Origin of the sequence: Salarchaeum sp. III, assembly GCF_036418315.1 — an archaeon.
Taxonomy (GTDB): Archaea; Halobacteriota; Halobacteria; order Halobacteriales; family Halobacteriaceae; genus Salarchaeum.
Genome location: NZ_JAZHPG010000026.1, coordinates 1 through 56453, shown reverse-complemented (window position 1 = coordinate 56453; position 56453 = coordinate 1). Strand labels below are relative to the sequence as shown.

General features: G+C 67.8%; 52 protein-coding genes and 2 pseudogenes (1 of these 54 running past the window's edge). 29 read left to right on the top strand and 25 right to left on the bottom strand.

Features of this window, described 5'->3' with window-relative positions; genetic code table 11:
• Both U3A55_RS09010 and U3A55_RS09005 read left to right on the top strand, forming a co-directional pair.
• On the top strand, positions 1-605 hold the 3' portion of the coding sequence (locus tag U3A55_RS09010) for an HAD-IIA family hydrolase (RefSeq protein ID WP_330991168.1). 175 nt of this gene lie to the left of the window's left edge; the window shows 605 of its 780 coding nt (coding positions 176-780); the start codon falls outside the window, past its left edge; it ends in the stop codon at positions 603-605.
• 30 nt (positions 606-635) lie between these two features.
• The gene (locus U3A55_RS09005) at positions 636-1316 is read left to right on the top strand and encodes an MBL fold metallo-hydrolase (protein WP_330991167.1); all 681 of its coding nucleotides are present in this window, start codon (positions 636-638) and stop codon (positions 1314-1316) included.
• Here U3A55_RS09005 and U3A55_RS09000 read toward each other — a convergent pair whose 3' ends face one another.
• The 4 genes and pseudogenes from U3A55_RS09000 to U3A55_RS08985 all read right to left on the bottom strand — a co-directional run bounded on the left by U3A55_RS09000 (position 1317) and on the right by U3A55_RS08985 (position 6819).
• Positions 1317-2408, bottom strand: a complete 1092-nt coding sequence (locus U3A55_RS09000) for a DNA topoisomerase IV subunit A (protein WP_330991166.1) — start codon at positions 2406-2408, stop codon at positions 1317-1319. It abuts the gene before it with no gap.
• Positions 2405-3277 (bottom strand): annotated as a pseudogene (locus tag U3A55_RS15260) (DNA topoisomerase VI subunit B); the annotation flags it as partial. The pseudogene U3A55_RS15260 and the gene U3A55_RS09000, both read right to left, overlap by 4 nt.
• A 981-nt stretch (positions 3278-4258) precedes the next feature.
• A pseudogene (locus U3A55_RS15255) lies at positions 4259-6532 on the bottom strand (ATP-binding protein); the annotation flags it as partial.
• A gap of 77 nt (positions 6533-6609) precedes the next feature.
• Positions 6610-6819, bottom strand: a complete 210-nt coding sequence (locus U3A55_RS08985) for a hypothetical protein (protein WP_330991165.1) — start codon at positions 6817-6819, stop codon at positions 6610-6612.
• Between the two features lie 103 nt (positions 6820-6922).
• Between U3A55_RS08985 and gyrB the strand changes: the two genes are divergently transcribed.
• From gyrB to U3A55_RS08970, 3 genes are all read left to right on the top strand, one after another.
• A complete protein-coding gene (gyrB, locus tag U3A55_RS08980; protein WP_330991164.1) occupies positions 6923-10141 on the top strand; it encodes a DNA topoisomerase (ATP-hydrolyzing) subunit B in 3219 nt (1072 codons plus the stop codon).
• On the top strand, positions 10138-12600 hold the full coding sequence (gene gyrA, locus U3A55_RS08975) for a DNA gyrase subunit A (protein ID WP_330991163.1): 2463 nt from the start codon (positions 10138-10140) through the stop codon (positions 12598-12600). Before gyrB ends, gyrA begins: the two co-directional genes overlap by 4 nt.
• Positions 12601-12710: 110 nt before the next feature.
• Positions 12711-12959, top strand: coding sequence for a hypothetical protein (locus U3A55_RS08970; protein WP_330991162.1), 249 nt, complete (start codon positions 12711-12713; stop codon positions 12957-12959).
• A gap of 234 nt (positions 12960-13193) precedes the next feature.
• On the opposite strand, the gene U3A55_RS08965 is transcribed toward U3A55_RS08970, so the two are convergent.
• The 3 genes from U3A55_RS08965 to U3A55_RS08955 all read right to left on the bottom strand — a co-directional run bounded on the left by U3A55_RS08965 (position 13194) and on the right by U3A55_RS08955 (position 15632).
• A complete protein-coding gene (locus tag U3A55_RS08965; RefSeq protein ID WP_330991161.1) occupies positions 13194-14363 on the bottom strand; it encodes an NAD(P)/FAD-dependent oxidoreductase in 1170 nt (389 codons plus the stop codon).
• Between the two features lie 63 nt (positions 14364-14426).
• Positions 14427-15026: a hypothetical protein gene (locus tag U3A55_RS08960; protein WP_330991160.1), complete on the bottom strand. Its 600-nt coding sequence runs from the start codon at positions 15024-15026 to the stop codon at positions 14427-14429.
• A gap of 72 nt (positions 15027-15098) precedes the next feature.
• A complete protein-coding gene (locus U3A55_RS08955; protein ID WP_330991159.1) occupies positions 15099-15632 on the bottom strand; it encodes an Rrf2 family transcriptional regulator in 534 nt (177 codons plus the stop codon).
• Positions 15633-15726: 94 nt separating this feature from the next.
• Here U3A55_RS08955 and U3A55_RS08950 point away from each other — a divergent pair, with 94 nt between their 5' ends.
• The 6 genes from U3A55_RS08950 (at position 15727) to U3A55_RS08925 (ending at position 21091) form a co-directional block, all read left to right on the top strand.
• Entirely contained in the window at positions 15727-16644 is a 918-nt protein-coding gene (locus U3A55_RS08950; protein ID WP_330991158.1) for an NAD-dependent epimerase/dehydratase family protein, read from the top strand.
• 25 nt (positions 16645-16669) lie between these two features.
• Positions 16670-17590, top strand: coding sequence for an arginase (gene rocF, locus U3A55_RS08945; RefSeq protein WP_330991157.1), 921 nt, complete (start codon positions 16670-16672; stop codon positions 17588-17590).
• Between the two features lie 63 nt (positions 17591-17653).
• The gene (gene proC / locus U3A55_RS08940) at positions 17654-18427 is read left to right on the top strand and encodes a pyrroline-5-carboxylate reductase (RefSeq protein WP_330991156.1); all 774 of its coding nucleotides are present in this window, start codon (positions 17654-17656) and stop codon (positions 18425-18427) included.
• Positions 18420-19280 carry a glutamate 5-kinase gene (proB, locus tag U3A55_RS08935; protein ID WP_330991155.1) on the top strand — a complete coding sequence of 287 codons (861 nt, stop codon included), beginning with the start codon at positions 18420-18422 and terminating at the stop codon, positions 19278-19280. The genes proC and proB overlap by 8 nt, the downstream gene beginning before the upstream one ends.
• Positions 19273-20595, top strand: coding sequence for a glutamate-5-semialdehyde dehydrogenase (locus U3A55_RS08930; RefSeq protein WP_330991154.1), 1323 nt, complete (start codon positions 19273-19275; stop codon positions 20593-20595). Before proB ends, U3A55_RS08930 begins: the two co-directional genes overlap by 8 nt.
• Before the next feature lie 40 nt (positions 20596-20635).
• The gene (locus U3A55_RS08925; RefSeq protein WP_330991153.1) at positions 20636-21091 is read left to right on the top strand and encodes a pyridoxamine 5'-phosphate oxidase family protein; all 456 of its coding nucleotides are present in this window, start codon (positions 20636-20638) and stop codon (positions 21089-21091) included.
• A gap of 3 nt (positions 21092-21094) precedes the next feature.
• On the opposite strand, the gene U3A55_RS08920 is transcribed toward U3A55_RS08925, so the two are convergent.
• Positions 21095-23611: an efflux RND transporter permease subunit gene (locus U3A55_RS08920; protein WP_330991151.1), complete on the bottom strand. Its 2517-nt coding sequence runs from the start codon at positions 23609-23611 to the stop codon at positions 21095-21097.
• 119 nt (positions 23612-23730) lie between these two features.
• On the opposite strand from U3A55_RS08920, the gene U3A55_RS08915 reads away from it, so the two are divergent.
• Complete coding sequence (locus tag U3A55_RS08915; protein WP_330991150.1) at positions 23731-24483, top strand: TrmB family transcriptional regulator; 753 nt, start codon at positions 23731-23733, stop codon at positions 24481-24483.
• Positions 24484-24536: 53 nt separating this feature from the next.
• Positions 24537-25550, top strand: a complete 1014-nt coding sequence (locus U3A55_RS08910) for an LLM class flavin-dependent oxidoreductase (protein ID WP_330991149.1) — start codon at positions 24537-24539, stop codon at positions 25548-25550.
• A gap of 4 nt (positions 25551-25554) precedes the next feature.
• Here U3A55_RS08910 and U3A55_RS08905 read toward each other — a convergent pair whose 3' ends face one another.
• From U3A55_RS08905 to U3A55_RS08875, 7 genes are all read right to left on the bottom strand, one after another.
• Positions 25555-27165: a long-chain-fatty-acid--CoA ligase gene (locus U3A55_RS08905; protein ID WP_330991148.1), complete on the bottom strand. Its 1611-nt coding sequence runs from the start codon at positions 27163-27165 to the stop codon at positions 25555-25557.
• Between the two features lie 61 nt (positions 27166-27226).
• Positions 27227-28249, bottom strand: a complete 1023-nt coding sequence (locus U3A55_RS08900; RefSeq protein ID WP_330991147.1) for an AbrB/MazE/SpoVT family DNA-binding domain-containing protein — start codon at positions 28247-28249, stop codon at positions 27227-27229.
• The gene (gene phoU, locus U3A55_RS08895; RefSeq protein ID WP_330991146.1) at positions 28249-28926 is read right to left on the bottom strand and encodes a phosphate signaling complex protein PhoU; all 678 of its coding nucleotides are present in this window, start codon (positions 28924-28926) and stop codon (positions 28249-28251) included. Before phoU ends, U3A55_RS08900 begins: the two co-directional genes overlap by 1 nt.
• On the bottom strand, positions 28923-29819 hold the full coding sequence (gene pstB / locus U3A55_RS08890) for a phosphate ABC transporter ATP-binding protein PstB (RefSeq protein ID WP_330991145.1): 897 nt from the start codon (positions 29817-29819) through the stop codon (positions 28923-28925). Before pstB ends, phoU begins: the two co-directional genes overlap by 4 nt.
• Positions 29816-31477 (bottom strand): phosphate ABC transporter permease PstA, encoded by a 1662-nt coding sequence (gene pstA, locus U3A55_RS08885; RefSeq protein WP_330991144.1) that lies wholly within the window; start codon positions 31475-31477, stop codon positions 29816-29818. The genes pstB and pstA overlap by 4 nt, the downstream gene beginning before the upstream one ends.
• Positions 31477-32607 (bottom strand): phosphate ABC transporter permease subunit PstC, encoded by a 1131-nt coding sequence (gene pstC, locus U3A55_RS08880; RefSeq protein WP_330991143.1) that lies wholly within the window; start codon positions 32605-32607, stop codon positions 31477-31479. The genes pstA and pstC overlap by 1 nt, the downstream gene beginning before the upstream one ends.
• Positions 32608-32640: 33 nt before the next feature.
• Complete coding sequence (locus U3A55_RS08875; protein WP_330991142.1) at positions 32641-33822, bottom strand: substrate-binding domain-containing protein; 1182 nt, start codon at positions 33820-33822, stop codon at positions 32641-32643.
• 208 nt (positions 33823-34030) lie between these two features.
• On the opposite strand from U3A55_RS08875, the gene U3A55_RS08870 reads away from it, so the two are divergent.
• Both U3A55_RS08870 and U3A55_RS08865 read left to right on the top strand, forming a co-directional pair.
• Entirely contained in the window at positions 34031-34942 is a 912-nt protein-coding gene (locus U3A55_RS08870; RefSeq protein ID WP_330991141.1) for a hypothetical protein, read from the top strand.
• Positions 34943-35000: 58 nt separating this feature from the next.
• A complete protein-coding gene (locus U3A55_RS08865) occupies positions 35001-35378 on the top strand; it encodes a hypothetical protein (protein ID WP_330991140.1) in 378 nt (125 codons plus the stop codon).
• Here the strand turns inward: U3A55_RS08865 and U3A55_RS08860 are convergent.
• Entirely contained in the window at positions 35375-37390 is a 2016-nt protein-coding gene (locus tag U3A55_RS08860) for a CARDB domain-containing protein (RefSeq protein ID WP_330991139.1), read from the bottom strand. The genes U3A55_RS08865 and U3A55_RS08860 overlap by 4 nt on opposite strands.
• A gap of 86 nt (positions 37391-37476) precedes the next feature.
• On the opposite strand from U3A55_RS08860, the gene U3A55_RS08855 reads away from it, so the two are divergent.
• The gene (locus U3A55_RS08855) at positions 37477-38289 is read left to right on the top strand and encodes a phosphatase PAP2 family protein (RefSeq protein WP_330991138.1); all 813 of its coding nucleotides are present in this window, start codon (positions 37477-37479) and stop codon (positions 38287-38289) included.
• Here the strand turns inward: U3A55_RS08855 and U3A55_RS08850 are convergent.
• The gene (locus U3A55_RS08850; protein ID WP_330991137.1) at positions 38286-39473 is read right to left on the bottom strand and encodes a heme ABC transporter ATP-binding protein; all 1188 of its coding nucleotides are present in this window, start codon (positions 39471-39473) and stop codon (positions 38286-38288) included. The two genes, U3A55_RS08855 and U3A55_RS08850, sit on opposite strands and share 4 nt — an antisense overlap.
• Positions 39470-40591, bottom strand: a complete 1122-nt coding sequence (gene btuC, locus U3A55_RS08845; protein WP_330991136.1) for a vitamin B12 ABC transporter permease BtuC — start codon at positions 40589-40591, stop codon at positions 39470-39472. The genes U3A55_RS08850 and btuC overlap by 4 nt, the downstream gene beginning before the upstream one ends.
• Positions 40592-40651: 60 nt before the next feature.
• Here btuC and U3A55_RS08840 point away from each other — a divergent pair, with 60 nt between their 5' ends.
• Genes U3A55_RS08840 through U3A55_RS08820 form a run of 5 tightly spaced genes read left to right on the top strand, consistent with a single transcriptional unit; the run spans position 40652 to position 43543 of the window.
• On the top strand, positions 40652-41800 hold the full coding sequence (locus U3A55_RS08840; RefSeq protein ID WP_330991135.1) for a PGF-CTERM-anchored ABC transporter substrate-binding protein: 1149 nt from the start codon (positions 40652-40654) through the stop codon (positions 41798-41800).
• A gap of 40 nt (positions 41801-41840) precedes the next feature.
• Positions 41841-42122, top strand: coding sequence for a signal recognition particle subunit SRP19 (srp19, locus tag U3A55_RS08835; RefSeq protein ID WP_330991134.1), 282 nt, complete (start codon positions 41841-41843; stop codon positions 42120-42122).
• Entirely contained in the window at positions 42122-42349 is a 228-nt protein-coding gene (locus U3A55_RS08830) for an H/ACA ribonucleoprotein complex subunit GAR1 (protein ID WP_330991133.1), read from the top strand. The genes srp19 and U3A55_RS08830 overlap by 1 nt, the downstream gene beginning before the upstream one ends.
• A gap of 39 nt (positions 42350-42388) precedes the next feature.
• Positions 42389-43297, top strand: coding sequence for a presenilin family intramembrane aspartyl protease PSH (locus U3A55_RS08825; RefSeq protein WP_330991132.1), 909 nt, complete (start codon positions 42389-42391; stop codon positions 43295-43297).
• A gap of 42 nt (positions 43298-43339) precedes the next feature.
• A complete protein-coding gene (locus U3A55_RS08820; protein WP_330991131.1) occupies positions 43340-43543 on the top strand; it encodes a glycine zipper 2TM domain-containing protein in 204 nt (67 codons plus the stop codon).
• Here U3A55_RS08820 and U3A55_RS08815 read toward each other — a convergent pair whose 3' ends face one another.
• The 4 genes from U3A55_RS08815 to U3A55_RS08800 form a co-directional block, all read right to left on the bottom strand.
• A complete protein-coding gene (locus U3A55_RS08815) occupies positions 43544-44542 on the bottom strand; it encodes an ornithine cyclodeaminase family protein (RefSeq protein ID WP_330991130.1) in 999 nt (332 codons plus the stop codon).
• Positions 44543-44590: 48 nt separating this feature from the next.
• Entirely contained in the window at positions 44591-44833 is a 243-nt protein-coding gene (locus tag U3A55_RS08810) for a hypothetical protein (RefSeq protein WP_330991129.1), read from the bottom strand.
• Between the two features lie 81 nt (positions 44834-44914).
• The gene (locus U3A55_RS08805; protein ID WP_330991128.1) at positions 44915-45328 is read right to left on the bottom strand and encodes a DUF3054 domain-containing protein; all 414 of its coding nucleotides are present in this window, start codon (positions 45326-45328) and stop codon (positions 44915-44917) included.
• Positions 45329-45349: 21 nt separating this feature from the next.
• The gene (locus U3A55_RS08800; protein ID WP_442978298.1) at positions 45350-45868 is read right to left on the bottom strand and encodes a class I SAM-dependent methyltransferase; all 519 of its coding nucleotides are present in this window, start codon (positions 45866-45868) and stop codon (positions 45350-45352) included.
• Positions 45869-45971: 103 nt separating this feature from the next.
• Between U3A55_RS08800 and U3A55_RS08795 the strand changes: the two genes are divergently transcribed.
• Genes U3A55_RS08795 through fen form a run of 3 tightly spaced genes read left to right on the top strand, consistent with a single transcriptional unit; the run spans position 45972 to position 47767 of the window.
• Positions 45972-46505, top strand: coding sequence for a GNAT family N-acetyltransferase (locus U3A55_RS08795; protein WP_330991126.1), 534 nt, complete (start codon positions 45972-45974; stop codon positions 46503-46505).
• 26 nt (positions 46506-46531) lie between these two features.
• Positions 46532-46741, top strand: coding sequence for a hypothetical protein (locus U3A55_RS08790; protein WP_330991125.1), 210 nt, complete (start codon positions 46532-46534; stop codon positions 46739-46741).
• 42 nt (positions 46742-46783) lie between these two features.
• Positions 46784-47767 (top strand): flap endonuclease-1, encoded by a 984-nt coding sequence (gene fen, locus U3A55_RS08785; protein ID WP_330991124.1) that lies wholly within the window; start codon positions 46784-46786, stop codon positions 47765-47767.
• A gap of 1 nt (position 47768) precedes the next feature.
• On the opposite strand, the gene U3A55_RS08780 is transcribed toward fen, so the two are convergent.
• Entirely contained in the window at positions 47769-48509 is a 741-nt protein-coding gene (locus tag U3A55_RS08780; RefSeq protein WP_330991123.1) for an SDR family NAD(P)-dependent oxidoreductase, read from the bottom strand.
• 164 nt (positions 48510-48673) lie between these two features.
• On the opposite strand from U3A55_RS08780, the gene U3A55_RS08775 reads away from it, so the two are divergent.
• The 5 genes from U3A55_RS08775 (at position 48674) to U3A55_RS08755 (ending at position 53876) form a co-directional block, all read left to right on the top strand.
• Complete coding sequence (locus U3A55_RS08775; RefSeq protein ID WP_330991122.1) at positions 48674-48919, top strand: BolA family protein; 246 nt, start codon at positions 48674-48676, stop codon at positions 48917-48919.
• A gap of 60 nt (positions 48920-48979) precedes the next feature.
• The gene (locus tag U3A55_RS08770) at positions 48980-50386 is read left to right on the top strand and encodes a class II fumarate hydratase (RefSeq protein WP_330991120.1); all 1407 of its coding nucleotides are present in this window, start codon (positions 48980-48982) and stop codon (positions 50384-50386) included.
• A 34-nt stretch (positions 50387-50420) separates the two neighbouring features.
• Positions 50421-50897 carry a PH domain-containing protein gene (locus U3A55_RS08765; protein ID WP_330991119.1) on the top strand — a complete coding sequence of 159 codons (477 nt, stop codon included), beginning with the start codon at positions 50421-50423 and terminating at the stop codon, positions 50895-50897.
• Positions 50894-52342, top strand: coding sequence for a PH domain-containing protein (locus U3A55_RS08760; RefSeq protein ID WP_330991118.1), 1449 nt, complete (start codon positions 50894-50896; stop codon positions 52340-52342). Before U3A55_RS08765 ends, U3A55_RS08760 begins: the two co-directional genes overlap by 4 nt.
• A gap of 181 nt (positions 52343-52523) precedes the next feature.
• Positions 52524-53876, top strand: coding sequence for an endo-1,4-beta-xylanase (locus U3A55_RS08755; protein ID WP_330991117.1), 1353 nt, complete (start codon positions 52524-52526; stop codon positions 53874-53876).
• Here the strand turns inward: U3A55_RS08755 and U3A55_RS08750 are convergent.
• Positions 53873-55096 carry an MFS transporter gene (locus U3A55_RS08750; RefSeq protein ID WP_330991116.1) on the bottom strand — a complete coding sequence of 408 codons (1224 nt, stop codon included), beginning with the start codon at positions 55094-55096 and terminating at the stop codon, positions 53873-53875. The two genes, U3A55_RS08755 and U3A55_RS08750, sit on opposite strands and share 4 nt — an antisense overlap.
• A 72-nt stretch (positions 55097-55168) precedes the next feature.
• The coding region (locus U3A55_RS08745) for a peroxidase family protein (protein ID WP_330991115.1) at positions 55169-56453 on the bottom strand (1285 nt) is incomplete at its 5' end.

The following is a 56453-nucleotide window of genomic DNA, read 5'->3' as shown; positions in this document are numbered from 1 at the left end:
TCGGCGTCGACGCCCGCCCCGAGGAGGTGCTCACGGCGACGAGCGCGACCATCGACTACCTCCGCGAACACCACGCCGACGAGTCCGTGTTCGCCATCGCCGAGGAGTCCGTAACGAACCAGCTCCGGGACGCCGGCATCTCGCTGGTCGCGGACGCACGCAGAGCCGACACCGTCGTCGTCGGCTACGACCGCGAGTTCGAGTACACCGACATGATAGCGGCGCTCCGCGCGTTCGGCGCGGGCGCGGACGCCCTCGTCGGCACCGACCCCGACATCACCGTGCCGACGCCAGACGGCCCCGTCCCCGGGTCCGGCTCCATCATCAACGCCGTCGCCGGCGTGGTCGAACGCGACCCCGACGCAGTCCTCGGAAAACCGTCGGACGTGACCGCCCGCCTCGCGCTCGACCGCCTCGACCTCCCGCCCGCCGAGTGCGTGCTCGTCGGCGACCGCCTCGACACCGACATCGAGATGGGTAACCGCGTGGGAATGACGACGGTACTCGTCCGCACGGGCGTCACCGACGACGAGACGCTCGCCGCGAGCACGATACAGCCCGATTACGTCCGGGACTCGCTCGCGGACGCCCGCGACCTCCTCTAACTTTTTCCGCCTACTCCCCAATTCTCGGGTATGGTTCGCTACCGCGACATTGACGTCTCCTGGTTCGGATACGCGACGATACGACTCACGGGCGACCGAACGGTCTACCTCGACCCCGGCCGGTACGGCGTCCTCGACGGCTACGACGCGCGCGACGGCGACGTGGTCTGCGTCACCCACGACCACCACTACGACCCCGACGGCATCCGCCGCGTCGCCAAGCCGGACGCGACGATCGTCGTCTACGACGCCGTCGACGCCGCGAACATCGACCGGGACGTGACGCCCGTCGACGACCTCGATTACGACGTGGTGCGCATCGGCGAATCGGAGACGCTGACTGGCGACGGCGTGCGCGTGCGGTCGCTCCCCGCGTACAACCGGCCCGACGGACCCCGCGACAACCACCCGAAGGGATTCGGCGTCGGCTACCTCGTCACCCTCGCCGATTCTCGCGTGCTCTGGACGGGTGATTCTGACGCGCTCTCCCACCACGACGACATCGATGCGGACGTGCTCTGCCCGCCAATCGGCGGGTCGTTCACGATGAACCGCGAGGAAGCCGCCGCGCTCGCCGAACGAATGGAAGCGGACCTCGTCGTGCCCGTTCACTACGGTACGTTCGACGCGCTCGAAACTGACGCGGACGCGTTCGTCACCGATGTCGCCCGACGCGGCGTCGGCGTCGCGCTCTCCCCGACCGACCAGTAATCAGATGACGCCCATCGTGTTCAGGCGTTCGGGGAGGTAGGTGTCGGTGACGAAGTCCAGGCCGCGGGAGGCGAGCGCCTGCTGTTCGGCCTTCTTGTTGATGTCGAGCTGGAGTTCGATTTGCTCGGTCCAGTACTCCGTCTGGAACCGCGGGTCCTCCAGTTCGCTTTCGAGGGCGTTCACGTCGGAGTCGCTGAGCGGGTCGGTCGGGAGGTCGTACTCCACGATGTCCTCGGGGCGGATGCCGACGAACTGCGCGTCCGGCGTCGCGAGGTACTCCGAGAGGTGTGCGGACTTGATGGAGCCATATGCCACAGAACCGAAGATGCGGTAACTCCAGGGGTCGCCGTCAGTGAACACCACGACCGGAAGGTCGAGTTCGTCGTGCAGGCGCTTGGTCAGGCGGCGGGTCGCGCGCGCTGGCTGACCGCCGAGGTGGACGACGATAGCGTCGTGTTCGTCGTCGAACCCGTTCTCCACGAGGCGGTCGCGCATCCCACCGGTCTCCACGCACAGCACGAACTCCGCGTCGTTGTCGAGGAACTCGATGGTGTCGGGGTCGTTCGGAATCTGGTAGCCGCCCTGCCCCACGTCCTCCTGACAGTGGATGTCCCTATCCCCGCGCCGAGTCTGCTCGCGGAGGAGGAGCGGCCCCATCACCTTCGCGCCGGACTCCTCCGGCCGCATGTGGAAGTCCTCGCGCTTCACGCCGGAGACGATTTCGAGGTCCTCCACGAGCTTGTTCGACTCCGACTGCGTGCTGAACTGTGCTTCCTCCTCGTCCCAGGACTCGCTGAGGTAGTAGAGTTCACGCAGCGTCGACGACCGGTTCTCCTCTAGCTGTTGGGCGAGGAACTCCATCGTGTACACCGCTTTGAGGAGTTTTCGCGCGCCACGCACGCTGTTCGCGCTGCGCGTGCTCGTGCGGTCGCCGTACACCCAGACGCCCGCCTCGTCGTCGAACACGATGTTCGACTTCGAGCGCGTCGGCACGTCCATGTGGGGGATTTCGCCGCCCGCGAACTGGTCGTAGAACTCGGCCGCCATGTCGATGAGGCGCTCGCGCGCCTTCGCGTCAGTGATGTCGCTCATTGGTTTATCGTGAGTTTCTCCGCCTGGATTCCGTCCACGCTCAGGTCACACTCGGTTCCGTCGGGCACGTTCGCCGTCAGTTCGGCGTCGTCGCCGCCCGACACTGTCGGCTCCCACGTCAGGAAGTATTCGCCGTCCATCTCCACGACGCTCCCCGCGGACAGGTCGGTGGGTTCCGCGTCGACGATGGCGGTCACGTCGAGGTCGGCGTTCGCGTCCGCGTGGTTCTCCACCGTCACGGTCAGCGTGCCGTCCTCGACCGCGGACTCGACGAGGACGTTGTTCATGATGCGAGCGAGCGAGTCCTCGACCAGCAGCTCCTCGCGGTCGGTCATCTCGCTCACCTTGCTCGCCATCTTCGGGAGGATGTCCGCGATGACGTTCTGCTTCTCCCGGCGCTTCTGCATCGAGCGCTTCTTGTTCAGGTAGGATTTGAGGTCGCGGGCGGCCTCCCGGACCGCGAGCTCGATCTCGTCCTCGATCGCCGGCACGGACGCGAGCGCGTCCTTCGACTCGCTCGTAAAGGGCACGTTCGTCGACGCGACGTGCACCATGATGACGCACGGGCCGCTCGGCAGGCCGCTCCCGCCGGGCTGGTCGAGCCCGTAGTTCCGCCAGCCGATCCCCTTCAGGGTTTGCGTCGTCGCGCACGCGCCGCGCTGGTAGACGAGCGGCACGCGGTTCGCGAACCGCATCAGATCCACCGTGCCGTCCGCGGGGATGTCGCCGCCGTACGCGATGCCGGCCTCGACGACGAACGGGTCGCCGCCGTGCACGTCCGCGTCCCGCGTTGCGGCCGCGTAGAAGTCCGCGTCCACTTCCTTTCGGAGGCCGGCTTCGATGAGTTCCGGCGTGATGGGCGCGAGGCAGTTCGTCGGCGGCGCGATGACGTCGACCGAAGTCATCGCGTCGAGGAGGTCGCGGGCGGCGTCACGGCTCGACGCGACTTCGCGCGCGAGCGGCACGTCGTCCTCGACGCGGCCCATCGCCTCCCACAGTCGCTCGGTGATGTTCTCCCGCGAGGTCTCGCCGACGGTGGCGTCGTCCACCTCCTCGGTGGTCTCCGCGGCGCGGACGACGAACTGCCGGAGGTCGCCGCGGACGAGTCGGTCCCGCGGCGTGTCGTCGCCGAACTTCTCGCCGATGCGTCGCGCCAGCCCCGCGACGGTCGCGTCGTCCTTCTGGACGCTCGTCGCGTCGTCCACGAACCCGTAGAGGTCGTCGTCCCGGTTCGCTGTCACCGCCGCCCAGACGGCGTCCACGACGTTCTCTCGGACGGTATCGCCGAACGTCGTCCCCGTCTCCTCGCTCGCCTCGTCCGCGGCCGCCGCGACCGCGTTCTCAATGTCCGTGAAGGAAACGCGGTCGAACTCCGCGAGTTCCTCGCTCAGCGCGTCCGCGAACGCGTCCGTGTCCGCGCTCGACTTGTTCGACACCGCCTCCGTGACCGCGTCGCGCAAACCGTTCGCTCCGGCGGCTTCCCCGCCTTCGTCACGCGACGACTTCGCCGCCGCGACGCTCCAACGCATCTCGCGGCCGTAGTGGCGGTCGCGGAACGCGTCCAGAATCGAGTCCGCGGTCTTCGCGCCCACCCGCGTGAACTCCTCCTGCAGGAACCCCCGGATGGAGTGCGAGTCCGTCGCGTTCAGCATCTTGATGAGCGCCCCGAGCTCCACGCCGTGCGGGTGCGGTCGGATCTCCTCGGTCTCCGCGGGGAGCGTCGCGCCCTCCGCGCGCTCGTACTTGAAGTGGTCGTTCGGCTCCCGCAGCTCCAGCCGGGCGTGCGGATTCACGACCGCCGTGTGCTGCATGTAGTCGTGGAGCTGACTGCGCGCACGCATGTTCGCCTCCATCTCCAGTTCGATACGCGTCCCCTGCGAACGCTCCCACGTCGTCTCCGCCTCGTCCTGAATCACCGGCTCGTTCGAGTCCGTGTCGATGGTGAGTTCGAAGTACTTCGCCGTCTCGCTCCCCTTCGTCCGACTCGTTATTTTCGCGGGCGTCCCCGACGTGAGCTGGCTGTAGAGAACAGCTGCGGAGATACCGATACCCTGCTGGCCGCGACTGTTCTTCACGGAAATCGCACCCTCGTTCGCGACGACGAAATTCTCGTCTGTTCCCGTCGCACCCGGAACAGAGATGTCGTACACGTACTCCGGGGATTCGGTCTCCTCCACCGACTTCACGGGAAGAAGACACATGTCGGTGTCCGTGAGCCCATGGAGATTCTGGACAGTCTCCCAGAGCTCCTGTAGTGTCGCAGTCGGTTCGTGCTCTTCCGTGAGCAGCCCCTTCTCCTTCAGATTGTGGACGTACCGGGGTTTTTCGACGTACTTACCGTTCAGGGCGTCTTCGATGAGCGACTGGTACACGGCCGCGTGTTCGATATTGGACCCGACACCCGCTCCCATCAACAGACCGGGTACGCTGTCCGGGACGGTATCCTGGTTCACCGACTCGGCTCGCACGTCGTCGAGTAACGCGGTCGGGATTCGTTTGTACTGCTGCTCTCCAGAAACCGTGTCCTCACTGAACACGTCGGAGGGGTTCACGTCTTCGCCGTACACCTTCGTCCGGTACGCCGTGTTGGGTTCGTCGGCGTAGCCGCCGTTCTCGTCAACGACTTCCGTGCTCGCGAGAACTCCCTGCATGTTCCAGAGAACCGACAACTGGCGGCTGAGCGTCTCGCTGGTCGTCGTATGCGAGAGCTCGTTACTCGGATGCGCTTCCGACCCGTCGCCCTGATAGAGTGCAGCGATGAACTTCTGTTGGTATTCGGGGGCCGCTTCAAACACGAACGCCGGGATTCGTTTGTTCTCAGCCGCGTCACCGCAGACGTTCTTCAGGAACAACGCAAGCGGCGATCCGAAGGCTTTCACACGAGTTGAATTTCGCTCACGTTCGACCGTCGTCGTATTACCACCGAGACCGGCAACCGCTCGTTCAGTCTCCTGAATCAGCTCTGCTTCGTGTGATCCAAAGGTGAAACCGACCTGTCGAGGGCCTGCGTGACCTTCCGCGACGTAGTACCCCACGAGGTTCATGAACTCCGCAGAGAGCGGAACCGAAACGGGGAGCGTGGTTTCTCCGCCGCCCACCTGATACGTTTTGAGTTCACAGTTCTGTTCGGCAGCCTTCTCCTCCCATCCGAGGTCGATAACTGTTTCCGCCGGGAGATAGCCCTTCTCGATGTAGTTCTGTTCGAGACTGTCTTTCAGGATATCCACTCCATCGACCCGATAGTACGTTCGCTTGCGTTCGCTGTCTGCGGACGGTTTCTTTCGGACACGCTCGCCCGCCCGTAATTCTTCTAGGCGCTCTGTGTCGAATCCATAGACGTACACGCGTCGGTCCTCGAGTTCGTCTCGCGTGAGGTGCTCAAGGATATTCACCGAGTCGCAGTCGCCGAACGAGGGGAGCTTTCGCGGTGTGAGTATCGTGTCCCCCGGCTCTAAGTTACCGGCTTTCACTTCCTCTGTGTCTCCGTCTTTTGTAACGGAAAAGACGCTGTGGTTCCCGGTGACTTCGACCGTTCGCCCCTTTTCGGTCGTTATCTCGTACGTTTTCTCGTCGGTCTCGTGCCGGATCGCGTGCGTCACCGGCTCCCACGACATTTCGTGGGTCTCCCGGTTGAACGACGGGGCTTCGATATCGTCGGGGATCGCTGCGGTCGCACCTCCCTCGCGTGGTAGATACGCGTCGCACAGTACGCCGATGGGGACGAACTCCAGGTCGCCCTTTCGCCGGACGAGGATTTTCTGGCCTGGAGTGAGCGACTGCTCGCGTGCGTGAAACCGACTCCCGTAGAGGAGTTTCCCGAACACTTTCGGCACCTGTTCCTTCGTGATGCCGGGGCCGTTGTCCTCCACGATGAGCCGGTAGTAGTCGCCCGATTCCTGGATTTCGACGTAGATGTCGGGGAGGATGCCGGCTTCCTCGGTCGCGTCGAGCGCGTTGTCCACGGCCTCCTTCACGGCCGTGACCAGTCCGCGTGCGCCCGAGTCGAACCCGAGCATGTGTTTGTTCTTCTCGAAGAACTCGGCGATGGAGATCTCTCGCTGGCTCTCCGCCAGCTCCTCCGCGATGCCCTCCTCCTCGCCGAGCGTAGACTGGAAGGACGTCATTCAGTGCCCGACCCTATCCCCTTCGCGGATAAAACACTCCCGGTAGCATGGTGAAAGTGAAAACGAGACTGTCCCGCTTAGAGCCGGAAGAATCGGAACGCCACGTCAACTACGAGAACGACGGGAAGGAGGTAGATGACGATGGCGGCGACGACACTGGCCGCGGTGAGGAACGCCCCGCTCCCGCTCGTGGTGTCGAGGAAGACGAACGCGGCGAACCAGAGCGTGAGCGCGGCGTAGAGTTCGGTGCGAGTCATTCGGCTCGCTTCGGTGGAGGATTCGGTCATCGAGGGCACGTACCCGGTCGGCCGTGTTAAAGGTGGGATGGCTCGCGCGCGTGCGTGTGCGAGCCTTCTTAAGTGAGGAAGTACTAGGCGGGAGCAAGTTCACATGAGTGACCAAAACGAGTACAGCGCCGGACAGATTCAGGTCCTCGAAGGCCTGGAAGCAGTCCGGAAGCGGCCGGCGATGTACATCGGTTCTACCGACTCCCGCGGCCTCCACCATCTCGTCTACGAGGTCGTCGACAACGCTATCGACGAAGCGCTCGCGGGGTACTGTGACTCCATCGAGGTGACGCTCCACGAGGACGGCTCCGTGAGCGTGCACGACGACGGGCGCGGCATCCCCATCGACACCCACGAGGAGTACGACCGCCCCGCGGTCGAAGTCATTCTCACCGTCCTCCACGCGGGCGGGAAGTTCGACAGTAAGTCTTACCAGGTCTCCGGCGGCCTGCACGGCGTCGGCGTCTCCGTCGTGAACGCGCTCTCGGAGCGTCTCGCCGTGGTCGTCGAACGGGACGGCGCGCGCTGGCAGGAGAAGTTCGAGCGCGGCGAACCCGTCACCGACCTCGAACAGCTCGACGACATCCCCGAGGACCAGACGGGGACCCTCATTCGGTTCCGGCCTGACGAGGACATCTTCGAGACGACGGAGTTCGAGTTCTCCACGCTGGAGAGCCGGCTCCGCGAACTCGCGTTCCTCAACAGCGGCGTCGAAATCACGCTCACCGACGAGCGAACCGACGAGGCGCGCGAAACCTCGTTCGAGTACGAGGGCGGCATTCGAGAGTTCGTCCGCTACCTCAACGAGACCCGTGACGCGCTCCACGACGATGTCATCTACCTGGAGAGCGAAGCGGAGGGCGTGCAGGTCGAGATCGCGATGCAGGCGACCGACGACCTCCAGTCCTCCACGCACGCGTTCGCGAACAACATCAACACTCGCGAGGGCGGCACGCACCTCACGGGCTTCAAGACCGCGCTCACCCGCGTGGTGAACGACTACGCGAGCAGCGAAGGCTTGCTCTCCGAGCTCGACGGCGAGAACCTCAAGGGCGAGGACATCCGCGAGGGCCTCACCGCCGTCATCTCCGTGAAGCACCCGGACCCCCAGTTCGAGGGACAGACGAAGACGAAACTCGGGAACTCAGAAGTCAGGGGAATCGTCGAATCCGCGGTTCACGAGGGCGTGAACACGTACTTCGAGGAGAACCCGGACACCGCCCGCGCCGTCATCCAGAAGGCCGTCGAGGCCGCGAAGGCGCGGAAGGCCGCGAAGAAAGCCGAAGAACTCACGCGCCGGAAGAGCGCGCTGGAGTCGAGCGCGCTCCCCGGGAAGCTCGCGGACTGCCAGACGAAAGACCCGAAGGACGCTGAACTGTTCATCGTGGAAGGCGACTCAGCCGGGGGGTGTTTCACCGGTGATACTGAAATAGCGCTCGCGTCCGGCCGGTCGATAACGTTCGAGGAACTCGTCAAGGAACGAGAAGCGGGGAAGTCCCACTACTGTTATACCGTCAAAAATGACGGGAGTATCGGCCTCGAGCGGGTCGAGAGCCCGCGCGTCACGAAGGAAGACGCCCAGCTAGTCGAGGTTACATTGGACAATGGCGAGACGATCAGATGTACCCCTGACCACGAGTTCATGCTCAGGGACGGGAGCTACTGCGAGGCTCAGGACCTCGACGACGGACAGTCACTAATGCCGCTCTACCGGAGGCTCTCGGACACCTCGGAGGAGGGAATCACCATCGACGGGTACGAGATGGTTCGACAACCGAACACCCGTGATTTCTGGGAGTTCACTCACCTGCTCGCGGACAGGTACAACCTCGAACGCGGCGAGTACGAGGCCGAGGATGGGGACCACAAACACCACGTGGACTTCGACAAGCGGAACAACCGCCCCGACAACGTGGAACGGCTCCCGAAGGGCGAGCACCTCGAACTCCACAGGGAGCACGCCGAGAAGACGCTTCATACGGAGGAAGTCCGAGAAAAACTCCGGGAGCTCAGGCAATCCGACGAGTTCCGGGAGAAGATGAGCGAGCGGATGCAGGAGGACGACACGGTCGAGATCCTGCGAGAACAGGCGAAAGAACAGTGGGCTGACGAGGAGTACGCGGAGTTCATGCGTGAGGCGTGGTGGGAGTACTACGAGTCGAATCCCGAGTACAGGCAACGCGTTCGTGAGCGCCTCACGAGGGAAGCACGGAAGTACTGGTCGGACGAGGAACACCGCGAGGAGCAGTCGGAGCGGGTCGAAACGTACTTCGAGGAGAACCCGGAAGCAGCCGAAGAGCTGAGCCGACTCGCGGAGGAACAGTGGGACGACGAAGAACTCCGCGAGTGGCGCAGTGAGAAGACGAAAGAACAGTGGACGGACGAGTTCAGGGAGCAGCGAATGGAATCGTACAACCAGACGTACTACGAGAATACGATTCCGTTCATGCGGACGGTTCTCGAAGAAGAGGGTGATTTAGAGAACTACGACGAACGACGGCGAGAGAAGGGCGATCCGAACGTCCTGACGAAGGACACGACCATCGAGAAGTTCTTCGAGGACGAACCGGCCCTCGTCGAAGCGGTGGAGAGCCACAACCATACCGTCGAGTCTGTCGAGTTCCTCGACGACACCGCGGATGTCTACGACATTGAGGTTCCGGGAACGCACAATTTCGCACTCGAATCGGGCGTGTTCGTCCACAACAGCGCGAAACAGGCCCGGAACCCCGAGTTCCAGGCCGTACTCCCCATCAAGGGGAAGATATTGAACGTCGAGAAACACCGTCTCGACCGCATCCTCGAGAACGAGGAAGTACGCGCGCTCATCACCGCTGCGGGCACCGGCATCGGCGAGGAGTTCGACATCGACGACCTCCGGTACGACAAAATCCTGCTCGCGACGGACGCGGACGTGGACGGCGCGCACATCCGCACGCTCCTCCTCACGTTCTTCTACCGGCACATGCGGCCGCTGCTGGAGGGCGGGCACGTGTACGCGATTCAGCCGCCGCTCTACCGGGTCAGGTATCGCGGCGAGACGTACGACGCGATGACGGAGGAGGAACGCGAGCGCATCATCGAGGAGAAGTGTAACGGGAATCCGACGCAGGTCCAGCGGTTCAAGGGCCTCGGGGAGATGAACCCCCAGCAGCTCTGGGACACGTCGATGGACCCGGAGAACCGGATTCTGAAGCAGTTCACGGTCGAGGACGCGGCGCAGGCGGACAAGATGTTCTCGGTGTTGATGGGTGACGCCGTCGAACCCCGCAAGCGGTTCATTCAGGAGCACGCGACCGACGCGGAGTGGGTGGACATATGAGTTCGGACGCACCCGACGCTCCCGACGACGTGGCGGACCGCGTGAAGAACGTGCGGGTCGAGGACGAGATGGAGCAGTCCTACATCGACTACGCGATGAGCGTCATCGCGGGTCGCGCGCTCCCGGACGTCCGCGACGGCCTGAAGCCCGTGCACCGCCGTATCCTGTACGCGATGCACGAGGCCGGCGTCACGAGTAATTCCGGCCATCGGAAGAGTTCGAGCGTCGTCGGGGAGACGATGGGTGACTACCACCCGCACGGCGACTCCGCTATCTACGACACGCTCGTGCGGATGGCGCAGGACTTCTCGATGCGCTATCCGCTCGTCGATGGTCAAGGAAACTTCGGGAGTATCGACGGTGACCCCGCGGCGGCGATGCGGTACACGGAGTCCCGGATGGCGCCCATCGCCGAGGAACTCCTGGCGGACCTGGAGAAGGACACGGTCGACTTTCAGTCGAACTACGACGACCGCACCACGGAACCGACGGTGCTCCCCGCGGCGTTCCCGAACCTCCTCGTGAACGGCAGTTCGGGTATCGCTGTCGGGATGAGCACTAATATTCCGCCGCACAACCTCGGGGAGGTCGTCGACGCGACCATCGCGCTCATCGAGGACGACTCCCTCTCGAACCTCGACCTGATGGAGCACGTGAAGGGCCCGGACTTCCCGACCGGCGCGAACATTGTCGGGCGGAACACCATCAAGGAGGCGTACACGACGGGCCGCGGCCGCCTCCGCGTGCGCGCCGAGTACGAAATCGAGGAGGGCGAGCGCGGCGACAGCATCGTCATCACGGAAGTTCCCTTCCAGCAGAACAAGAGCCGGCTCGTCGAGCGCATCGCGGACGACGTAACCGACGGCAGCCTCGAAGGCGTGCGCGACCTCCGCGACGAATCGGACCGGAACGGCGTGCGCGTCGTCATCGAACTGAAGTCGAACGCGAACACGGACATCGTGGAGAACCGCCTCCTCGAATCCCACCTCGAACGCACGTTCGGCGTCATCAACCTCGCGCTCGTGGACGGCGAGCCGAAGGTGCTCACGTTGAAGGAGATGCTCGCGGAGTACCTCAGCCACCGCCGGGAGGTCGTGCGCCGCCGGAGTGAACACGACCTCGCGGAGGCCGAGGACCGCGCGCATATCCTCGAAGGCCGCCTGAAAGCGCTCGACAACGCCGAGGACGTGGTCGAGACCATCCGGAACGCCGAAGACCGCGATGCCGCCCGTGAGGCACTCGAAGCCCAGTTCGAGTTCTCCGAGGAGCAGTCCGCGCACATCGTCCGGATGCAGCTCGGGAGCCTCACGTCGATGGAGGCCGCGGAAATCGAGGAGGAGTACGAGGACGTGCAGGCCGAAATCGAACGCCTCGAAACTATCCTCGGCTCGCAGGAGGAACTCGATTCGGTCATCGTCGAGGAACTCCGCGACATCAAGGAGGAGTACGCGGACGACCGCCGTACCTCCATCATCGAGGACGCGGGGACGGTGACGGACGAGGACCTCATTCCGCGCGAGGACGTGGTCGTCGTCCTCAGCGAGGAGGACTACATCAAGCGCGTCCCCACGGACACGTTCAGCAGCCAGCATCGGGGCGGGAAGGGCGTCATCGGCGCCGACCTGAAGGAGGGCGATAGGGTGTCGACGGTGTTCACCGCGAACACCCACGACTACCTCCTGTGCTTCACGAACCAGGGCCAGGTCTACCAGTTGAAGACCTACGAGATACCCGAGATGAGCCGCACGGCCCGCGGGAAGTCCGCCGTGAACCTCCTCGACCTCGACGATGGCGAGGAACTCACCGCCGTCGTCAACACCGACGACTTCGAGGAGGAAGAGGAGTTCCTCACGATGGTCACGCGGAACGGCAAAGTGAAGCGCACCCCCGCCGGCGAGTACGAGGACGTGCTCTCCACGGGAATCATCGGCATCCGCCTCGAACACGGCGACGAACTCGTGGACGTGGAGGTCACGGACGGCGACAGCGACCTCGTCATCGCGAGCGCGCACGGCATGGCGATTCGGTTCGACGAGTCCGAAGCGCGCTCGACCGGCCGCGCCACGAAGGGCGTGAACGGTATCAAACTCCGGGAGGGAGACACCGTCGCCGGATTGGTCGCGACGCACGAGGGCGACGACCGCGCCTTGTTCACCGTCACCGAGAACGGCTACGGGAAACGCACGCCGCTCACGGAGTACCGGCCGCAGTCCCGGTACGGCTACGGTCTCACGGACATCAAGACCGAGGAACGCAACGGGAACGTCGTCACCGTCAAAGCGGTCACCGACGACGACCACCTCATCGCCATGAGCCAGAGCGGCCAAATCCTCCGCAGCGTCGCCGGCGAAGTCTCCACCGTTGGCCGGAACACCAAGGGCGTGAAAATCATGGACCTCGACGACGGCGACCACGTCGCCTCCGTCGACGTCTACACGCCCAGCGAAGACGACGAGTAACTCCCGCGACTCTTTTCCAGCGGCCTACGGTATTTCCGACGTTCACGAATCCCCGGCGGTTCCACGGCTACCACCCAAGCAATCATCGTTCGGCGGACAAATAGGGTGGTATGAGTGACGCACACGACGCGTTGTGGCTCCTGACCGAGGGCGTCCGACTCGGCGGTATCGTCCTGACCGGCTTTCTGCTCGCCCACGTGCTCGATGTCGGTGTCGGCGCACTCGGGCTTGAACTACTCTACGGAATCGAAGCCACGCTCGTCGCCGTACTCGAATACACCACCCTACTCACCGCCCTCCTCTACGCGATTTCCAGGGGAGTCACCGAAACCGCCATCACCAGCCGTAACGACGACTGACACGCACGAACCCCTACACTCCACGAACTCCTCCAATCACGGCCTCCCGCAATCTACCCCAGAATGAATGTATAGGTGGGCGTGGCGGTCGGCGTGCGCCACGGTCGCGGTGTGGTCGCGGCGGTACACCGAGTCGAACCGAGCGCGCCGGCGGCGCGCTCGGCGTTTTTTGGTCCAGATTTTTTGGCCGAGCGGTGCGCCGGAGGCGCACCAGAGGCGAAAAAAGGTGGGTGTTTAGAGCGCGTCCCAGGCTTTGATGGCGCGGGTGGGGCTGGTGATTTTGGCGATCCAGCGGGCGGCGGCGCCTTTCTTCAGCATCTTGGCGGGGAGGCCGTTGAAGGTGCGGATGGGGGCGTCGATGCCGTAGACGGTGACTTCGTGGGCGATGGCGGTGTCGCCGATGCTGATGAGGGTGCCTTCGTCGTGGTACGTCCAGGTTTCGAGGGGGTGGTCGTCGATGGCGTTCGCGACGTTTTTCGCGGCGACTTCTGCGGCTTGCCAGGCGGCGAGCGCGGTGGGGGGTGCGGGGTTCTCGCCGGGCTGCTCTATGATGGCGGAGTCGCCGATGGCGAACACGCGGTCGTCGCTGGTCTGGAAGTCCTGGCCGGTGTTGAGGCGGTTGTGTTCGTTCTCCAGGCTGGTGTCGTCGAGGGCGTCGCGGCCGGTGATGCCGCCGGTCCAGACGAACACGTCGTAGTCGAGGCTGTCGCGTTCGTCGAAGTGAATTTCGTCTTCGTCGGCGGACGTGATGGGGTCGTCGGTGAGGATGTTCACGTCGGCTTCTTCGAGGTGGTGGCGGAGCGCGCCCTGGACTTCGGCGTCGCCCGGCGGGAAGATTTCGGGGAGGGCTTCGACGAGGTAGACTTCGACGGGCGCGTTGTGTTTGTCGCGGAACTCGGCGACTTCGCCGGCGCTCTGGATGCCGGAGAGGCCCGCGCCGCCGATGACGACCTTCGCGGGGTCCTCGCGGGTCGCTTCGCGCGCGGCGTCCTTCACGTGTTCGTGGATGTCGAGCGCGTCGTCGAGGCTCTTCAGGGTGAGCGCGTTCTCCGCCATCCCCTCGATGCCGTAGTACGCGGTCTGAGAGCCGAGCGCGACGAGCACGTAGTCGTACGCCACGTCGTCCGCGCCGTCGAGTTCGACGACCCGGTCGTCCGTGTCGAGGCCGGTGACTTCGGCCTGCACGAACTGCGTGCCCGGCGACTTGATGTCCGTGACGGGGATCGTGATTTTCTCCCGGACGGCGGGGTCGCGGATGCAGCGGTGGGCCTCGTGGAGCACGAGGTGGTAGTCGGTGTCGGAGATCCAGACGAGGTCGGCGTCGTCCCCGAGGCGGTCTTCGAACTCGGGGATCGCGCCGGCGCCGGCGTACCCGGCACCGAGAACTGCGACGGTGGGTGACATATTCGGGAATCCGGCATCCACCGATACAAAGCCTTTGGATTAGTGCCCTCCGCGTGACGACCCCTACTCGCAGGCCGCCAGTGTGAACAGGGACGCACCGCTCGTGTCGTAGCCGGCCTCGTTCAGGGCGTCCGCGGCCGTGTCCGCCGAGTCGGTGTCGAAGTAGATCGTCCAGTACGTGTCGCCGGCCGCTTCTGCGCGATACGCCGCGACGGCGTTCGAGAACGCCTCACTGGGTGGGGTAGCGTCGCTCTGCGTCGGAACCTGGGCTTTGACCGTCGCGTCACAGAGCGGTTCGCCGCAGTACTCGAAGGACGCGATTGACCGCAGGGAGAGCCCGGACTCCGATACAGCAGTCCGGACCGTGTCCCGGGCCGCGGATACGACGACGTTGTACGTGCCGGTCGCCGGGACCGGACGGAACGCGACGTAGTCGCCGTCGATGACGTTTCGAACCCGGGTTTCCGACTCCGCACTCACGACGACATCAACGACCGTCCGGCACGCGGTCGTGGTGTCGGTCCCCGGCGGAGTGGTGGACTCGGCCGTCTCGTCCGTTCCGTCCGCGGATGCGTTCGGGGAGTCAGTACAGCCGGCGAGCGCGCCCGTGGTGAGGACGCCAGCGACGGCGAGTGCGCGACGACGAGTGACGTACTCGGCCATGTACCGGGTGACTGTCGGCTGTTCAGAAAATACCGTCGGTCACCGAGCGGCCGTCTCCGGCATGTCAATGCGTCAGTGGTCGGGCGTCTCCGCGGGGGCTTCCATCGACTCGATTTTGAGGATGAGAACGTTGTTCGTGTCGTCCACGCCGTCCACGGTGCCCTCGATGACGAGTTTGGAGAGCGGGGTCGGGCCGACGATGACGCGGTCGCCCTCGTGGAACTCGCGGAGGCTGCCGCGCATGTGGATTTCGGCCCGGCAGAGGTCGGGGTGATGGACGCTCGAGAGGTCGATCTCCTGGACGTTCGCGTCGTCTACGGGCTCGCCCTCGTGCGTGACGGGGACTTCGGCGGCGCTCTCTATCTCCTGCACGTCGAGCGCGTTATACGCGTTCGACGTGGGCTTGTAGCCGCCCTTCGGACCGGGAACGCCCTCCACGAGCTGGAGGGCTTTCAGGGACTGCATCTGGTTCCGGATGGTCCCCGGGTTCCGGTTTACCTCCTCGGCGATAGCCTCTCCCTTGATGGCTTCCTCGTGTTCCGAGTAGAGGTTCACGAGCGCCGTGAGGATCGTTTTCTGGCTGGGTGTCAACTCGATGCTCGACATAGCAACTGTTTCGCACAGGCAGCGCATAAAACCCGCGACCCACGTACGTCCAGAAATCGACGGGCTTTATCCGCCCGGTCGGGTGGCTTCGCGTATGCAGGGAAAGCGGGTTCTCGTGACGGGTGGCGCGGGGTTCATCGGGTCGAACCTCGCGAACCGCCTCGCCGGGGACAACGACGTGGTTGCGCTCGACAACGAGTACCTCGGAACGCCGGAGAACCTCGACGACGAGGTCGAGTACGTCGAGGCGGACGTGCTGGACGACGACCTCCCGACCGACGTGGATGTCGTGTTCTTCCTCGCCGCGCTCTCCTCGCGCCAGATGCTCGAGGAGAACCCCCGCGAGGGTGCCCGCGTGAACATCGAGGGCTTCGTGAACACCGTAGAGCAGGCGCGCGACGACGGCTGCGAGACGTTCGTCTACGCCTCCACGTCCTCGATTTACGGCAGCCAGCAGGAGCCGTGTCCGGAGGACATGGAGATTGAGGCGTCGACGGGCTACGACGCGTCCATGCTCGGTCGGGAGCGCTACGCCGAGTACTTCTCGAACTTCCACGACCTCACGCTCGCCGGCATGCGCTTTTTCTCCGTCTACCAGGGCTACGGCGGGAACGAGGCGCACAAGGGCGAGTACGCGAACACCATCAGCCAGTTCGCCGACCAGATAGCGAGCGGCGAGGCACCCGTCCTCTGGGGCGACGGCAGCCAGACCCGGGACTTCACGCACGTCAGCGACATCGTGCGCGGCCTCGAACTCGCCGCCGACAACGAACTCGACGGCGTCTACAACCTCGGCACCGGCGACGCGTACTCGTTCAACGAGATGGTGGAGCTGATTAACGACGCGCTCGGCACCGATGTCGAACCCGAGTACGAACCCGTCCCAATCGAGAACTACGTCTATCACACGAAGGCCGACCCCTCGAAGTTCAAGGAAGCCACGGGCTGGGAGCCTGAAGTGGACTTCACCGAGGGCGTGGAGCTGGTGTGCGAGCCGTACAAGAACGACTAAACCCGCGCCCGGCGTTTTTTGCCGCATGACGCGTTCAGTTCGCATCATCGGCGCGCCCTCCGACTACGGCGCGAACCGACGCGGCGTCGACATGGGACCGTCCGCCATCCGGTACGCGGGCCTCGCGGACCAGATCGGGGCGACCGGCGCGAGCACGACCGACGCCGGCGACCTCGCGGTGCCGCGCGCGGAGGAACGCGACCCCGACCGGGAACGCCCGCCCGCTGGCCGCGCGAAGTTCCTCCACGAGACCCGGGAGGTCGCTGAGGAACTCGCGGACGAGGTCGCCGCGGCTATCGATGACGGCGACCTCCCGCTCGCGCTCGGCGGCGACCACTCCATCGCCATCGGCAGCCTCGTCGGGAGCGCGCGCGACGCCGACATCGGCGCCATCTGGTTCGACGCGCACGGCGACTTCAACACGCCCGAGACCAGTCCGTCCGGGAACGTCCACGGAATGCCGCTCGCGGCCGCCTTGGGGAAGGACGGGTTCGCCGACACGGAGTGGGCGAACGCAACCGGCCTGCGCGAGGAGAACGTCGCACTCGTCGGCCTGCGGTCGCTCGACGCGGACGAACGCGCTGACATTCGCGACAGCGAGATGACGGCGTTCACGATGAGCGACATCGACGAGCGCGGCCTGCTCACAGTCGTGAACGAAGCCATCGACATCGCCAGTCGCGGCGTGGACGGCGTGCACGTCAGCCTCGACCTCGACTGGCTCGACCCGAACGAGGCGCCCGGCGTCGGGACGCCCGTCCGCGGCGGCGTCACCTATCGGGAGGCGCACGCGGCGCTCGAACGACTCGCCGAACGCGACCACGACGACGGCCTTCTGCGAAGCCTCGAACTCGTGGAAGTGAACCCGATTCTGGACGAACGCAACCGAACGGCGGAGATGGCGGCCGAACTCGCTGCGAGCGCGCTCGGGAAACGAATCCTCTAGGCAGGCCGTCACGCGCTTGCGCTAAGCGCAGTCCCTATACTCGTCTATCCCGTCTCTCGACGTATGACACGCGTGAGTGTGATCGGCTGCGGGAACATGGGTGGGGCGTTCGTCCGCGGACTCGCACGGACGGACGGCTACCACGTCACGGCTATCGACCTCGACGAGGACGCGCTCGCCGAGGTCGAGCCGTTCGCGGCCGAGACGACCACCGACGTCGCGGCGGCCCGGGACGCGGACATCGTGGTTATCGCGGTAAAGCCCGATATCGTCCCGCACGTCCTCGACGACCTCGACCTCCGCGCGGGCCAGACGCTCGTCACGCTCGCCGCGGGCGTCTCCCGCGGGTTCGTGGACGCGCGCACCGACGCCGACGTGGTGCGGGTGATGCCGAACCTCGCGGCCGCCAGCCGCGACATGGCCGCGGCGGTCACCGAGACTGGCGTGACCGACGAGGTTCGCGACATCCTGGACGCACTCGGGGAGTACGTGGAGGTGCCCGAGGAACTGATGGATACCGCGACGGCGGTGAACGGAAGCGGCCCGGCGTTCGCGTTCTACCTCATCGAGGCCGTGAAGGACGCGGGCGTTGACGGCGGCCTCGACCCCGAGCAGGCCGAGGTGCTGGCGGCGCAGACGTTCAAGGGCGCGGCGGAGACCGTGCTGCGGGACGACCGGAGCGTCGCCGAACTCATCGACGCCGTCTGCTCGCCGAACGGCACCACCATCGAGGGAATGGAAGTCCTGTGGGACAGCGACGCCGACGCCGCCGTCCGGAAGGCGGTCGAAGCGGCCGAGGAGCGCTCGCGGGAACTCGCCGACGACTACGATGAGTGAGGAACAAACCGTCGCGCGCGTCAGCCCCGAGGACGTGGAGCGGGCGCGCGACCGGGCGGCGAGTGCTGCGCGCGTCGTCGTGAAGGCGGGGACGAACTCGCTCACGGACGAGAACTCGCGGCTCGACCGCGAGAAACTCGACAAGCTCGTGGACGACATCGTCGACCTCCGCGAACGCGGGACGGACGTGCTTCTGGTGTCCTCGGGCGCGGTCGGCGCGGGAATCGGCCGAATCGAGGCCATCGAGGACACCGACCGGGAGAGTCACACGCTGGAGGAGAGTCAGGCGCTCTCGACGGTCGGCCAGAGCCACCTGATGCGTCACTACACGCAGAGCTTCGAGCGCTACGACCAGAAGATAGCCCAGCTCCTCCTCACCGAGCACGACCTCTCGAACCCCGAGCGGTTCACGAACGTCCGGAACACCGTCGACACGCTGCTCGACTGGGGCGTCGTCCCAATCATCAACGAGAACGACGCGGTCGCCACGGAGGAAATCCGCATCGGCGACAACGACATGCTCTCCTCGTCGGTCGCTATCGGCGTCGGCGTCGACCTCCTCGTCACACTGACGGACGTGGACGGCGTGTACACGGGGAACCCGAAGCGGGACCCGGCCGCCCACCGCATCGAGGCGGTCGGCGAGAACTACGCCGACGTGCAGGCACTCATCGAGGAGACGGCGACCGGGTCGTTCGGCGGCATCCTGACGAAGGTCGAGCGGGCGCGCGCCGCCGCCGAACACGGCATCCCCGCGGTCATCGCGGGGTCCGCGACGCCGAACGTTCTCGACAGAATCGCCACTGGGAAGCCCACGGGCACCGTATTCGTCCCCATCGAGAACGATGACTGAGAGCACACGCGAGAAGGTGGACGCGGCGGAGCGCGCGGCGCTCGACCTCGCGAACGTTTCGGAGGCCGAGCGGAACGACGCCCTCTACGACATCGCGGACGCGCTCCGCGAGCGCACCGACGAGATACTGGACGCGAACGAAACCGACGTGGACGCGGCCGAGGCGGCGCACGAGCGCGGCGAGTACTCCGCGGCGCTCGTCGACCGCCTCCGCCTCGACGAGTCCAAGGTCGACGACATCGCGGGCATGGTGGAGTCCGTCGCCGGACAGGACGACCCGCTCGGTCGCACGCTCTCCGCGCGCGAACTCGACGACGGCCTCGACCTCTACAAGGTTTCAGTTCCTATCGGGGTCGTCGCCACTGTCTTCGAGTCGCGGCCGGACGCGCTCGTCCAGATCGCGGCGCTCGCCCTCAAATCCGGGAACGCCGTCATCCTGAAGGGCGGGAGCGAGGCGAGCGAGTCGAACCGCGTCCTCTACGACATCATCACCGAGATTGCGGACGACGTGTCGCCGGGCTGGGCGCAGCTCATCGAGGCCCGCGAGGACGTGGACCGCCTCCTCGACATGGACGACAGCGTCGACCTCGTGATGCCGCGCGGCTCCTCCGAGTTCGTCTCCTACATCCAGGACAACACGCAGATTCCCGTGCTCGGCCACACCGAGGGCGTCTGTCACGTGTTCGTGGACGACGACGCCGACCTCGACATGGCCGCGGACGTGGCGTTCGACGCGAAAGTCCAGTACCCCGCGGTGTGTAACGCCGTCGAGACCCTGCTCGTCCACGGCGATGTCGCGTCCGAGTTCCTGCCCGGGATGGTCGAACGCTACCGCGAGGCGGGTGTGACGCTCCGCGGCGACGAACAGACCCGCGAACTCGTGGATATCGACCCCGTGACGGAGGACGACTGGGACAGCGAGTACGGCGACCTCGAACTCGCTGTTAAGGTCGTGGAGGACGTGTACGACGCCGTCGACCACGTGAACACGCACGGGTCGAAACACACCGAATCCATCCTCACGGAGAACGCAGAGCACGCCGCGGTGTTCATGCAGGGCATCGACGCGGCGAGCGTCTTCCACAACGCCTCCACGCGGTTCGCGGACGGCTACCGGTACGGCCTCGGCGCGGAAGTCGGTATCAGCACCGGGAAGACGCACGCCCGCGGCCCCGTCGGGCTGGACGGCCTGACGACCTACAAGTACTACCTGGAGGGCGACGGCCACCTCGTCGCCACCTACTCCGGCGAGAACGCCCGGCCGTTCACGCACGAGGCGTTCGACGGCGAGTGGACGCCCGGTCGCGGCCGGTAGCGACACAACCCCTATACGGTGCGTTCCCGAACCGGCGGGTATGGACCGTCGCCCCGCTCTCCAACTGAGTGACGACGAAGTCGACGCGTTCCTCCGCGAGCACGGCGTCGGCGTGCTCTCGCTCGCCGACGGCGGCGACGCCTACGGCCTCCCGATATCCTACGGCTACGACGGCGGCGACCGCATCATCTGCTTGCAGTTCGCGGACGCCCCGTGGAGCCGGAAGCGCGACTTCGTGAGGACCACGCGCACGGCGTCCTTCACGGTGTTCGAGATGACGGAGAGACTGGAGGCGACGAGCGTCGTCGCGCAGGGCCCGCTCTCACCTGTCGAGAACGAAGAAGAGCCTCGGGCGTTCAACGCGCTCGCCGACAACGCCGTATTCACCGCGCTCGACGAGGCCGGCGTCCCAATCGAGGAAGCCGACCTCCGCCTGTTCTGGCTGGAACCGGAGACGCTCACCGGCCGCCGCTTCGACCCGTTCGCCACCGAGTAGGGCTCAGTCTCCCCGGGCGACGGCGGCGTTCGTGTACCGCGTCCAGAGCGCGAGGAGGCTGGGGAGGACGAGGACGCTCGCGAGGAACGCGTACGCGATGGCGACGCTCGTCACGAACCCGAAGCGCTGGAGGGACGGGACGAGCGCGAGCACGAGCACGCCGAACCCGGCGACGGTGGTGGCCGCGCTAGCGAGGAGCGCGCCACCCGTTCCCGTGAGCGTTCGGGAGAGCGCGTCCGCGGCGTTCGTGCCGTCGTACTCGTCCACAAATCGCTCGCCGATGTGGATGGCGTAGTCCACGCCGATGCCGATGCCGATGGCCGCGATGATGGCGGTCTCGGTGGTGTATGGAATGCCGGCGAGGTACATCGTGCCGAACAGCCACGCCTGCGCGGCGACGACGGGCGCGAGCACGACCGCGCCGAGCGTGAGGGAGCGATAGCGCGTCCAGAAGATGACAGTGAGGAACGCGAGGATGACGCCCGCGGTGATGAGGAAGCCCTCGACGAGCGTCCCGAGCACGCTCTGCTGGACGACGTAGTTCACGATGGGCTGACCGGTGGCGATTGTCGAGACGCCGCTCTCGGATTCCACGACGGCGGCGACCCCGCGCAGGTCGCTCGCGACGGTCTCGGGTTCGGCGCTTCCGGAGACGGAGACGGCGACGCGGAGCGCGCGGTACTCGCCGCTCTCGATGACGGCGGCCGCGTCGTCGGGCGCGGCGGCGTAGACGGCGTCGTAGACGGCGGCGAGGTTCCGGTCGGGAACGCCGTCGCCGTCGGTGTCCGCGTCCGCGACGACGGTGGCGACGGTGTCGTTGCGGGCGGCGACGGCGTCGATGGTTTCGAGCGGGCCGGTCGCGGCGAGGCTGCCGTCCGCGAGCGTTATCGTGGAACTGGCGTTCCGGAGGTCGGCGCGGCCCGCCGCGAGCGCGTCGAGCGTCCCCGGCCTTGTCACGTCCCCCCGTAAGAGCAGGATGGCTGTGGACTGTTCGCGGTCTTGGACGAACGTGTCCTGGAGGTACTCGGCGTTCTCGACGAGGCTGTAGTCGCTCGGCTGGAACGCTCCGGGTAAGGAGTCCATCCAGTCGGGCGAGTCGCGGGGGAGGAAGTCGGTCTGGTCGGTGGAGGTGTCGATGTCGGTGACGACCGCGCCGCCGGCGACGGTGAGGACGAGCGCGACGACGAGAATCGCGCGCGGGGAGCGTCGGGCGGCGGTCGCGCCGACGCCGAGCAGGCGGCCCGCGAGTCCGCCGCGTCCGAACGGGGACGCGCGGCGGTCGAGGCTGACGCGGGCGAGGAGGTCGTCGAGTTCGAGTTTGAGCGCGGGGAGGAGCAGTGCGAACACGAGGAAGGCGGCGGCGATGCCGGCCGCGCTCACGACGCCGAAGTCCCGAATCGACCCGATGGGGCTGACGGCGTTCGAGAGGAAGCCGACGGCGGTAGTGAACGTCGCCGCGCCGATGGCGACGACGACGCCGGCGAGGCCGCGCCGCATCGCCTCGCGGCGGGAGCGCGAGGGGTCGTCAGCGCGCGCTTCCCGGTAGCGCATCACGACGTGGAGGGCGTAGTCGATGGAGAGGCCGACGAGGAGGAACGGGACGGCGATGAGTATCTGGGTGAGGCCGATGCCCGCCCAGCCCATGAATCCGAACATCCAGACGAGCGTGAGCGCGACGCCGAGCAGGCCGTACAGCACGTCCGCGATATCGCGGTACGCGAGTCCGAGGACGACGATGATGAGGAGGAAGGCGACTGGCGAGATGATGGCGAAGCTCTCGCCGGTGGCCTGCGTGCTCTCCTCGCTCACGATGCCCGCGCCGAACACGAAGCTCTCGCCGGGGAGCGCGTCGGCGGCGATGGATTTGAGGTCGAGTTGGGCGGCGGCGACGGATTCGGGGAGGCTGTCGCCCGTCGCGCCGGTGGTGTCCTGGAAGACGTAGACGACGCGCGCGTCGGCGGTCGTCGCGCCCGGCGTGTAGTCGGTCGGGAGGAGCGAGTAGGGGTCGGTTCCGGGGAGCGAGGCGTCGGGGTCGAGCACGCGCGCGACAGTGTCCTCGACTTCGCTCTCGGTCATCCCCGATAGCTGGGTGAGTTGCGCGTCGAGCGAGGGCGTGCCGGAGGCGTTCGCGCCGTCCTCGGCGTGGATGGCGGCGGTCGCGACGACGGACGCGAGGTCGACGAACGCCCGGTCTTCGCGGAGGGTGTCGTTCACGCTCGCGGTGGCGCGCGCCTCCCGTTGGAAGCGGAGGCTGGCGAGCAGGCTCTCCTTCGAGAGGGCGTTCTCGTCTCGGACGACGACCTGGACGGCGGTCGTGTTCTCGCCGTCGGTCTGGAAGTTCTCACGGGCGTAGTCGTACGCGTCGGCCTCCGGGGAGTCGCTGGTGAACCCCGCGATTGTGAGGCCGCCGTCGACGTTCGCCGCGCCCGCGCCGACCGCGAGCGTGGCGACGAGGAGGACGGCGACCACGACCTTGCTGTGGGTCGTGACGAGTTCCGCGAACCGGTCTGCCGGTGACATACGCCAGCCTACACCCAGGAAGAACATAAATATTGTACTATCATACAATATCTATCGATCCGGGAGCGCGGTACTGAAGAACCCGCCCGGCGAACACTCGCCACCTGCCGCGAGACACCATGAGCACACGAGACGCAGTCGCCGCCCTGAAACGCCTCGGCCTCCCGAACTACCAGGCGCGCGTGTTCGTCGCCCTCCAGGAACTCGGCACGGCCACCGCCCAGGAGGTGAGCGACGCGTCCGACGTGCCGCGCTCGCAGGTGTACGGCGCGGCCGACGCCCTCGTCGACCGCGGCCTCGCGGAACTCGTGGAGTCCTCCCCGAAACAGTACCGCGCGGTGAGCCTCGACGCCGCCCGCACCCAACTCACGGAACGCCTCGAACGCGAGCGCGACGAGGCCTTCGACCACCTCGAAGACCTCCGCGCCACCGCCACTGACCGCGAGACGACCGGCGCGGTCGCCACCCTCCGCGGCCGCCAACCCATCAACGACCGCATCGCCGACCTCATAGCGGACGCCGCGGAGAGCGTGTTCCTCGTCGCGCCCGCCGAACGCTCCATCACCGACAGCATCGAGGCCGCGCTCCGTGACCAGGCCGCCGACGGCCTCGCGGTCACCGTGTTGAGCGCGGAACCGAGTGCGCTCGAGCGGTTCGCGGACGCCCCGATTCGCGTGCTCGTGATGGACGACGACCACCCCGCGGACTTCGCGGGGCGCGCGCTGATGGTGGACGACGAAACCGTCCTGCTCGCCGCCGCCACCGACGGCGGGAGCGGCGAGGAGGCGATGTGGACCGAACACAGCAGTATCGGCCGCATCCTCGCACGGTTCATGCAGTCCGGCGTGGACTCCGGAATGAATCGAACCTAAGTCGTGTTCGCCCCTTGCCGAACTGTTATTCCCGCGAAGGCCCGACTGCGGACATGAAGCTCTCCGTCGTCGATCTCTCACCGGTCCCGCGCGGCGGCACCGCGACCGACGCGTACGCGAACACCGTCGAAGCCGCCCAGCAGGCAGAACAACTCGGGTTCGAGCGGTTCTGGGTCGCCGAACACCACGGGCGCGCCGACCGCCTCGCCGGCACGACGCCCGAAGTCCTTCTCGGCCATCTCGCCGCCCATACGGATACCATCCGTCTCGGCTCGGGCGCCGTGCTCCTCAACCATTACAGTCCGTTCAAGGTCGCAGAACAGTTCGGCGCCATCGACGCGCTCGCCCCCGGCCGCGTCGACATCGGTCTCGGGCGCGCGAACGGGTCGCCGGCCGCGGACCGCGCGCTCGGCACCGAACGACACGTCGAGAACCCCGACAGCGACCACCGCGAGAAGATCGAGGCCGTCCTGAACCACCTCTACGACGACTACCCGGCCGGCCACGCGTACGCCGACCTCCAGGTGCCGCGCTCGGGCGCACGACCCCCGGAGCCGTGGGTGCTCGGCTCCAGCACCGCGAGCGCGACAATCGCGGGCGAACTCGGTCTCCCCTTCTGCTTCGCGTCGTTCATCCGCCCCCAGTGGGCGCCCGACGCTCTCGACGCGTACCGCGAGAACTTCGAGCCCTCGTCGCTCGCCGCCGGCGTCGACAGCCCCCGCTCCATGGTCGCCGTGAACGCCGTCGCCGCCGACACGAACGAGGACGCCGCCCGCCTGCGCGCGGTGTCGATGGCCGCCCGAAAGCGTCTCCGCCGCGGCGACCTCACGACCACGCCGACCGTCCCCGACGCCATCGACGAACTCGGCGGCCTCCCCGACCCGACCCCCGAGACGCTCCCCGAGGGCGAGTGGCCGCGCGCGCTCGCCGGCACGCCCGACCGCCTCGAATCCGTCTTCTCCCAGCTCGAAGAACGCCTCGGCGTCGAAGAAATCATGATTCAACACACCGTCCCCGACCACGAGACAGGAATGCGCTCGCACGAACTCCTCGCCGACCTGCTCTGACGCGCTACCCCTTGCCGACCATGTCGTCCTCGTCGTCCCACTCGCGCTCTCTGAGTTCGTACTTCTGAATCTTCCCGGTCGCCGTCATCGGAATGGATTCCACGAACTCCACCTCCCGCACCGCCTTGTAGTCCGCGAGGCGCTCTCTGGTGTGCTCCGTCAACGCCTCCGCGGTGACGCCGGGCGACTCGGGCGTGCCGTTCGCGGGGACGACGAACGCCTTCGGTGTCTCCCCCCACTTCTCCGAGGGCGACGGAATCACCGCCACCTCGCCCACCGCGTCGTGCCCGAACAGCGTGTCCTCCAGTTCCACCGAGGAGATGTTCTCGCCGCCCGAGATGATGATGTCCTTCTTCCGGTCCTTGATGGAGATGAGGCCGTTCTCGTCCACCGTCGCGAGGTCGCCCGTGTGGAAGAACCCCTCCAATCGACCGCTGAACGCCTCCTCGGTCTGTTCGGGCTTGTTCCAGTAGCGCTCCATCACCTGGTTTCCGGCGACGACGACCTCGCCGATGGTGCTGTCGTCCCGCGGCACGCGCTCGCCGTTCTCGTCCACGACGCGGAGGTCCGTCGCGAGCGGCGCGACGCCCTGGCGCTGCTGGGCGGCGTAGCGCTCCCCGCCCGACTCGGGCAGGAGGCGTTCGGCGTCCGACGTGGCGATGAGCGGGCCGGTCTCGGTCGCGCCGTAGAGCTGGAGGAACTCCCAGCCGAACTCCTCCTGGACGGCGCGAATCGTCGCGGTCGGCGGCGCGCTCCCCGCCGCAGTCACGCGAATCGGGTTCGCGCCCGTGAAGTCGGGGTCGTTCTCCTCAGCGTACTCCTGGAGGAGCGTGAGCACGGTCGGCGCGCAGCAGAGGAAGGACACGTCCTCCGTCCCGATGGCGTCGAACACCGTCTCGGCGTCCACGCCGCGCGTGCAGACGTGCGTCGCGCCCCGACCCGTGATAGCGTAGATGTGCCCCCAGCCGTTGACGTGGAACATCGGGAGCGTCCACAGGTAGGTGTCGTCGTCGCTGAGGTGGTGGTGAATCGTCGCCAGCTGCGCGTGCAGGGACTCCGTACGATGCGTGCGGCAGACGCCCTTCGGGTCGCCCGTCGTGCCCGACGTGTAGTTGATGGTCGCGAGGTCGTCCTCGTGCATCTCGGGACGCTCGTAGTCGTCGGGATGGCCGAGGAACTCCTCGAAGTCGAGCCAGTCGCCCTCGACCGAGTCGGGGTCGTTCGTCACGAACACCTCGGCGGGCACGTCGTCGCGCACGGCCTCCACGTTCTCCGCGTACTCGTAATCCGCGAACACCACGTCCGCGCCCGAATCAGTGAGGAGGTACTCGTAGTCGTCGGGCGTGAGCCGGTAGTTCAGCGGGACGTGAATCGCGCCGGCGCTCATCGCGCCGTAGGCGGCTTCGAGGTGGTAGTGCGTGTTCGGGTCGACGACGGCGACCCGGTCGCCAGGCGTGATGCCGCGCGCCTGAAGCGCGGCGGCGAACGCGTCGACGCGCTCGCCGAACTCCCCGTACGTGAACCGGCTCCCGTCCGCGCCGACGACGCCCTCACAGTCGCCGTAGTAGTCGCGTGCGCGGTCGAGGAAGTCGGTCACGAGTAACTGTTTCTTCATTCGTGAAGGATTCGACAGGCGGTAGCGAGGTAAGGCCACCAGTTCCGGCAAAAATACGGGGCTACTGCGGCGTCTCGGGGGCGTCCGCCACGGCGACGTACGCGTCGTCCCGGAGACCGTGCTGAACGCCGACCGCCGCGACCCGTTCCGCGCGGTCCGTGAGGGCGCGCACCGCGTCCGCAGCGCGAACGAGCCGGTACTCCGCGTCAGCCACCTCGAACAGCCGACGGTCGAAGTCGTCGAGGTCGTCGCGGAGGCCCTCCGTGGCCGCGAGCGCGTCGTGCGCGGCGTCCACGCCGTCGTCCCCGAGCACGCTCCGCGTCGCATCGTCCACCGCCTCGCGCGCCGTTCCCGCGAGCGCGGCGACCTCCGCGGTCGCCGCGTCCTCGGGGTTCACGTCGCCCGCGACCGCCGCGAGGCGGTTCGCGTCGGCCGCGACCCCCGCCAGTTCCCGCGCGGTCGTCCGGAGTTCCGCCAGCCGCGGCCGCGCCACTCCGAGCGCGTCCACCTCGTCCAACCGCGAGAGCGCGCGCGAGAAGTGGCGCTCGACCATCGAACTCAACCGATTCGCCTGACTCGTCCGGTCGTCGAACGCGGCCTCGTGACCGTCCGTCAGCGCGTTCGCGGCGTCCCGCTGCACGCTCCGCGCGACGAACGCCAGCTGGCGGACCGACTGGGTCACCGACACTTCCGACGGGTCGAGCACGTACCGCAACTGCACGCCGCCCTCGCCCTCCTCGACGACACTCAATCCGGGGAGTCCGCGGACCGCGCGGTCGAGCGCGCGGCGCTGGCCCGTGGACAGCCCACCGGACGCGTCAGCGTCGAGCGTTATCGTCCGATACCCCGCGGTGTAGGCCGCTCGCACGACCGTCGCGATGCGGTCCTCGCCGACCGCGGGAAGCGTGACGTGGCTCGTGTCGTCGTCCGCGCTCGCGTCCGGCTGGAGGACGAGCACGCCGTCGAGGTGCGCGTGCAGGTCGACGGAGTCGCCGGCCGCGAGACCGGCCGCATCCGCCCACTCCCGGGGGAGCGAGACCGTGAGCGTGCCGCCGCCGACCGACTGGACTTTCCGGGACTCCATCAGTAGATGAGTTCGGGGTCGTTCTCGGTCATGTAGAGCGTGCGCGCCGCGACGTTCACGGCGTGGTCGCCGATGCGTTCGAGGTCTCGGACGGTGAGCAGAACGCGGGACACGTCGTCCAGCAGGCTCTCGACCGTCCACGCGTCCGCGTCGGCCTCGCGCTCGATGAGGTCGCGGACAACGGTCTCGCTCGCTCGCGCGCACAGCGCGTCGATTTCGTCGTCGGCCTCGGCGATGGCGCGACACGCCGCCGGGTCGGTGTCGACGTACGCGTCGAGCGCTCGCTTCACGAGGTCGCGCGCCCGCTCCCCGATGGTGGTGAGGTCCTCGGTCGGAACGCCCGGGTCCGACCCGGCGAGCGAGTACTCCGCGAGGTTCACGGCGAGGTCGGCGACCCGTTCGAGGTCGGTGAGTATCTTGAAGGACGCGACGACGAACCGGAGGTCGCCCGCGACGGGCTGCTGGAGCGCGATGAGGTCGATGCAGTCGTCTTCCAGCGCGAGGTAGCGCTCGTTCACCTCGTCGTCGCCCGCGATGACCTCGCGCGCCAGGTTGTCGTCCGCGTCGCCCGCGAGACACGCCAGGCCGTCGTCGAGACGGCCGAGCACGAGGTCGCCCATCGCCCGCACGTCCCGCCGGAGGTCGTCGAGGTCCGCCTGGTAGTTCTCCCGAGTCATCCGAATTTCCCGCTGATGTAGTCTTCGACACGCTGGCTTTCGGGGTTCTCGAAGATTTGGTCGGTGTCGCCGTACTCGACGAGTTCGCCGCCGGTGAGGAAGACCGCCGTCTGGTCGCTGATACGCGCCGCCTGCTGCATGTTGTGGGTGACGATGACGACCGTGTACTGTTCGGAGAGCTCGTCGATGAGGTCTTCGATTTTCGCCGTCGCAATCGGGTCGAGGGCGCTCGCGGGCTCGTCCATCAGAATGACTTCCGGGTCTGTCGCCAGCGTCCGCGCGATGCAGAGGCGTTGTTGTTGGCCGCCGGAGAGGCCGAGCGCGTTGTCGTCGAGGCGGTCGTTCACCTCGTCCCAGAGCGCCGCCTGCCGGAGCGCGCGCTCCACCAGCTCCTCCTCCGCGTCCTCGTCGCTCCGCCCGGTGAGGCGGGAGAACAGGCCGGTGTTGATGTCGCCGTGTTTGCGCGGGCCGTAGCTGACGTTGTCCCGAATCGATTTCGGGAAGGGATTGGGTTGTTGGAACACCATCCCCACTCGCTTGCGGAGTTCGACCAGATTGATGCCGTCCTGGTAGATTTCCTCGCCGTCGAGTTCGACCGACCCGTCGATGTCAGCGACCTTGATGCGGTCGTTCATCCGGTTCAGACAGCGGAGGAACGTCGACTTCCCACACCCCGACGGCCCGATAAGCGCCGTCACAGATTCCTCCGGGATGTCGATGGAGATGTTCTTGAGCGCGTGGTCGCTCCCGTAGTGGACGTCGAGGTCCTCGACGGCGAGCTTGGTCGCGCCGTCGAAACGGTGGTTGCGCCACTCTTCCTGTACTGCTTCGGTGGTTTCGCCGCTCGTTGTTTCGAGGGGCTGGTCGGCCGTGGACTGTGTAGTTTCGCTCATGCGTTGATTTTCCGCCGGAAGTACTGTCGCGTCGCGATGCCGATGGCGTAGAAGCCGAGAACGACGATGAGGAGGATGAGCGCGGTCGCCCACTTGAACGCGTCAGCGTCCCCGACGTTGCTGGAGGCGCCGACGCCCGCGGCGATGAGCGCCCAGAGCTGGTAGGGGAGCGCGCTGGTCGCCTGCAGGAGTTCGGGGTTGGTGACAAAGGGCGGCGTCGCCTGGAACGCGAACCCGCCGATGACGTCGACGGTCTGGCCGCCGGGAATGAACGTCCCGCCCGCCATCGTCAACAGCAGGGGCGCGGTCTCGCCGGCGATGCGGCCGACGCCGAGGATGACGCCGGTGACGATGCCCGGGATGGATGCGGGGATGACGACGCTCTTGATGGTCTGCCACTGGGAGACGCCGAGCGCGGCGCTCGCGTCCCGGTACTCGTCCGGCACGGCGAGCATCGCCTCCCGGCTCGTGATGAGCACCAGCGGGAGGAGCATGAACCCGAGCGTGAGCATCCCAGCGAGCAGGCTCTTGTTCCCGCCGAATCTCGGGACGAGGAACGCGAACCCGAACAGGCCGAACACGATGCTGGGCGTGCTCCACAGGCCGTTCGTCGCGATTTCCACCACCTGGGTGAACCGGCCGCGTTCCGCGTACTCGGTGAGGAAGACAGCGGCGCCGACGCCGAGCGGTATCGCGAACACGGAGGCCCCGACCACCAGCCAGACCGTGCCGACGATGGCGGGGAGGACGCCGTTGATGTCGTTCAGGAGTCCGACGCCGTTCATCGCGAACGGGAGGTAGAACGGCCAGTCGAAGCTGAAGACGAAGCCGGGCGCGACGTCGATGAACGGCAGGTGGAGGAAGAAGGCGATGGTGGTCGTCGGCCCGACGCCGAGTCCGACCTCGAACCCGCGCGTGAGTCCGGGGAAGCCCTTGAACGCGGTGAACGCCACGAGGCCGAACAGCACGGCGATGATGGAGAGAGCGTTCAGGTAGATGAGGAGGTAGGCGCCGGCGTGCCGGCCGCGCGCCCCGAACCCGCCGTAGGCCTTCGCGGACGCCCAGCCGGAGACCAACGCGCAGAACAGCGTCAGTCCGGGTATCACGACCGCCGCGGTGAACGAGGCCTTCTGCTCCCACTGGAGGTTCCACGCCCACGAGGCGTCGATGACGCCGAGCAGGAAGACGACGCCCGCGAAGATGGTTATCGCGCCCGCGGGGAGCGTCGACCCGATGTCCTCCCGGGTGAGCGTGGTGACGGCGAACGCGACGACGCCGACCCCAACCGCGACGAGCAACCAGCCGGCGGTACCGAGTCCGAACGTCTGCGAGGCGACGAGCCCGCCCGTGACGAACCAGATGGCGGTGAACGCGATGCCGGCGATGAGGCCGGCGCTCGGCCGCGGCTGGGTCTCGACGTAGCCGAGCCGGGAACCGACGCCGAACGCGATAACGGCGACGCCGAGCGCGACGAGCAGGCCGCCGAGCACGACGAGCACGTCGATACCGAGAACGGTGTCGGTGAGGCTGACGACGCCGAACATCGCGGCCGCGGCGGTCGCGAACACGACCGCGGCGATGCCGACCGCGAGCGCGGCGACGGCGTCCGTGCGGGAGGTGTCGCCCGCGACGAGCGCCGTTCGGGATTCGGCCGCCATCAGGCGTCACCCCCGAGCTTGTGCCGCATCCGCGCCTCGATGTACTGCGAGACGACGGAGATGGCGAGCACGGTCACGAAGAGGATGACGCCCGCGACGAACAGCGCGTCCATCTGGAGGCCGTCCGCCTCCCCGTAGTTCCGCGCGATGAGCGACGTGAGCGTCTCCTGTCCGTAGAAGACGTTGTAGAGCGGGTCGGTGAGCCGGGGGACGCCGCGCAGCATCACGGTCGCCGCCATCGTCTCGCCGATGGCGCGCCCGACGCCGAGCAGGACGGCCGCCGACACACCCGAAATCGCCGCGGGGAGCGTGATGCTCGTCATGGTCTGCCAGTCGGTCGTGCCGATGGCGAGCGACCCGGACTTCATCGACTCCGGCACCGCCGCGAGCGCGTCCTCGGCGACGGAGACGACCGTGGGGAGCGCCATCAGGCCGACGACGATGCCGACGAAGAGGTATGTTCCCTGTCCGAGGATGTCGAACTTATCGGACGCCCACGGCCCGAGGAGCGTGAACCCGATGAAGCCGTACACGATGGACGGGATGCCGGCGAGGATTTCCACGCCGGGCTTCACGGTCTCGCGGACGGCCGGCGGCGCTATCTCGGAGAGAAAGAGCGCCGCGGCGACGCCGAGCGGGCCGGCGACCATCGTCGCTATCACCGTGACCATCACGGTCCCGTGAATCATCGGCACCATCGAGTACCGAATCGGCGGCGACACCGCGTCCCAGTTCGGCTGGACGAACAACCGGAGGCCGGGGACGCTCACGCCGAACACGGTCGCGCTCTCGTACCGAATCACCGGAATCGACTCGGCGAAGATGAACACGATGATGAGCAGCAGTATCAGTATCGTCGAGACGGTCATCGTGAACGTCAGCGCGCGCGCCGTGAGCCCCTGGTGGAACACCCAGCCGTACGCCGCGCTCAGGAGGAACACGACGAACGGCACCGCCGTCAACGAGGAGACGAGGAGGAACCCGACGAGCGCGCCGAGCAACGAAACGGTCATGACACCGACGACGGCCAGCGCGACGGGGTCGGTGTCCGCGACGAACTCCCGACTCCGCCGGAGCGCGCGAGACACCGCCACCGGGACGGCCGCCGCACGGTCTTGTAATGATGACATCAATAAATGAAATAGGGGTGGTCGAGTGCCGCGTCAGGCCTGCTCGGGCAGCTTCGCCTTCTCGGACTCGAGGTCCTTCGTCGGGAGCGGGATGTAGTTGTTCCCCTCGACGAACACCGTCTGCCCGAACGTCGTCAGGAACATATTGATGAACGCGGCCTCCCGCTTATCCGTGCCGTTCGGCGCGTCCTCCGTGATTTTCGTGTACTGGTGGAGGTCGCGGTTCAGCGGGTACTCGCTGTCGAAGATGGTGTGTTCCGCGTCCTTGTCCGGCTGGTACACCGTCCCCTCGAAGTCGATGGCGATGGGCTGGACCTGCGGGCCGGTGAACGCGAGCGCCATGTACGCGATGGCGCCCTCGTTCTGCTGGACGGCCTGCGCGACCTGCTGGTTCTGCCCGAACCGGGTGTTCACGCCTGGCATCGGGGCGTCCGCGCTCCCGAGCATGTTCAGGCGGAACGAGGTGTCCGTTCCCGAGCCTTCGGCGCGGCCGATGACGTAGATCTCCTGGTCGGGCCCGCCGAGCTCGCTCCAGTTCGTGATTTCGTCCTGGTAGATCTGACGGATATGCTCGCCGGTGAGCTCGGTGATACCCGCGTCGTAGATGTCGCTACTGACGACGACCGGCTGGCCGTCGCGGCCGACGACGTGGTCGACGACGCGCTGGTCGCGCTGTTCCTCGCTCCAGCCGAGTTCGGCCGTGATGGGGCCGGAGGAGTTCCCGATGTCGACGAGGCCGTCCCAGACGGACTTACAGCCGGTTCCGGAGTGGCTCAGACCGATGGACGTCATGAACGGCGGCGTCGCCTGCTGGCCGGTCGGCTCGAACCCGTAGAGGCTCGCGAAGTAGTCCGCGAGCCGCATATCCGGCGACCCGAGTTCCTCCCATCCGGGGACAGTGGATTCGCTACTCGACCCCCAGTACTCGCCGTCGTCGTTCGGTGGATTCGAGTTCCAGTACGAACTCCCCGTGTTCGCGATGGGGTACACCGTCGAGGACCCCTCGGCCGTCAGCATCGACGTGTCGTTGCTCTCGGACTGCGTCGTCTGCTGCGTGTTCTGGTTGTCGTCGCCGCTCTCCGTTGTCGCCGTCGTCTCGTCGCCCGAGCTCTCCGTCTGACAGCCGGCGAGACCGGCCGCGCCGACCGCACCCGTCGCCGCGATGAACTTACGCCGCGATACACCCGCTCCCGTGCCCGTGTCGTCCTGAGGCATCACCTGAGAACATGCGGTTTCGTATAAAGACCCTTTATAATAGTATACTATTCGGGGCCGTACACCCCCGTACGGCTACGGACGCTCCGTTCTCGAACTATCCGTACGTCCGCCTATATAGCCGTACGTTCACTATAATCGGCGTAAACAGTCTGTATAGGCGCTCTCTGTCGAAAATTATATCCTCGCGCGTCCGATTCCGTCGAGTATGCGTGAACGCGCGGACACCGACGGCATCGACGGACTGGTGGTCGACGACGCGACCGACGCCGTCACCGACGAAGTGGACCGCGACCCCGCCGTCGTCCGGGCGGCGCTCGGCGCGGTCGCCGACGAGGACGGACGGGTCACGTGGGACGGCGTCGACGCCGAACTCGCCGACGCCTCGAAGGTCGTCGCCACCCCCGAGACGCGCGTCGAACTCGCCGCGATGGCGGTCGCCGACGCCCGGGACGCCGCGACCGACGCCCCCGACCTCGACACCGTGGACGCCCGCGTTGGCACGCACGAGGACCGCCTCGACGCGCTCGAAGCCACCGTGGACGACCTCGGCGAGCGCCTCCAGAACATCGTCGGGCAGGCCAGCGAACGGGACGCTCTCGTCGACGTTTCGCTCGCCCTCCACGACCTCCGCGAGGACGCGAGCGCCGCGCAGTGGACCGCCGACGAACTCAGTAGCGACGCGGAATCCCTCGAAAACTGGCTCACGAACCCCGAACGCCGCCGTGAGACGTTCGAGGACGACCTCGCAGACGTGGCTGACTCGCTGGACGCGCTCGCGGACGCCGCGGACCGCCTCGAAGGCGGTGACGCGAACGCCGCGGCGTGGGTTGGCGCGGCCCTCCAGTCGCACGTCCTCTCACTCCTGCTCGCGGACCTCCGCGCGGAACGCGCCGACCTCCGCGAGTGGGACGGCGACTACGAGACCGAAGCCAGCCGCCTCGACGCGCTCGCCGCCCGCCACCAGTCGCTCGCCAACCGCATCGACGCGAGCGCGACCACCGAGTGGCGGGACGCCCACGGCCACCGCGTGGAGCGCTTCGCGTCCGCCGTGGGCGACCTCGAACCGCCGATCGACTGGGGAGTCGTGCAGGCCGAACTCGACGCCGCGCGTCCGTGACCCGGCGGGCCTCGCCCCTGCCCGAGACGATTACCCGCGCGCTCCCCTATCCCGATTCATGAGTGAGTACGTCCCCGGGACGTGCAACATCGGCGAGCAAGAACGCCGCCGCCGCTACCGGATAGCGTACGCCGCGTTCGCGCTCGCCATCGCGTACGTCGCCGTCGTGGCCGCGGCGTCCGTTCCCGCCGTTCTCGTGCTTGGCGCGTTCGCGCCGCTCGCCGTCGGTATCGAGTGGTACGTTCAGGGCCGGGAGTCGTTCTGCGTGCGGCTCGCGTGGCGCGGCAGGTTTTCGTTCGGCGGCGACCGCGGCAGCGTGAGCGACGCGGACGCCCGCCGACGCGACCGCCGGCACGCCGCCGAACTCACCGCCATCTCCATTCTCGCCGCGGCCGTCCTCACCGCCGTCTCGTACGTCGCCGTCGCGGCGGTTTAGCGGCGGCGTGACGCGACGAGGGCGGCGAGCAGCGCGCTCACGACGGTGGCCGTGACGCCGAACCCGGGCGTGCTTCCCGTGCTCGACGGTGCGGCGGTCGTCGCTGTCTCCTCGACGGTGACGGTGAACGTACGGTCGCCGACCCGGACGGTGTGCGCGCCGGGTTCGTCGAGCGTCACCGTGGTCTCGAACGAGGCGGTCTCGGCGGGACCGAGTGCGGCCGTCCACGTCTCGACGGTCTCCCCGTCCACGACCACCGGGTACGTCCCGTTCGCCGGGTAGTCAGCGGGGTTCGATGCCTCCAGGGACACGCGGACCGCGTCGCCGGGCGCGACGGTCGTCGCGTCCACCTCGACAGTCGCGTTCGGGGACGCCGGCTCCCGCACCCGTATCGTTCGCGTCTCGTAGCCGTACGTCAGCGTGTACTGGCCGGCCTCGTCGAACGTCGCGGAGACGGTCGCCGTCGCGGTCTCGCCGGGCGCGACCGACAGGTCAGTGGTGTCGAGCGCGCGACCGGACCGGAGGAGCGCCGCGGTGAACGACCCGTCAGCGCCGCCCTCGTTCGTCACGTCGACCGACACTGCCGTAGTCTCACCCGTCACGAGCGTCGGCACGCTCCCGGTCGTCGTATTCCGGTACGGGCCGGTGACGCGCACGCCGTCGCTCGGCACCGACGCGACCAGCCGCGCAGTCGCGCTCTCGAACGCTTCGGCGTGCGCCTCACGGCCCCACATATCGGGAACAGCGCGCGTCTCCGTGTACCGCCGAGCGTACGACGCCACGTCGTCAGACCCCGCTGCTGCGATGGCGGCCAGGAACTCGGACTGCGTCACCGTCCCGTCGGTGTCGACGTTCAGCCGGCCGAGCACGTCCTCCGCCGTGTGCTCGCCGTCCGACGCGAGTCGAATCACGCGGTCGACGTTCCCGTAGACGAGCGGTCCCTTCACGTAGTTCGCGTAGTTGTACGTCCACGTCCCCGGGTCGGCGAGCACCGCACTCGCGTACGGCGACCGCGTGCCGCGCTGGAGGTGCTCTGCGAACGCGTCGAAGCCGATGCGGCCCTGCTGGAGCGTGAGGAGCGCGCCGTAGTACTCGGCGGTCGCCTCGGTCACCCACTGGGTCGCGCTCGTCGTACTGAAGTCCTGGCGGGTGTGCACGTACTCGTGCAGCCAGACGTTCCCCGCGGTGTCCAGTCGGCTGTCCGCGAGCACCCACGAGTCGCTCCCGCCGTACTCCAGGCCCGCCGGCCCCCAGTCCACGCTCGTTGGCGCGGCGATGGTCATCACGCGCTCGTCACGCGCGCCGACCTGCAGAGAGTCTGACGCGCTCGTGAGCGACGCGAGGATGTCGTCCGGGGACTCGGCCAGCGACGCGGCGGCGGGCACGACGAGCCGGAACTCCTGTCCGTTCTCGCTCGCCGTGTACGTCCGCTCCGGGCCGAGGTAGGCGATGTTCCCGCCGACCGCGCCCTCACCCGCGACCGCGACGGACGACGACAGCGTCACGCTCCCGTACGACGTCCACTGCGAGGAGAACTGCGGAACGGGCAGTATCGCCCACTCGCCCACGTCCACGAACGAGTACCCGCCGGACTCCTGGGCCGCGTCCGCATCCGGCGTCGCGTGCACGTCCTCGGGAAGCGCGCGCGACCCCGAGATGGTCTGGTTCACCTCGACGGAGAGCGTGAACGAGGGGGTTGCGGTCTCGTTGTCCCACTGGAGACCGTTCTCCGTCTCGGTGAAGCCGTCCGTCGACACCACCGTTCCCGTGCCCGCGCGGACATCGAGGGACGCGAGGTTCGACGGCGTGTCGTACTCCACGACCGCCGCCACCGCCCCGGAATCGTCCGGCGTGAGGCGGAGCGTCGTCGTCCGAACGAGTTCGCTCGTCGACTGCGCCGCCGCCACGTCGGACGCGGTCGTCGCAGATCCGGCGGCACCGGCGACGCCACCGGCCGCGGGCGCGACGGCCGCGAGGAAGAGGACGGCGACGAGAACCGTAGCGCGTTGCATATTCGTCGTCGAACCGCCGACGGCTTTACTCTGTGGGCGGAAGGGAAACCGACATACCGGCTGCGCCGCCCTACAACGCGTACGGAATGCTCTCCATCTCTCCCGCCGACGAGTACATGATCGCCGTCACCGCGGCAACCGTGCTCGGCCTCGTTCTGTCCGCGCTCGTCTTCCTCCCGCGCTCGCCGACGTGGTACGTCCGCGAGTTCGCCCGAACCGACTGGAAGTACATCGGCGTCGCGTGGCTCGTCGCCCAGAACCTCCCCTCGCTCGCCGAGGCGAACCACGTCGACCAGACGTTCACGCACGTCGTGTACGGCGTCGAGGGGAGCGCCGTCGCGGCCGTCCAGTCGGTCGCCAGTCCGCCGCTCACGTGGACGTTCGCCGTCTTCTACCTCGTCGTCTTCCCCGTGCTCGTGCCGTTCACCTACCTCGTCCTCAAGTCGCACGCGTCCGAACTGGACGCGCGCCGGTACGCGGTCTCCTACGTCCTCGTCGTCCTGCTCGCCGTCCCGTTCTTCCTCCGAACGCCCGTCTCCATCCCCGCGCTCTACCCGCCCGCGAACGTCGACCCGCTCGTGTTCGTCACGCCCGAGGTCGAGGCGGGTATGCTCGCGAGCGACTCCATGCTGAAGGCGTTCCCGAGCCTCCACACCGGCCTCTCCGTCCTCGCCGCGCTCTACGCGCGGAAGACGACGCGACGGTACGCGCTCGCCGCCGCCGGGTCGGCCGCGGTCATCGTCCTCTCGACGTTCTACCTCGGGATGCACTGGCTCGCGGACGCCGCCGCGGCCGCCCTTCTCGCGAGCCTCGCGTACGCGCTCGCCCACCGTATCCCGCCCGAGACGGTGTTGCCGTTCCCCGGCTACCGACGGCTCGCCGCCCGCATTCGCGATTAATCGGTGCTGGCGCCGGCGGCGCCGGGTCGTCCGTGTTCGCCCTCGTGCACGGCGGCCGCGACGCGTTCCGCGGGCGCGTGCGGCGCGTCCACGGCCGTTCGGTCGCCCGCGACGAGCACGCGGCCCGCGAGGAGGTCTCTGTTCCGCCCGAGGTCGAGGGCGTCGCTCGCGACGACGGTCGCGTCCGCACGTTCGACGAGCGCGCGAGCGGCGTCGAAGGCGTCGCCGTCCACGCCCGCGAACGGTTCGACGGTCACGCAGTCCGCGGCGAGCGCGCGGGCGGCGCGGTGGTCCGCGTCGCCTTCGACGACGGGGCCAACCGTCACCCGGAACCCGCCGTCCGCGAGCTGTCGGACGAGCGGCGCCGCGGCCCCGCCGCCGCCGAGCACGTGAACCGTTTCGGGGCGCTCGTCCGCCTGCTCGGAGAGCGGCGTCACCGCCGGCGACCCGGTGACGGGGTTCTCGCTCACCGCGGTGCGCGCGTCGAACGCCTCCCGGAGCGTACTCGTCGTCAGCACCTCCTCGGGCGGGCCGTACGCGAGCACGCCGCCGTCGGAGAGCACGAGCAGCCTATCGCAGTACCGCGCGGCGAGGTCGAGGTCGTGGATGGCCGCGAGCGCGGTGCGGCCCTCGGAGACGAGGTCGCGAACGAGGTCGAGCGTGCGAATCTGGTGGTTCACGTCGAGGCCCGCGGTCGGCTCGTCAAGCAGGAGTATCGGGGCGTCCTGCGCGAGTGCGCGGGCGAGCAGCACGCGCTTTCGCTCCCCGCCGCTCACCGCGGTGATGGAGCGCTCGGCGAACTGCGCGACCTCTGTTCGCTCCATCGCCTCCGCCACGATGTCCGGGTCGGGGTCGGCGCCGAAGCGCGCCTGGTGGGGGTGGCGCCCCATCTCCACCACGTCGCGGACGGTGAAGTCGAAGGAGATGGTGGTTTCCTGGGGGACGACGGCGATTCGCCTGCTCGCCGCCCGTGAGGAGAGGTCGTGGACGGCGGCGTCGCCCGCGGACACGGTTCCGGCGTCGGGCGTCAGGCCGCCCGTGATGGTGCGGAGGAGCGTCGTCTTCCCCGCGCCGTTCGGGCCGACGAGGCCGACGAGCGACCCTTCGTCGATTGTGGCGCTCACGCGGTCGAGGACGGTGAGGTCGCCGAACGACTGTTCGATGTCCTCGATGTCGAGTCTCACAGTTCGTGCACCTCGCGTTTCCGCAGGAGGTAGAGGAAGAACGGCGCGCCGAGGAAGGACGTGATGACGCCGACGGGGAGGCCGCCGCCGAACACGCCCGTGACGCCGAGCGCGCCGAGCGGGAGGCCGTCGACGCCGACGCGAGCGAGCGTGTCCGCGAGCACGAGGAAGCTCGCGCCGGCGAACGCGCTCGTCGGGAGGAGGATGCGGTGGTCGGGGCCGACGACGAGTCGGAGGACGTGCGGGACGATGAGGCCGACGAACCCGATGACGCCCGCGTACATCACTGCCGCGCCGGTGACGACGCTCGCGACGGCGAGGAGGAGGCGTTTGGTGCGCTCGACTTCGACGCCGAGCGAGTGCGCGTCCTCCTCCGAGAGCAGGAGGAGGTTGAGTTCGCGGCTGTACGCGTAGAGGACGAGACCGCCGAGCAGGGCGACGGGGAGGACGAGCTGGACTTCAGCCCAGTCGGTGTCGGCGAGGCTGCCCATCAGCCAGTGGATGGCGCGCTGGAGGCTGTGCTGGTCGGAGCGAACCATCAGGAGGCTCACGACGGAGCCGAGGAAGGTCTGGACGGCGACGCCGGCGAGGAGCAGGGTGGCGACGGGCGTGTGGCCGTTCTGGGTAGCGATGAGGTAGACGAAGAACGCGGCGGCGAGCGCGCCGACGAACGCCGCGGCGGGGAGGCCACCGGGGACGGTGAGCGGGAGGACGATGAGGGCGACCGCGGCGGCGGCCGCGCCGGACGAGACGCCGATGATGGAGGGGTCGGCCATCGGGTTCCGGAAGAACCCCTGCATGACGGTGCCGGCGACGGCGAGCGCGAACCCGACGGCGGCGCCGAGGACGATGCGGGGGAGGCGGAGGTTCACGACGACGAACGGGTAGGGCTGAGGCACGTCGAAGTGGAAGACGTGCGCCCACGTCACGTCGACGTAGGGGAAGCCGGCGGAGAGCGCGGCGCCGGTGGGGACGACGACCGCGTTCAGGATGGCCTGCGCGACCTCGGCGGGCGGGATGGAGATGGGGCCGAGGGTCGCGCTCGCGACGACGCTCGCCACGGTGAGCGCGGCGAGGGCGACGGTCGCGGAGACGACTCTAACGCGGGCGGCGGGCATACGAAGACAACCAGGGTTGGGTTAGGTAAATATTTATTGAACAAGCGTGGACGGGGAGACGTGCACAGACGCCTTCTTACCGTAGTGATGGTCGCACTGCTCGCAACCGCGGGCGTTCCGGCCCTCGGCGGCACCGTCGCCGCCCAGGACGACTCCGCGAACGCCACGTGTGGCTATCCGTTCACCGCGACGGACGCCACCGGAACCGAAGTGACGGTTGACGAAGAGCCCGAACGCGTCGTCGTCGTGGGCGCCAGCGGCACCCAGACGATGTGGGAAATCGGCGCACAGGACAAGGTCGTCGGCCTCTACAATAGCCCGTACACGTCCTACCTCGACGGCGCGGAGAACGTGACCAACGTTGCTACCAGCCTCGGCTATGCGGACGTCGAGAAAGTGCTCGCGCAGGACCCCGACCTCGTCCTGCTCGCGAACATCCAGAAGGACTCCACTGCCGAGAAACTCCGGCAGAACGGCACGACCGTCTTCAAGTTCGAGTCCGCCACCAGCTTCCAGGACATCTACGAGAAGACCCGGCTCACCGGCAAACTCGTCGGGAACTGCGAGGGCGCCGAGGAGACGGTGACGTGGATGCAGAATCAGGTGCAGAAGGTGCAGGAGGCGACCGCTGACGTCGAGAACAAGTCGATGCACTATTCGCAGGGTAGCGGGTACGCGCCCGGCCCCGACTCGTTCATCACGGACATCATGCGCACCGCCGGCGCGCACAACATCATCCTGAACGGCGACTTCTCCGGGCCGACCGCGAGCGACGTGAGCGGCGAGTTCGTCATTCAGCAGAACCCAGAGTGGCTGCTCGCCAGCTACAACCCCGCGATGGTGAACGAGACGCCGAACGGAACGGCGGCGCTCGAATCCGTCGCGACGGACGCCCTCAAGCAGACGCAGGCCTACCAGAACGGGAACATCGTCGTCGTGAACAGCAACTACCTCAGCCAGCCCGCGCCGCGCGTCGTCTACCCGCTCGTGGATATCACGAAGGCCCTCCACCCCGACGCGTGGGAGGCCGTGAACAGCACCACCACGACTACGACGAGCACGACGACGAGCTCGTCCGGCACGACCGCTGCTGCGGACACGACGACCGCCGCGACGACGACTGACGCCGAGGGTAGCACGCCCGGATTCGGCGTGCTCGGCGCACTCGCCGCGCTCGCGGGTGCGTTCGTGGTCGCGCGCCGTCGATAGGTCCAACAGGGTTTAACCGTCCGGTCGATTCTTTTCCCGTATGGTCGAGAACGTCATCTACCCCGCCTACCTCGACAGCGAGTGCACGCGGCGGGAGGGACGCCGGGTGCCCGAGAGCCTCGCGGTCCCGGACCCGACGGTGGACGAGATAGCGAAAGCCGTCGGACAGGTCGGGTACGACGCCGTCATCGAGCGCGATAAGGCGTACAGTCGGGAGAGCTGGCGCGAACGCGGCCGCGTGCTCGTGGAGAACGCCGACGACGCCGGGAAGTCCGACCTCCTGCAGGCCGTCGGCGCGTACGTCACGGCCCTCCGCGAGTAATGCGGCGCGCAGGCACCGTCACCCGGACCGCGCAGGGTCTCGCCATCGTCCGCTGCGAGGGCGAGGACCACCCCGATATCGGCGCGACCGTCGTCGACTCCTCCCTCGACTCCGTGGGGCGCGTCGTGGACGTGTTCGGCCCGACCGACCGGCCGTACCTCGCGGTCACGCCCGCCGACGGCGTGCACGTCCCCGCACTCCTCGGGGACACGCTCTACCTTCGATAAGTCGGAACGACGAAAACCCCCGGTCGTCTCTGTGCCGACATGAAGCAGCGCACGCGCGCCCTCCTCGCGGGTGCGGCGACCGTCCTCCTCTTCCTCTGCGTACAGGCCGGTGCGCTCGCACTCGTCGAACCGTTCGAACGCTACCAGACCATCGAGGACCCCACGAACCCCCTCAACAGTATTCTCTACATCGGATTGCTGCTCGTCGCGACCGCCGTGATGCTCGGCGTCATCAAGTACGGCAAGGAGCAAGCCATCCGGTACGTCATCATCGCCACCGGCGCGCTCGTCACCTACTACGTGTTCAGCGTCGTCGGCGGACCGCTCGTCGGCGCCGGCGCCGGCGCGCTCGTCGTGCTCGGCCTCCTCATTCACCCCGAGTGGTACGTCATCGACGCCGCCGGCGTCGTCATGGGCATGGGCGCCGCCGCCCTGTTCGGCGTGAGTTTCGGCGTGCTCCCCGCGCTCGTCCTGCTCGTCGGCCTCGCCCTCTACGACGCCATCAGCGTCTACCGAACCAAGCACATGCTCACCCTCGCCGAGGGCGTGATGGACCTCAACGTCCCCATCCTCTTCGTCGTCCCCACCCGCCTCGGCTACTCCTTCCGGGAGGACAGCACGCCCGGCGCCGCCGGCGACGACGAGGACGACGGCGAGCGCGACGCGCTCTTCATCGGATTGGGTGACGCCGTGATGCCGACGATTCTCGTCGCGAGCGCCGCGTTCTTCCTCGACGCCGACGCCATCCTTGGCGTCCCAATCCCCGCGCTCACCGCCGCCACCGGCACGCTCGTCGGCCTCGTCGTCCTCCTCCGCGAAGTCCTGAAGGGCGAAGCGCACGCCGCCCTCCCCCTGCTCAACGGCGGCGCAATCCTCGGCTACCTCGTCGGCGCGCTGTTCGCGGGCGTTCCCCTCGACATCGCGCTCGGCATCGCCGACTACCTCTAGTCGGCGGCGAGGTTTTTGTATCCAGGCCGCCTACGGGGATGTATGAAGTCCCGAATCAACAGGGCCGTGAGTCGCGCGAAGTACGCAGCTATCGGCGCCGCAATCGGTGCCGGGGTCGGCGGACTGCTCGGCCGGAACACCGCGAGCACGGGCGGCGCTATCGGTGGACTAGTCGGCGCAATCGTTGGCGAGAAGAGCCTCGGCGTGAAAGAGCGCGTCGAGAGCGTTCGCAGTCGCGACGAGTAGTTACTCGCCCGTCAGCGCCTCGCTCGCGGGCGAGATGTCGATAGTGGTTCCGCGTCCCGCTTCTTCCGCGCGTTCGTACAGCAGGTAGGCAGCGGCTGCCGTCTCGATGCCGGTGCCGCCGGAGTCGAACACGGTGATTTCGTCGTCGCTCGTCCGGCCGTCGGCCTCGCCGACGAGCACCTCGCCCAGCTCGGCGTGGATGTGGTCCTCGGTGACGACGCCTTCGTCGAGCGCGTGCAGGAACGAGCCGGCGTCCGTCGTTGCGCGGGCGCGGAGGTCGGGGACGTAGGTCGCGCGCTCGATGGTCGTCTCGTCGAGTTCGCGCTTGTTCGGGTTGTACTGCCCCATCGCGGTGACGTGCGTGCCGTCTTCGAGGTGGTCGCCGTCGAACACCGGTTCGGACGCGTTCGTCGCGGTGATGACGATGTCCGCGTTCTCGATGGCGGCGTCGGACGACGCGACGGCCGCGACGGAAGCGTCGAGTGCGGTGTTCATCTCGCCCGCGAACGCCTCGCGGTGTTCCTTCGTCGGCGAGTACACCCAGACGGTTTCGAGGTCGCGGACCTCCGCGGTGCAGCGCAACTGCCCTCTCGCTTGCGCGCCGCTTCCGATGACGGCGACGGAGGTGGCGTCGTGGCGCGCGAGCGCGTCCACGCCTACCGCGCCCGTCGCTCCGGTCTTGAACGGGTTCATGCTCGCGCCGTCGATGAGCGCGAGCGGTTCGCCCGAATCCGCGTCGAACAGCGGCGTCATGAACCACGCGTCGCGCTCGCCGAACCCCGCGCTGTACATGTAGCCGCCCATCGCGCCCGTGTCGGGGAGAATAGCGGCGTACGTCGTGAACATCCCGGGCGGGTCGCTGTTCACGAGTTTCGTGCGCGGTTCCGCGGGCGCGCCCTCGCCGCGCTGGCGGTAGGCGTCCCGCACGGCCTCGACGTAGTCTGCGGGTGTCGCGAGGTCGGATACGTCGTCGCTCGCGAGGTAGCGTGCGTCAGTCACGTTCGCGAGTTCGCGGGGCGGGAGGAAAAGCGTTGAGGGAGCGGCGCGTTATTCGGCGTCGACGGGCGCGTTCATCGGGCCGGAGGCGTTCTGCGCGGGGGACGTGGTCGTCGCGGGCGCGCGGTCGACGGGGCCGTTGACGAAGAGGGCGTGGCCGACGAGTGCGATTCCGACGAGTCCTGCGGCGGTTACGGCGGTTGTCAGCGAGAACCCGGTGAAGCTGAAGCCGCCGATGGTTCCCAGAAACGCGAGCGGGATGAGACCGAGGATAACGTCGTAATACTCACTCATAATACAATACATACTATGCGAGATACTCATATAAGTCTTTCCCACAGGTGAAGAGTGGCTGAAGTATGACTTACTCATAACTTATGAGTCGCGGAGGGTCGTCGTGGCTGTCCGCAACGCGAGCAGGAATATCGCACCGAACGCCGCTGCGACGGCGAAGAACACCGGTGACGCGTCGCCCGGGAAGAACGCGGTACTCCGCAGTAGCTGCCCGATTACGTCCGCGACCAGCCAGCCGCCGACTGTCGCGCCGGCGAGGCGGAGCCAGGACTCCGCTACGCGCTCGCCGTACGCGCCGAAGGCCCACGACCCGAGTATCCAGCCGACGAGGAACGGCACCGCCGCGCCCGCGAGCTGGACCGCGAGGTCGCCCGCCTGCGACGGCTGAAAGAGGAACGGACTGTGCTGGTACTCGCCCACGGTGACGAACGCGAGAATCGCCACGAGGTCGCCCGCGACGAACCGTCGAACCGTCCGCCGGTCGAACTCGAACATACCGGGCCTTCGCGCGCCTCCCTATTCGCTCCTCTGCTCTCGAACGCCCGCGACCGTGTACGCGAACCCGCGCTCGACGACGTGCGGCGCGAACCCCGCGCCCGCCAGCAGCCCGCAGAGACCGCCCGGCGCGTGGAACGTCGACTCGAACCGAATCGCGTGCTCGGCCACTTCGAGCAGTCGCCCCCGAACGGTGGTCGGGTCGAACTCCCGAACGACGAGCACGCCGCCCGGCCGGAGGACGCGCGCGGCCTCCGCGAGCGCCCCGAGAATGTCCGGGAAGTGGTGGAGTGCGTCCACCACAACTGCCGCGTCCACGCTGGCCGAGTCGATGGGAAGCGCGCCGACATCGCCCCGCACACACGGAAGCCCGGCGTCCGCGGCGCGTTCGAGCATCCCCCGCGAGGCGTCCACGACGGTCGCGCCGCCGAGCGCGCGGGCCGCCCGCCCGGTTCCGCCGCCGAGGTCGAGCACGCGCTCCACGTCCCGCTCCGCGTACGCGAGTCCGGCCGCGAGCGGCGCGCGCTCCGCCGCCGGCATCACGAAATCGTAGACCGGCGCGAACGCGTCGAAGTACGGAACGTCGTGCACACCCGTGGGTCGCGGGCGTGCCACATAAGCCTCCGCCGACCCAGGTATCGGTATGGAGTTCGACTTCCTCGGCTGGCCCGCCGACGAACCCACGCTGCGCCTCGACTGGCGGCGGTTCGCGTACGCCGGGAAGTTCGTCATGTCGAACACGGGCAAGGCGGTCGCGCGCGACGACGACCTCGTCGGTGCAGTGTCGTTCAACGCCGACCGCACCGACGACGCGACGGGGTGGCTGCGGTACGTCACCGTCCGCGAGGACTACCGGGGCGACGGCGTCGGCCCCCGGCTCTGCGCGTTCGCCACCGACCGCCTGCACGAGCGCTACGGAACGGTGAACATCGCCGTCAACAACCCCTTCGCGTACCACGCGCTCCACAAGGCCGGGTTCGGCTGGACCGGCGACTCGACGGGGCTCGCCGAACTCGTCCTCGCCCATCCCGCACTCGCGGACGGGTCAACCGCGGACGCCGACTACCGGACCGGGCTTCGACGGTACCGCGACCGAGACCTCTCCGACGAGGAAGCCGCGTTCGTCGCGGAGAAACTCGACGCCGGCGCGCCGGAATCCCGCGAACCGCCAGCCTGAAGCGCGCGCTCGCCCCACCACCACGCATGTCCCCGATATTCCTCGTGCTCGGGCTGCTCGCCCTCGCCACGGGCTCCGCTGCGCTCGTGAAACCCGGTCTCGTCTTCCGGCCGGAGAACGCGATGTACGACGCCGCCGACGACCTCAGCGACCTCGAAACCGCGGTCGTCCAGCGCGGCGCCGGTATCGCCACGGTCCTCGTCGGCCTCGTCCTGCTCGCCATCGGTCTCCTCTGACCGTCGCGAAACCTTAACCTCGAACGCGTCCAAGCACGGGTAATGGGACTCTCGGACCTGCGGCAGCTCGCCGTCATCGAGGAGGTCGCGTTCGCCGACCTCGACGGGGACGCGGTCGCCGTGGACGCGCACAACTGGCTCTACAAGTACCTCACCACGACCGTGAAGTGGACGAGCGACTCCGTCTACACCACGAGCGATGGAACCGAAGTGGCGAACCTCCTCGGCGTCGTGAAGGGCCTCCCGAAGTTCTTCGAGAACGACCTCACCCCGGTGTTCGTCTGGGACGGCGGCGTCACCGAACTCAAGGACGCCGAAATCGAGGAGCGCCGCGAGCAGCGCGAGAAATACGAAGCACAACTCGAGGAAGCGCGCGAGGAAGGGGACGCGGTCGCGGTCGCTCGGCTGGAGTCGCGGACGCAGCGCCTCACCGACACCATCCACGAGACGACGCGCGACCTCCTCGATATCCTCGACGTGCCGCAGGTCGAGGCGCCCGCGGAGGGCGAGGCGCAGGCCGCGTACATGGCGCGCGTCGACGATGACATCGACTACGCCGGCAGCGACGACTACGACACCATCCTGTTCGGCGCGCCGTACACGCTCCGCCAGCTCACCTCGAAGGGCCACCCCGAACTGATGGACTTCGCGGCGACGCTCGACGAACACGACGTCACGTGGGAGCAACTCGTGGATATCGCCATCCTCTGCGGTACGGACTTCAACGAGGGCCTCAGCGGCTACGGGCCGAAAACCGCGCTGAAATCGGTGAAGGAGCACGGCGACCTCTGGGGCGTCCTCGACGCCGACGACGAGTACATCGAGCACGCGGACCGCATCCGCGAACTGTTCCTCGACCCGGACGTGACTGACGACTACGCGCTCGACCTCGACGTGGACCCCGACGTGAGCGCCGCGCGCGACTACGTCTGTGAGGAGTGGGAGATACCCGCGAGCGAGGTCGAAACCGCCTTCGACCGCATCGAGGAGTCGATGGTCCAGACGGGCCTCGACCAGTGGACGTGACCTACCCGAACTGCATTCCGCCGTTCACGTTCACGATTTCTCCGTGGACGAACTCGTTGTCGAGGAGGTAGCTGACAGTCTCCGCGACGGATTCGGGCTGGCAGGCGTACTCGGGGAGGTGCGTGTCCACGGATTCGTGGCCGCGGAAGTCGATACGTTCGAGGTAGTTCACGATGTCCTCGTTGAGCTCGGTGTCGACGGGACCGGGGGCGACGGCGTTGACCTGCACGCCGGTCGGTCCGTACTCTCTGGCGAGAGACCGGGTCAGGCCGTGGAGGCCGGCCTTGCTCGCGGCGTAACTCGCGTCGACCGTCCCGGCGGTGCCGCCGATGCTGGAGAGGAAGACGATATCACCGGATGCCGTCTGGACGTGCGGGAGGGCGGCGCGCGTGACGTAAAACGCGCCGTCGAGGTTGGTGTCGAGGACGGCGTTCCAGTCGTCGTTCGTGAGTTCTTCGGTTCGTTCGGGTCGGACGATTCCGGCGTTGTTAACGACGGCGTCGAGGCCGTCGAACGCGTCGACCGCGTCCGCGACGAGTTCGTCCGCGGCGTCGGGGTCGCTTACGTCTGCCTGGATTGTGGCTGTGTCTGCGCCCGCTCGTTCGACGGACTGCGCGGTTTCCGCCGCGGCGTCGGCCGAGTTCCGATAGTTGACGGCGACCGCGTCCGCGCCCGATTCCGCGAGGTGGACTGCGATTGCGCGGCCGATACCCCGGCTCGCACCGGTGACAAGAACGCGCATCTACCGTCGGCCTCCGTTTCGGCGCGTCGTTTCCGATTCGTGCCGCCGTTCTCGTGGGGCGTTGTCGTGGAACACGACAGGGTGTATAACTCAGTGGTATAAGCAAGTGGTGTTTCCGGTCCCCGACCGGGCGGTTTTTCCTCGCCGGACTCCCTCACTCGTGCATGGACCTCTCCGAAATCGAGGACCTCATCGAGTCGAACATCGAAGACGCGGACGCGGAGGTCTCGCGAACGCGCGGCCCGCACGACGACGACCACCTCGGTGCGACGGTGGTGTCGCCCGCGTTCGAAGGACTCTCCCTGGTCGACCAGCACCAGCTCGTGTACGACGCCCTGGAGGGGAAGATGACGCGGGACATCCACGCCCTCGAGCTGAAGACCTACACGCCCCAGGAGTACGAGGCGTAGGTCGCGGCGAGCGCGCGTCGTTCCGGTGGCTTTTACGCTGTCCGCGACGACCCCCCGCGTATGGCAGACGATTACCGCGTCGAGGAGGACAGTCTCGGAGAGATGGAGGTCCCGGCGGACGCGTACTGGGGCGCACAAACCCAGCGCGCGGTGGAGAACTTCCCCATCAGCGGGGAGTCGTTCAAACCGCGGTTCGTGCACGCGCTTGGCGTCGTGAAGAAGGCGGCGGCGCAGGCGAACCGCGACCTCGAAACCATTCCCGAGGACAAGGCGGACGCCATCGTCGAAGCGGCCGACGAGGTCATCGCGGGCGAGCACGACGACCAGTTCCCCGTCGACGTGTTCCAGACCGGGTCGGGCACGTCGTCGAACATGAACGCGAACGAGGTCATCGCGAACCGCGCGACCGAGATTTACGGCGGCGAAATCGGCACCAGGGAGATTCACCCGAACGACCACGTGAACTTCGGGCAGTCCTCGAACGACGTGATTCCGACCGCGATGCACGTCGCGTCCCTCTCGGCGCTCGTGGAGGACGTCCAGCCCGCGCTCGAAACCCTCGCGGCCGAGCTGGAGGCGAAGGAAGAGGAGTTCGACGGCATCGTGAAGACGGGCCGGACGCACCTCCAGGACGCGACGCCCGTCCGCCTCGGGCAGGAGTTCGGCGGCTACCGCGCGCAGATAAAGAAGGGACTGGCGCGCGTGGAGAACGTGAAACCGCACCTGCGCGAACTCGCGCTCGGCGGCACCGCGGTCGGCACCGGCCTGAACACGCATCCGGACTTCCCACCGAAGGCCGCGGACTACATCAGCGAGGAGACGGGCATTCAGTTCCGCGAGGCCGACAACCACTTCGAGGCGCAGGCCGCGCACGACGCGATGAGCGAGGCGCACGGCGCGCTCAAAACCGTCGCCGGCAGCCTGAACAAGATCGCGAACGACCTCCGCCTGCTCGCGTCTGGACCCCGGAACGGCCTCGGCGAAATCGAGCAGCCGGAGAACCAGCCCGGGTCCTCCATCATGCCCGGGAAGATCAATCCGGTCGTCGCGGAGGCCGTGAATCAGGTGCACAAGCAGGTCGTCGGGAACGACGCCGCGGTCGGCGCGGGTGCGGCGGAGGGCCAGATCGACCTGAACCTCTACAAGCCGATTCTCGCGCAGAACTTCCTCGACTCCGCGACCCTCGTCGCGAACGGGAGTGAGACGTTCGCGAACAAGTTCGTCGCGAAGCTCGAAGCGAACGAGGAGCACTGCGAGACGCAGGTCGAGCAGTCGATGGCGCTCGCCACCGCGCTCAACCCCGCAATCGGCTACGACAAGGCGAGCGAGGTCGCGAAGGCCGCGCTCAAGGAGGACAAGACGGTGCGGGAGGTCGTGCTCGAACGCGGCTACCTCACCGAGGAGGAGGCGGACGAAGTGCTCGACCCCGAGGCGATGACGCACCGCGTCATCCTCGGCGACGACTAGAGGCTTTTTCACCGCGGGCGTTCCCCCATCTCACATGGAACGCCTGAATCCCCGCGTGCGACTCGTCTGGGCGGTCGGCGCGCTCGTCACCGCCCTCGTCCTCGGCGGCATCGTCACCGGTGTCGCGCTGTTCGCTGACACCAGCGAGTTCCCGTGGTTCACGCCGCTCTACGGCGTCGCCGTCTTCCTCCTCGTCGGTCTCATCGGCGTGGTGTTTGCGGTCCTCCGGTACAGGGTATTCCGGTTCGAGGTCCGCGAGGACACGCTGTTCCTCCAGCGCGGCGTCATCACGCGCGTGCGGACGGTCGTCCCGTACGTCCGCGTCCAGCACGTCGACACCCAGCGCGGTCCGCTCGAACGCCTCGTCGGCCTCTCCTCGGTCGTCGTCTACACCGCGGGAAGCCGCGGCGCGGACGTCTCGATTCCGGGGCTGACGCCCGAGCGCGCGGACGAACTCCAGGCGTCGCTGCGCGAACTCGCCATCGAGAGCGAACCCGAGGACGCCGTATGAGGCTCCACCCGTTCAGCGTCCCGTACCGCGTCCTCGACCGCGGCCTCCGGTTCGGGTGGGCGGCCGTCATCGGCGTCGCCGCCACCTCCGGCGGCGCGTTCGCGGAGTTCTGGCCGTTCATCCTCGCCGGCGTGGTCGCGCTCGCCGTTCTCGGACTAGCGTACGAGTACGCGTACTACCAGCGGTTCGCGTACGAACTCGCGGGCGACACGCTCGACATCGACTCCGGCGTGCTCAGCCGCCGCGAGCGCGAGATTCCGCTCCGGCGCGTGCAGAACGTGGACGTGACGCGGAACGTCCTCCAGCGCGCGCTCGGCATCGCCACCGTCAGCGTCGAGACCGCGGGCGGCGGGAGCACGGAGGCGAAACTGGAGTGCGTGAGCGCCGAGGAAGCAGAACGCCTCCAGACCGAAATCCGCCGACTCAAGGCCGGCGAAACCGCCGAGCCCGAGGGGGAGACGGCTGGGGACGTGCTGTACGAACTCGACGACCGCTCGCTGCTCGCGTACAGCTTCTTCTCCTTCGACCCCCGCGTCGCGTCCGGCCTCGCCGTCGCCTTCCCCCTGCTCGGCCCGGTCGTCGCGACGCTCGGGTTCACCGACGCCGCGAACGGTCTCGGGGCCGCGCTCCTCGTCTTCCTCGTCGGCGTCGGCGCCCTCCTGCTCGTCGGCGCGCTCTGGGCGGCGAGCGCGGCAGTCAGGTTCGTACGGTTCTACGGCTTCCGCCTCCGCCGCGAGGGCGACGACCTCCGGTACGAGCGCGGCCTCCTCAAGCGCTACACGGGAACGATTCCGCTCGACAAACTCCAGTCGGTGTCCCTCACGGAGAACGTCCTGATGCGGCGAATCGGCTACGCCACGCTCGCCGTCGAGACCGCGGGCTACGCGCCCGGCGACGCGCCCTCCGGCGGCTCCGAGGCCGCCGTTCCGTTCGCTCCCCGGGAGGACGCGCTCGACCTCGCCCGAACGCTCGAACCGTTCGACGACATTACGGTCGAACGACCGCCGTCGCGGGCGCGCCGCCGGTACGTCGGCCGGTACTGCATCCTCGCAGGCCTTGTCGTCGCTAGCGCGTTCGCCGCGCACGCCGTCTGGACCCTGCCGTACTGGTGGCTCGGCCTCCTCCTGGTCCCGGCCGCGGTCGCCGGCGGCCACTACCGCTGGCTCCACCTCGGACACGCCGAGGGCGACGAGTACGCCGTCACCCGCGCCGGGTTCTGGTCGCGCTCCACGACCATCGTCCCCTACTACCGCCTCCAGACCGTCATCGAGTCCCAGTCCGTGTTCCAGCGGCGCTGGGGGCTCGCGTCCGTCGTCTACGACACCGCGGGAAGCCGACGGCTCGCGGGCGGCGACGCCACCGCGCACGACATCGAGGAGGCCACCGCACGGACGCTCGCCGAACGCGCGGTCGACCGACTCCGCGCGACGCTCGGCCGCCAGTAAAAGGACACGCGTGTCGTGGGGCCGACGTGGGTGCGCCGGCCCCTGAACGGCGCCGTCACAGGTCGACGGACCGCTTGCGGGCGTGTGAACCCGCATCGGTGTGTTCGATTCGCACGCCAAAAAATTACTCCCCGACCCGCGGAGCCAAAGGAACTTTTTGCGCGGAATACGGTTTCGAACTATGCGTCGCCGCTCGGTTCTCGCGGCGGTCGCCACGGGTGCGCTCGCCGGCTGCGCGACCAGCGACGACGACCAGACGCAGGGTACGACGACCTCCGAAGCCCCGCCGCCCGTCCCGGATACGCCCGGGAACGACTGGGAGCGGTCGGGGTCGCGGCCTGACTGGGAGCGCGCGGCCGACCGCCGCATCGACGAGCACCGCCGGACCGAACTGACCGTCGCCGCGGACGCTGGCGTCGAGGTGGAGGTGGCGATGCTCGCGCCCGCCTACCAGTTCAGCACTGCGTACAACGTCGCGCGCCACCGCGCGCTCCCCGACGGCCACCCCTACCGGGAGTGGGTGGGGCGGCTGTTCACGGACGCGGTGTTCGAGAACGCCTACAAGTGGCGGCGCTGGCTCCAGCCCGGCACGCACGAGGAGATGCACGACGTGATGACGTTCCTCCGCGAGCGCGGCGTCCAGGTGTCCGGCGCGCCCGTCGTCTGGCAGCGCCGAACCGAGGACGTGGTGCCCGCGCGGGTGTGGGACGCGGTCGACGCCGGCCGTCCCGACCGCGTCGCAGCGCTCGTCGACGACCACGTCCGCGACCTCGTCGGCCACTGGGTCGGCGACCACGGCGTCACCGAGTGGGTGCTCGTGAACGAACCGCTCGACGCGAACGCGCTCGCCCGAACCATCGCGCCCGGCGACGACCGCACGTCGCCCGCACCGGTCCGCGAGTGGTTCCGCGTCGCGAACGACGCCGCGCCCGACGGCCGGTACGGCGTGAACGAGTACGACATCCTCGCGAAGGACCGGCCCGCGTACCGCGACGACTACGCCGCGCTCGTCGAGTACCTCACCGACGGGGACGCGCCGCCTGACGAGGTCGCGTTCCAGGGGCACACGATGGGCGCGGCGGAGACGGTCTCGGCCGACGAACTGCTCGCGCGCCTCGACCGGTTCGCCGGCCTGGGCGACCACGACCTCGTCGTCTCCGAGTTCGACACGCCCGGATTCGCCTCCGAGCAGGCCGCGGGCGACTACCTCTACCGGTTCCTCAAGACGGTCTACAGCCACCCCGACACCGTCTCGTTCCGGCTCTGGGGGTACTGGGACGGCCAGCACTGGCGCGACGACGCCCCGCTCTTCCGGGAGGACTTCTCGAAGAAACCCGGCTACCACGCGTACGCGAACCTCGTGTTCGACCAGTGGTGGACGCGCGAGGCCGGCGCGCTCACGGACGGCGCGTTCTCCACGACCGCTGACCTCGGCCGGTATAGAATCACGGTGCGCGGCGACGACTGGGAGCGCCACGTCGTCGCGACCGTCACGGACCCGTCAGGTGTGACGGTGCGCGTCCCGACCCCCTAGCGCGTGCCGAGGCGCTGGAAGCAGACCGCGGCACAGGCGGTGAGAACGCCGAGAACGAGGAAGGACTCGTCGAAGAGGTCGGCGTCCGCCATCGCGCCGACGAACGCCGACCCGGTCGCGCTCACGAGGAAGAAACACGTCCGCAGGAATCCCCACGACGCCCCTTGTGCGTCCGACGGGAGCGCGGCGATGACCGAGGAGTTCGCGACCGGCGCGATACCCATTCGCGTCCCGAGGAGGAAGGAGAGCACCGCCCAGACCGCGAGCGAGTCCACGAACGGCACCGCGAACAGCGTGAGCGCGCCGAACGCGGCCGTGACAACGAGGACGGGTCCCGTTCCGTACCGGTCGGAGAGCGACCCTGCGGCCAGTTGGGTGAGCCCGCCGCCGACGAATAGGAGCGCGAACACGCCGGAAGCGACGCCCTGCCCGATGTGCTCCACGTCCACGAGATACGTCGGGAGGAACGCCGTCAAGCCCTGGAACGCGAACAGGTAGAACGTCAACCCCAGGACGGCGAGCACTACGTCGCGGTCCCGCACCGCCTCGGGCACTCTGCGCAGCGCCTCGCGAACCGTGAACGTCGGCCCGGTGTCGATGGTGGTCTCGGCGTACTCGTCGATGGGTTCGGGGAGGACGCGGTACGCGAGCGCCGCGACAGCGAGGAACAGCGGAACCGCGCCGCCGACGAGGACGCGCCACCCGACATCGTCCACCGTCACCCCCGCGACCAGCGGGAGGACGGCGGACCCGAAACTCCCCGCGGCGAGTGTGATGCCGAACGCCGCACCGGCGCGCGTCGGGAACGCCCGGGAGAGCGCGGTGCCGCGCGCCGGCCCGTAGAACCCCGACCCGATACCGAACGCCGCCGCGCCCACGAGGAACACCGCGAACACGGGCGCGCTCGCGAGGAACGCGAGGCTCGCCGCGCTCATCGCGAGACTTCCCGCGAGCGCGGTTCGCTCCCCGATGCGGTCCGTGATGAGGCCGGCCGGGAACTGCGTGAGCGCGTAGAACGCCCACACAACCGTCACCGCGATACCGGCCGTCGCGTTGTCCACGACGAACGTCTCCTTCACCTGCGGAATCACCGCCGGCACCAGAAACCGCAGGCCGAGCGTGAGCAGCCACCCGGACGCGATACTCAATAGAACCCAGCCGCGGCCGTCGCCACGCAACCCCTGCACGGACTCCGTGAGTCGACGACGAACCTCTGACACGAATAGGGAGAAGTAGACCGCAGGTAAGAAACCCCTGAAAGACGCCGGGGTTGCCGTTAGTCGCGTCGCGCGCTATTCGAGGTCGAAGCGGTCGGCCTGCATGACCGTACTCCACGCCTCGACGAAGTCCTCGACGAGCTTCTCCTCGGCGTCGTCGGCCGCGTACACGTCCGCGTGGGCGCGGAGGCGAGCGTTCGAGCCGAAGATGAGGTCGAAGCGAGTGGCCTCCCACACCTGCTCGCCGGTGTCGCGGTCGTAGCCCGCGAACACTTCCTCGTCCTCGTCGACCGGCTCCCACTCGTAGTCCATGTCGAGGAGGTTCTGGAAGAAGTCGTTCGTCAGCGTTCCCGGGTCGTCCGTGAGGACGCCGCGGTCGGTGTTCTCGTAGGTCGCGCCGAGCGCGCGCATCCCGCCGACGAGCACCGTCATCTCCGTCACGGAGAGGTTCAGGAGCTCCGCCTTGTCGACCATCCGCTCCTCGAGCGTCTCGTAGAGGTCGTTGTAGTCGCCGCCGATGTAGTTCCGGAAGCCGTCCGCTTTCGGCTTGAGCGGCTCGAAGGAGTCGGCGTCCGTCTGCTCCGCGGTCGCGTCGGTGCGACCCGGTTCGAACGGCACGTCGACGTCGTAGCCCGCGTCGGCCGCGGCCTGCTCGACGGCGACGTTCCCGCCGAGGACGATGAGGTCGGCGAGCGAGACGCGCACGTCGTCGTCGCGCGAACCGTTGAACTCGTCCTGGATGTCCTCGTAGGTGTCGAGCACGTCCGCGAGCGCCTCCGGCTCGTTGACCTCCCAGTTGCGCTGGGGGTCGAGGCGGATGCGCGCGCCGTTCGCGCCGCCGCGCTTGTCGCTGTCGCGGTACGTCGACGCCGACGCCCACGCGGTCTTCACCAGCTGCGTGCGGTCGAGGTCCGCGTCGAGAATCGCGGATTCGAGTTCAGCGATTTCGTCTTCGCCGACGGTTTCGTAGTCCGCGTCCGGAATCGGGTCCTGCCAGACGAACTCTTCGTCCGGGACCTCGGGGCCGAGCAGGCGCTGCTTCGGGCCCATGTCGCGGTGGATGAGCTTGTACCACGCCCGCGCGAACGCCTGCTGGAACTCGTCGGGGTTCTCCTTGAAGTTCTCGAGGACCTCGCGGTAGTCCTCGTCGTGCTTCAGCGCCACGTCCGTCGTCAGCATCATCGGCTCCTCGGACTCGTCGAAGTCCTGGGCGGCCGGCGCCTTCTCGATGTCCTCGCGCTCTTCCTCGCTCGCGGGCTGCCACTGCCACGCGCCACCGGGGCCCTTGTGGGGTTTCCACTCGTACTCGAGGAGGTTGTCGACGTAGCCCGTGTCCCACACGGTCGGCGCGGAGTTCCAC

Coding starts and splice junctions, on each gene's coding strand:
- U3A55_RS09005 (WP_330991167.1), top strand. CDS start 636: ATGGTTCGCTACCGCGACATTGACGTCTCCTGGTTCGGATACGCGACG.
- U3A55_RS09000 (WP_330991166.1), bottom strand. CDS start 2,408: ATGAGCGACATCACTGACGCGAAGGCGCGCGAGCGCCTCATCGACATG.
- U3A55_RS08985 (WP_330991165.1), bottom strand. CDS start 6,819: ATGACCGAATCCTCCACCGAAGCGAGCCGAATGACTCGCACCGAACTC.
- gyrB (WP_330991164.1), top strand. CDS start 6,923: ATGAGTGACCAAAACGAGTACAGCGCCGGACAGATTCAGGTCCTCGAA.
- gyrA (WP_330991163.1), top strand. CDS start 10,138: ATGAGTTCGGACGCACCCGACGCTCCCGACGACGTGGCGGACCGCGTG.
- U3A55_RS08970 (WP_330991162.1), top strand. CDS start 12,711: ATGAGTGACGCACACGACGCGTTGTGGCTCCTGACCGAGGGCGTCCGA.
- U3A55_RS08965 (WP_330991161.1), bottom strand. CDS start 14,363: ATGTCACCCACCGTCGCAGTTCTCGGTGCCGGGTACGCCGGCGCCGGC.
- U3A55_RS08960 (WP_330991160.1), bottom strand. CDS start 15,026: ATGGCCGAGTACGTCACTCGTCGTCGCGCACTCGCCGTCGCTGGCGTC.
- U3A55_RS08955 (WP_330991159.1), bottom strand. CDS start 15,632: ATGTCGAGCATCGAGTTGACACCCAGCCAGAAAACGATCCTCACGGCG.
- U3A55_RS08950 (WP_330991158.1), top strand. CDS start 15,727: ATGCAGGGAAAGCGGGTTCTCGTGACGGGTGGCGCGGGGTTCATCGGG.
- rocF (WP_330991157.1), top strand. CDS start 16,670: ATGACGCGTTCAGTTCGCATCATCGGCGCGCCCTCCGACTACGGCGCG.
- proC (WP_330991156.1), top strand. CDS start 17,654: ATGACACGCGTGAGTGTGATCGGCTGCGGGAACATGGGTGGGGCGTTC.
- proB (WP_330991155.1), top strand. CDS start 18,420: ATGAGTGAGGAACAAACCGTCGCGCGCGTCAGCCCCGAGGACGTGGAG.
- U3A55_RS08930 (WP_330991154.1), top strand. CDS start 19,273: ATGACTGAGAGCACACGCGAGAAGGTGGACGCGGCGGAGCGCGCGGCG.
- U3A55_RS08925 (WP_330991153.1), top strand. CDS start 20,636: ATGGACCGTCGCCCCGCTCTCCAACTGAGTGACGACGAAGTCGACGCG.
- U3A55_RS08920 (WP_330991151.1), bottom strand. CDS start 23,611: ATGTCACCGGCAGACCGGTTCGCGGAACTCGTCACGACCCACAGCAAG.
- U3A55_RS08915 (WP_330991150.1), top strand. CDS start 23,731: ATGAGCACACGAGACGCAGTCGCCGCCCTGAAACGCCTCGGCCTCCCG.
- U3A55_RS08910 (WP_330991149.1), top strand. CDS start 24,537: ATGAAGCTCTCCGTCGTCGATCTCTCACCGGTCCCGCGCGGCGGCACC.
- U3A55_RS08905 (WP_330991148.1), bottom strand. CDS start 27,165: ATGAAGAAACAGTTACTCGTGACCGACTTCCTCGACCGCGCACGCGAC.
- U3A55_RS08900 (WP_330991147.1), bottom strand. CDS start 28,249: ATGGAGTCCCGGAAAGTCCAGTCGGTCGGCGGCGGCACGCTCACGGTC.
- phoU (WP_330991146.1), bottom strand. CDS start 28,926: ATGACTCGGGAGAACTACCAGGCGGACCTCGACGACCTCCGGCGGGAC.
- pstB (WP_330991145.1), bottom strand. CDS start 29,819: ATGAGCGAAACTACACAGTCCACGGCCGACCAGCCCCTCGAAACAACG.
- pstA (WP_330991144.1), bottom strand. CDS start 31,477: ATGGCGGCCGAATCCCGAACGGCGCTCGTCGCGGGCGACACCTCCCGC.
- pstC (WP_330991143.1), bottom strand. CDS start 32,607: ATGTCATCATTACAAGACCGTGCGGCGGCCGTCCCGGTGGCGGTGTCT.
- U3A55_RS08875 (WP_330991142.1), bottom strand. CDS start 33,822: ATGCCTCAGGACGACACGGGCACGGGAGCGGGTGTATCGCGGCGTAAG.
- U3A55_RS08870 (WP_330991141.1), top strand. CDS start 34,031: ATGCGTGAACGCGCGGACACCGACGGCATCGACGGACTGGTGGTCGAC.
- U3A55_RS08865 (WP_330991140.1), top strand. CDS start 35,001: ATGAGTGAGTACGTCCCCGGGACGTGCAACATCGGCGAGCAAGAACGC.
- U3A55_RS08860 (WP_330991139.1), bottom strand. CDS start 37,390: ATGCAACGCGCTACGGTTCTCGTCGCCGTCCTCTTCCTCGCGGCCGTC.
- U3A55_RS08855 (WP_330991138.1), top strand. CDS start 37,477: ATGCTCTCCATCTCTCCCGCCGACGAGTACATGATCGCCGTCACCGCG.
- btuC (WP_330991136.1), bottom strand. CDS start 40,591: ATGCCCGCCGCCCGCGTTAGAGTCGTCTCCGCGACCGTCGCCCTCGCC.
- srp19 (WP_330991134.1), top strand. CDS start 41,841: ATGGTCGAGAACGTCATCTACCCCGCCTACCTCGACAGCGAGTGCACG.
- U3A55_RS08830 (WP_330991133.1), top strand. CDS start 42,122: ATGCGGCGCGCAGGCACCGTCACCCGGACCGCGCAGGGTCTCGCCATC.
- U3A55_RS08825 (WP_330991132.1), top strand. CDS start 42,389: ATGAAGCAGCGCACGCGCGCCCTCCTCGCGGGTGCGGCGACCGTCCTC.
- U3A55_RS08820 (WP_330991131.1), top strand. CDS start 43,340: ATGAAGTCCCGAATCAACAGGGCCGTGAGTCGCGCGAAGTACGCAGCT.
- U3A55_RS08810 (WP_330991129.1), bottom strand. CDS start 44,833: ATGAGTGAGTATTACGACGTTATCCTCGGTCTCATCCCGCTCGCGTTT.
- U3A55_RS08805 (WP_330991128.1), bottom strand. CDS start 45,328: ATGTTCGAGTTCGACCGGCGGACGGTTCGACGGTTCGTCGCGGGCGAC.
- U3A55_RS08800 (WP_442978298.1), bottom strand. CDS start 45,868: ATGCCGGCGGCGGAGCGCGCGCCGCTCGCGGCCGGACTCGCGTACGCG.
- U3A55_RS08795 (WP_330991126.1), top strand. CDS start 45,972: ATGGAGTTCGACTTCCTCGGCTGGCCCGCCGACGAACCCACGCTGCGC.
- U3A55_RS08790 (WP_330991125.1), top strand. CDS start 46,532: ATGTCCCCGATATTCCTCGTGCTCGGGCTGCTCGCCCTCGCCACGGGC.
- fen (WP_330991124.1), top strand. CDS start 46,784: ATGGGACTCTCGGACCTGCGGCAGCTCGCCGTCATCGAGGAGGTCGCG.
- U3A55_RS08780 (WP_330991123.1), bottom strand. CDS start 48,509: ATGCGCGTTCTTGTCACCGGTGCGAGCCGGGGTATCGGCCGCGCAATC.
- U3A55_RS08775 (WP_330991122.1), top strand. CDS start 48,674: ATGGACCTCTCCGAAATCGAGGACCTCATCGAGTCGAACATCGAAGAC.
- U3A55_RS08770 (WP_330991120.1), top strand. CDS start 48,980: ATGGCAGACGATTACCGCGTCGAGGAGGACAGTCTCGGAGAGATGGAG.
- U3A55_RS08765 (WP_330991119.1), top strand. CDS start 50,421: ATGGAACGCCTGAATCCCCGCGTGCGACTCGTCTGGGCGGTCGGCGCG.
- U3A55_RS08760 (WP_330991118.1), top strand. CDS start 50,894: ATGAGGCTCCACCCGTTCAGCGTCCCGTACCGCGTCCTCGACCGCGGC.
- U3A55_RS08755 (WP_330991117.1), top strand. CDS start 52,524: ATGCGTCGCCGCTCGGTTCTCGCGGCGGTCGCCACGGGTGCGCTCGCC.